Raw genomic sequence first — 55,216 nt, 5'->3', positions numbered from 1 at the left:
AGCAGGGCCGACCATTCAAGCTGGTGGCTTAGCAGCAGCCCCAGCAAGATGCCGTTGTAGCTGTAGAGGCCCGCCTGGCGCTCGGCCTTGGGGTAGTCGCGCCGTTGCGCGGTGAGGAGCCCGGCAATACCGCCAAGCAAGGCGCCACCGAGCAGGGTGGGGGCACTGATCAGGATGGCCAGCAGACACAGTACACCGCACAGAGGATGACGCTGGAGGAAGATCTGGCTGAACCCGGCGCACAGGGCCGTCGCCCAGTCGGGGCAGGGGTTTGAACTCATGACTGTTACCTGGTAGTCGCTGGCCGAGGCACGAAGGCTGCGAGCTCTTGATTGGCTCCCTGCATGATCAAGAACTCGCAGCCTTCGTGCCTCGGCAGCGACTACAGGTAGTACGGTCTCCCCACGAAGGGGAGACCGGTGGGCTTACTTGTCGCGAATCGAGAAGTTGGCCATGTGCTCCAGGCCCTTGATCAGCGCCGAGTGGTCCCAGTTGCTGCCACCGATGGCCGCACAGGTGCTGAACACTTGCTGGGCATTGGCGGTGTTGGGCAGATTGATCCCCAGTTCGCGAGCACCGGCCAGGGCCAGGTTGAGGTCTTTCTGGTGCAGGCTGATACGGAAGCCCGGGTCGAAAGTGCCCTTGATCATGCGCTCGCCGTGCACTTCGAGGATTTTTGAGGAAGCAAATCCGCCCATCAGCGCTTCGCGAACCTTGGCCGGGTCAGCGCCGTTTTTCGCAGCAAACACCAGAGCTTCAGCCACGGCCTGAATATTCAGGGCGACGATAATCTGGTTGGCCACCTTGGCGGTTTGGCCGTCGCCATTGCCGCCGACCAGGGTGATGTTCTTGCCCATGCTCTGCAGCAGGGGCAGGGCGCGGGCGAAAGTTTTTTCGTCACCGCCGACCATGATGCTGAGGGTGCCGGCCTTGGCGCCGACTTCACCGCCGGATACCGGCGCGTCGAGGTACTGCGCACCCTTGGCATTGATTTTTTCAGCGAAAGCTTTGGTCGCGGTAGGGGAGATCGAGCTCATGTCGATCACCACCTTGTTCGGGCTCAGGCCCGCGGCGATACCGTCTTCACGAAACAGCACGTCCTCGACCTGAGGGGTGTCCGGCACCATGACGATGATGAATTCGGCTTCCTGGGCCACTTCGCGCGGGCTGGCCAGGGCGATTGCGCCGGCGGCTACCAGGTCGGCCGGTGCGGCGCCGTGGTGGGTCGACAGAAACAGGCTGTGCCCGGCCTTCTGCAGGTTGCTGGCCATGGGTGAGCCCATGATGCCGGTGCCGATAAATCCGATTTTAGCCATGACAAATCCTCTTGTTTTTATTTAAGGCAATTACACCGCGTTGTGGGTCTTGAGCCATACAAGACCGGCTTCGGTGCTGGTCAGCGGCTTGTACTCACAGCCAACCCAACCCTGATAGCCGATGCGGTCGAGGTGGTCGAACAGGAAGCGGTAGTTGATTTCGCCGGTGCCCGGTTCGTGGCGGCCCGGGTTGTCAGCCAGCTGGATATGGTTGATCTGGGGCAGATGGGTTTGCATGGTGCGGGCCAGATCGCCCTCCATGATTTGCATATGGTAGATGTCGTATTGCAGGAACAGGTTGGGGCTGCCGACCTTTTCCTGGATCGCCAGGGCCTGCTGGGTGTTGTTGAGATAGAAGCCTGGAATGTCGAGGGTGTTGATAGACTCCATCACCAGCTTGATGCCCACCGCCTGTAGCTTGTCGGCGGCATATTTGAGGTTGGCGACGAAGGTGTTTTCGACCGTGGCGTCGTCCACGCCCTGGGGGCGGATGCCTGCCAGGCAGTTGATCTGGTCGTTGCCCAGTACTTTCGCGTAGGCAATGGCCAGGTCGACCCCGGCGCGGAACTCTTCAACCCGGTCCGGCAGGCAGGCAATCCCGCGCTCGCCCTTGGCCCAGTCACCGGCCGGCAGGTTGAACAGCACCTGGGTCAGTTTGTTGGCTTCGAGCTGAGCCTTGATGTCGGCCGAGTTGTAGTCGTAGGGGAACAGGTATTCAACGCCATGAAAACCAGCGTTGGCAGCCGCTTGAAAACGGACAAGGAAATCCTGTTCGGTGAACAGCATGGACAGGTTGGCGGCAAAACGCGGCATGGTGGACTCCTGTGGTTCCCTCTCCCGTGGGAGAGGGCGAAGTAAGGGCTATTGATTAATCCAGCATCGAAATGGCGGTCGGTGCATCGTTACCCACCAGCGCCAGGTCTTCAAACTCATTTACGGCGTTGATTTCGGTGCCCATCGAGATATTGGTCACGCGTTCCAGAATAATTTCCACGATGACCGGTACGCGGAATTCCTTGATCAGCTCCTGGGCCTTGCGCAGGGCAGGCTGAATTTCACTCGGTTCGAACACGCGCAATGCCTTGCAACCCAGGCCTTCGGCGACCGCAACGTGGTCGACACCGTAGCCATTGAGTTCGGGTGCATTGAGGTTGTCGAAAGACAGCTGCACGCAGTAGTCCATTTCAAACCCGCGTTGTGCCTGACGGATAAGTCCCAGGTAGGAGTTGTTCACCACGACGTGGATATACGGCAGGTTGAACTGTGCGCCCACGGCCAGTTCTTCAATCATGAACTGGAAGTCGTAGTCACCCGACAACGCCACCACATTGCGGCTAGGGTCGGCCTTGACCACCCCCAGTGCTGCCGGGATGGTCCAGCCCAACGGGCCAGCCTGGCCGCAGTTGATCCAGTGACGCGGCTTGTAAACGTGCAGGAATTGCGCGCCGGCAATCTGCGACAAACCAATGGTGCTGACATAGCAGGTGTCTTTGCCGAACACCTGGTTCATCTCTTCGTACACGCGCTGCGGCTTGACCGGCACGTTGTCGAAGTGGGTCTTGCGCTGCATCGTGGCTTTGCGTTGCTGGCAGTCTTGCAGCCAGGCGCTGCGGTCTTTCAGCTTGCCGGCGGCTTTCCATTCGCGGGCCACTTCAAGGAACACCTTGAGCGCAGCACCGGCGTCGGAAACGATGCCCAGATCCGGGTTGAACACCCGGCCGATCTGGGTCGGTTCGATATCCACGTGAATGAACTTGCGGCCTTCGGTATAGACATCCACCGAACCGGTATGGCGGTTGGCCCAGCGGTTGCCGATGCCCAGCACCACATCGGATTTGAGCAGGGTGGCGTTGCCGTAGCGGTGCGAGGTTTGCAGGCCGACCATGCCCACCATCAGCGGGTGGTCATCGGCGATGGTGCCCCAGCCCATCAGGGTCGGGATCACCGGGATGCCGGTCAGTTCGGCGAATTCCACCAGCAGGTCGCTGGCGTCGGCATTGATCACGCCGCCACCGCTGACCAGCAGCGGACGTTCGGCCTGATCGAGCATGGCCAGGGCTTTTTCGGCCTGCAGCCGGTTGGCCGTGGGTTTGGCCAGTGGCAACGGTTCGTAGGCTTCGATATCGAATTCGATTTCAGCCATCTGCACGTCGAACGGCAAATCGATCAGCACCGGGCCAGGGCGCCCGGAACGCATTTCGTAAAAGGCTTTCTGGAAGGCGTAAGGCACCTGGCCCGGCTCCATCACCGTGGTTGACCACTTGGTGACGGGCTTGACGATGGTGGTGATATCGACTGCCTGGAAATCTTCTTTATGCATGCGTGCCCGTGGGGCCTGGCCAGTGATGCACAGGATCGGGATCGAGTCGGCCGAAGCGCTGTACAGGCCCGTCACCATGTCGGTGCCTGCCGGGCCCGAAGTACCGATGCACACACCGATATTGCCAGCCTTGGTGCGGGTGTAGCCCTCGGCCATGTGCGAGGCGCCTTCGACGTGGCGAGCAAGGACGTGATCGATGCCACCGACCTTTTGCAAGGCCGAGTACAGCGGGTTGATGGCGGCACCCGGGATACCGAATGCGGTATCGACACCTTCGCGACGCATCACCAGAACGGCGGCTTCGATTGCTCTCATTTTGCTCATTGTTTTGTGCCTCTTACGTTTTGTAATTGTATACAAGTGGCTGTTGAGCGAGTGTATTCATCCTCTGCTGTGCAGGTCAATGGCTTTTATCGAATCAGTGACTGCAGAGTCGAAAGCCCTGTATTTGGGCGGTAGCGTCGATATTTAATTTTTGAGCAGCTAAAAATTGTATACAAAGTGCATTTGTATTGTGTTCTATTGTTGTTATCCGGTGCGCCTTTCGAGGTGTGCAGAAGGCTTTCCATAACAAGATAAGGATGGCAACCATGAGTGCTTTAACCTTGAAAGTCGCTTTAGAACTGACTGCTCAGGCCTTGAGCGTCGGGCGTCAGATCAGTGCCGCACCGCTGACGGTGGCGGTGCTCGACAGTGGCGGGCATTTGCTGGCGTTGCAGCGCGAAGACGGGGCCAGTTTGCTGCGTCCCAGCATCGCGATAGGTAAGGCCTGGGGCGCGATTGCGCTGGGCAAGGGTTCGCGTTTGCTGGCGCTGGATGCGCAACAGCGTCCGGCATTCTTCGCCGCACTTAACGGTATGGGGCAGAGCGATGTAGTACCGGCGCCTGGGGGGGTGTTGATTCGTGATGAGGCGGGGCAGGTGATCGGCGCAGTGGGTATCAGCGGTGATACCTCGGACATCGACGAGCAATGTGCGATCAGTGCGATCGAGGTATTGGGCTTGCGGGCGGATGCGGGGGTGGCGGTTTGATTTGGGCTGAGTGATTGACCGCCTTCGCGAGCAGGCTCGCTCCCACAGATTGCGAGCAGGGTGGGAGCGAGCCTGCTCGCGAATGTCCCGGCGCGGTTTACCGGTCCGGTTCGCAGCCCTTGAGCACCAACCGGATGATGGTCTGTGTAGCCGCTTCGTAGTCGCTGTCGTCGAGCTTTGCCTTGCCGGTAATGGCCGAGATCTGCCAGTCAAAGTCGGCGTAGGTCTGGGTCGCGGCCCAGATGCTGAACATCAGGTGATGGGGGTCAATGGCGGCAATCTGGCCACGGTCGATCCAGGTCTGGATGCAGGCGATATTGTGCTGGGCCTGGCCGTTGAGCTGTTCGACCTGTTTTTCGCTCAGGTGCGGGGCGCCGTGCATGATTTCACTGGCAAACACCTTTGAAGCAAACGGCAGGTCACGCGATATAAGGATTTTTGAGCGGATATAGTTGCTCAGCACTTCGTTGGGTTCGCCATCGGCATTGAACGGCGTCGATGCCCGCAGAATTGGCTCGATAATGCTTTCAAGCACCTCGCGATAGAGGTTTTCCTTGGATTTGAAGTAGTAGTAGACGTTGGGCTTGGGCACGCCGGCCTTGGCCGCGATGTCGCTGGTTTTGCTGGCGGCGAAACCCTTGTCAGCGAATTCTTCGCTGGCGGCACGCAAAATCAGTTCTTTATTACGCTCGCGGATACTGCTCATAAACCCGATATGTCCTTGCCTGCTGGGGCGGTGGGGCATGGTAGCACCGGGCTTGCAAGCGGCTCAAGATTGCAGCTTTCAGGCCGGCACGCGCTATGCTTGTGGCCATTCAATCTTAAAGGACGTTTTCTTATGGCTGGCAGTAGCCTGCTGATGTTGCTCGACGATATCGCCGCCGTGCTCGATGACGTCGCTCTGATGACTAAAGTGGCCGCCAAAAAAACCGCCGGCGTGCTGGGTGACGACCTTGCACTCAATGCCCAGCAGGTCTCGGGCGTGCGCGCCGACCGTGAGTTGCCGGTGGTGTGGGCCGTGGCCAAGGGTTCGTTTCGCAACAAGGCGATTTTGGTCCCTGCAGCGCTGGCCATCAGTGCCTTCGCGCCGTGGGCGGTAACGCCGCTGCTGATGGTGGGCGGCGCTTATCTGTGTTTCGAAGGGTTCGAGAAGGTCGCCCACAGTCTGACCCACAATAAGGCCGACGCTCAAAGCCAGCGCAAGGCCTTGCAGGAGTCCCTGGCGGGTGCTGAAGTCGATCTGGCAGCGTTTGAAAAGGACAAGGTCAAGGGTGCCATTCGTACGGACTTTATCCTGTCCGCCGAAATTATTGCCATCACTCTGGGGATCGTCTCCGACTCACCGCTGATGCAGCAAGTGGTGGTGCTGTCGGGCATTGCCATTGTGATGACGGTCGGGGTGTATGGCGTGGTAGGCGGCATCGTCAAACTCGACGATGGCGGGCTGTACCTGAGCAAAAAAACCGGCGACGGGGCCTGGCCACGGTTCCAGCGCAGTTTTGGCCGTGGCGTGTTGAATGCCGCCCCGTACATGATGAAAAGCCTGACCGTGATTGGCACGGCGGCCATGTTTATGGTCGGCGGCGGTATCCTCACCCACGGCGTACCGCCGTTGCATCACTGGGTTGAAGGCGTGGCACAAGGCAGCGCGCAATGGCTGGGCGTGGTCTCGGCCATCGTGCCGACCCTGCTCAACGCCGTCGCCGGCATCATTGCCGGTGCGGTGGTGCTGGCGGTGGTGTCCGCTGCAAGCAAGGTCTGGCACGCCATCAAGGCTTAGGCGCAGGCGGCGCGGGGCAGGGTGCTGTCTTGCAGCAGGCGGTAGCCGAGCACGGCGAACAGCAACATGATGCCGCCAGCTGCCAACGACACGGTAAAGCCGGCCTGGGCGCCGTACGCGTCCACCACCCAGCCGCCGAGTACCGCACCCAGGGCCACGCCCATGCCCAGACCGGTGATCATCCAGGTCAGGCCTTCGGTCAGCTTGGCGGGCGGGACGATGTTTTCCACCAGGCCCATGGCGGTGATCAGAGTTGGCGCGAAAAACAGCCCGGCGATCAGCATGCCCACGGCCAGGGTGGCGATGCTGTCGGCCCACAGCAGCGGTACCATCGTGATTGACGTGGCCAGGGCACCGAGCACAAACAGCCTGGGCAGTGGCATGTTCAACTTGAGCATGCCGAACACCAGCCCGGCAGCGCACGATCCCAAGGCGTACATCGACAGCACAATGCTTGCGGCAGCCGGTTGGCCCTGATGCTGGGCAAAGGCCACGCTGACCACATCCACCGTACCGACAATCGTGCCCAGCCCAAGCAGGGCCAGCAGCAACACCACCACGGCGCCCTGGCGCAAAACCGTGCCCTGGTGTTCGCTGCTACGCGGGTGTACCGGTGGTTCGGTGCTGCGTTGCAGCACAAACACACTGACGCCAATGGCCAGCAGGATGGCTGCCGCCAGTGGCCCTGCCTGGGGGAACAACGCGACGCTCAGGCCCACGGAAATCGGTGGGCCGATAATGAAGCTCACCTCATCGAGTACCGACTCGAATGAAAACGCCGTATGCAGTTTGGGCGAGCCGCGGTACAGCTCGGTCCAGCGTGCCCGCACCATCGCCGACATGCTGGGCATGCAGCCCGACAGTGCGGCGAATACAAACAGCGTCCAGTCCGGCGCGCCAAAATGGCTGCACAGCAGCAGGGCCAGCAGACCGCTGACGCCAATGGCAGTGACGCCGGGCAGGATGCGGCTCTGGCCGTAGCGGTCGACCCAGCGTGAAATTTGCGGTGCCAGCAGGGCCGTGGCCAGGGCAAAGGTGGCTGCTACGCCGCCGGCGAGCCAATAGGAGCCTTGCAATTGCGCCAGCATGGTGATGATGCCGATGCCGACCATTGAGATCGGCATCCGCGCGATCAGGCCCGCACCGCTGAAAGCCTTGGTGCCGGGGGCGCTGAAAATCTCGCGATAGGGGTTGGCCATACAAGCTCCGGAACATTGGGTGGACACAATTTGATTCTGTAGTCGCTGCCGCAGGCTGCGAAGGGTTGCTCTGCAACCCGTTTTCCAAAACGCCCCGCAGCTCCCTTCGCAGCCTGCGGCAGCGACTACAGGTTTTTCGTGAATGCTACATACGCGGCGTATGTAGAAATATACGCATACAGGGCGTATGTCAATTAACATACGTCGCGTATCCAAAAATAAAGGTGACAGGCATGGCGCCCAAAGCTCGGTCGCAGATGATTGAAGAAACCCGTGGCAAGCTGCTCGAAGCGGCCCGTCTGGCTTTCAGTTCAGTGGGTTATGCGCAGACGTCGATGGACGAATTGACCGCCTCGGTGGGGCTGACCCGTGGCGCGCTGTATCACCATTTTGGTGACAAGAAAGGCTTGTTCAAGGCCGTGGCCCAACAGATCGATGCCGAGCTGGATGCGCAGCTGGCGCAGGTGCTTGAGCAGGCAGAGAGCCTGTGGCAAGGCTTTCAGGATCAGTGCCGGCTGTATCTGGAAATGGCCCTGCAAGTCGAAGTGCAGCGCATTCTGTTGCGTGATGCGCCTTCGGTGCTGGGTTCGCAATACGTGCAGAACACCCAGTCGGTGTGCTGCCTGTCGATGGCATCGATGCTGCAAAGCCTGATGGACACCGATGTGATTCAACGCACCGATCCCGAGGCGCTGGCGCGTCTGATTCAGGGCGGGTTGATGGATGCGTCGTTCTGGATTGCCGAAGCGCAAAACCCGCCGCAGCGTCTGGCGGCTGCGCTGGATAGCCTGGACCTGATGCTGCGGGGGTTGCTGCGAGTGCCCCAGACGCGTTGAAGCGCCCGGGGCGGTGCATCAGAAGTGGTACTTGACCAGCAGGCTGGTGGTGTTCTGATTGGTTTTGAATGCGCCGCTGTCTTCGATGCCGTACTTGTTTTTCCAGTAGTCGTATTCCACACCGACGTACAGTTGCTTGGCGCTCCAGCTCAGTGCCTTGCCCAAGTCGTATTTGACCTGCGGGTTGAAGTGCAGGTTGGCGTGGTAGGTGCCGCGGGAGTTCTCGTCGTTGTCGACCACCCAGTCCATGTAGCCGTCGATCAGCACATCGGAGTTGCCCAGGGGCAGGGTGTAGGACCACACCGGGGTGATCTGCCACACGCCTCGGCCGGCACGGCTGCCTTCCGGGAAGCGCTGGTAGAAGTTCAACTGGAAGTAGTCAAAGCCTGGCACGTTCAGGTCGAAACCCGGGCCGATCAGGTAGGCGTCGGTGTCGCCTTCGCCAAACTCGTAAGTCATGGCCAGCAGCACGTCTTTGATCGGGCCGAATTCAAACTTCTGGTCGAAGATCTTGCCGAACGACAAACGTGGGGTGAATTCACCGTAATAGGTGTTCGGGCCAACGTTGCCGTCTTTCTTGCCGTTGTAAAAGATACGGTCAAGGAAGAAGAAGTTGTCGCCGTACTTCCAGCTGTCAGCATGCTCGAAGGTCATGGTTTGCTGAATTTTCGGATTGACCTGGAAGTCCTTGCCGTACAAGTAAGTCAGGCTGTTGGTTTGCCATTGCAGCAGGTCGCCGGCAACTGCCGGAGCCCCGCCCAGCATGCTCCCCGCAAGCATCAGGCCGGTAAGTGTGCGCTTCATTCGGTTAGCTCCAAAAAATAAAAGTTGTGCAGTAGTGCGAACGTGGCGCTCTGTTGTGGCGCCTTGGTTCATGATTTTAAAAGTTGCCTTTATGGTCAGCTTTAGTGCTTTTGCAAGTTCGGGGCCATACCTGTTTTATAGCCATTAATAAACCCTCGACTGCGCGTTGGCAGTTGAGTGCAGGTGGCGACAGGCAGGCCGTAAACCTTTGATATAAAGGCAAAAGTTGGCTTTAAAGTCAGCTTTGAAAAACGTCGCGTTTAAGCGGGCGCGCAGGATACGGGCTCTGGCGTTTGCACTCAAGTGCTCTGTTAAAGCCCAGGGCGAGCAATAACAGAGCATGCACAGTAACGAGCTTAGAAGTGGACTTTGATCAGGGCGCTGGCGGTGTTCTGGTTGGTGTCCAGGCGGCTGCTGCTTTCGATGCCGTACTTGTCCTTCCAGTAGCTGTATTCAATCCCGACATACAGCTGTTTCTCACCCAGGTTCAGGGCCTTGCCCAGGTCATATTTGATCTGCGGGTTGAAGTGCAGGTTGGAATGGTAGGTGCCGCGTGAGTTCTGGTCGTTGTCGACCACCCAGTCCATATAGCCGTCGATCAGCACATTGGAGCGGCCCACGGGAATGGTGTAGGAAAACGACGGAGTGATCTGCCAGACCCCGGTGCCAGGGCGCGGCCCCTCGGTATGGCGGCGATAGAAATTAAGGGTGAAATAGTTGAAGCCGGGCACCGCCAGATCAAACCCGGGGCCAATCAGGTAGGCCTCGCTGTCGCCTTCGCCGTACTCGTAGGTCATGGCCAGCAGCACGTCCTTGATCGGGCCGTATTCGAATTTGCGGTCGAAAATCTTGCCAAACGACAGGCGCGGGCTGAACTCACCGTAATAGGTGTGCGGGCCTTTGTTGGGGTCATCCTTGCCGTTGTAGAAAATGCGGTCGACAAACAGGAAGTTGTCGCCGTATTTCCACTTGTCGGCATGTTCGAAAGTGACGGTTTGCTGGATCGACGGGTTGATCGCGAAATTCTTGCCGTATAGGTAGGTCAGGCTGTTGGTTTGCCACAAAAACAGATCGCCGGCCATTGTCTGGCTGGCAGCCAAAAGTCCACCTGCGAGCGTGACGCCCCAGTGTTTGCAGTTCATGGGTAACTCCCTTTTTATTGTTTTTGTAAAGCGAGAGCCCCTCTCCCTAGCCATCTCCCGGAGGGAGAGGGGATTGGTCGTGCGAGCGCTCAGGAACACCACCGATCAGCCCCTCTCCCATTGGGAGAGGGTTGGTGTGAGGGTCAGGGCTCAGTGCTGATGCACATGCCCGCTCATGGCTGCGCGTTCGGAGCCGCCCAGCACATTGAACATCAGGTTCAGGCACACCGCGCTGACGGCGGCCATGGCGATACCGCTGTGGGTGATGGGGTCCATCCACAGTGGCAGGTGGGCGAAGAACTCGGGGCGCACCACCGGGATCAGGCCCATGCCGATGCTCACGGCCACCAGCAACTGATTGCGGCGGTCGGCGATGTCGGCTTCCTGGAGGATCTTGATCCCGGTTGCCGCCACCATGCCGAACATGGCAATGGCGGCGCCACCCAATACTGCAGGCGGAATCGAGGCCACCAGGTACGCCGCTTTCGGCAGCAAGCTGAGGGTGATCAGGAAGATACCGGCCATGATCGTCACCGAGCGGCAACGCACGCCGGTCATCTGTACCAGGCCAATGTTCTGGGCGAAGGAGGAGTGGGTGAAGGTGTTGAAAAAGCCGGCGATAAACGAAGCGCCAGCGTCACACAACAAGCCGCGTCGCAGCATGCGCGGGGTGACTTCCTGATCGGTGATTTTGCCCAGCGCCAGGAACATCCCGGTGGACTCGACAAAAATGATCACCACCACCAGGCACATCGAAAGAATCGGTGCCAAATGAAACTCCGGCATGCCGAAGTGCAACGGGGTGACAACCTGGAACCACGGCGTATTGTCCAGGCCAGAGAGGTCGACCATGCCGATGGCGCCGGAAAGCACATAGCCCAAGGCCATACCGATCAAGACCGACACATTGACCCAGAAACCACGCATAAAACGGTTGATCAACAGAATGGTGCCCAGCACCAGGGCGGCGATGGCCAGGTACACAGGTGAGCCGAATTGCGCAGCCGCACTGCCGCCACCGGCCCAGTTGACCGCAACGGGGAACAGCGACAGGCCGATCGACGTGATGACAGTGCCGGTGACCAAGGGTGGAAAGAAGCGCACCACCTTGGACATAAATGGCGCAATGATCATTCCGAAAAAGCCCGCGGCGATGGTCGCGCCGAAGATCCCGGTCAAGCCGATACCCGGCATCCCGGCCATTGCCACCATACTGCCAACGGCGGCGAAGCTGGCGCCCATCATGACCGGCATGCGAATACCCATGGGGCCGATACCCAGCGATTGCACGATGGTGGCCACGCCCGCGACCAGCAGGTCGGCGTTGATCAGAAAGGCGATCTCTTCACGACTCAGGCCTGCAGCCTGTCCGATGATCAGCGGCACGGCCACGGCGCCGCCATACATCAGCAGCACATGCTGCAAACCGACCAGGATCAGTTGCAGCATGGGTAGCCGCGCCAGCGGGGGCGGGGCGGTCACGGCGGCTATGCGCGGTTCGGTTAAATCGGACATGCAACACCTCGGTCATTTTTATTGTTGTGAGCTAGTGGTGTGTTCTTGCGGTCGCAGCGGGGGCGGCGACCGCAAAGGCTGTGCGTCAGTTGGTCCGGGCTCCTGCATTGATCCAGGCACCGACCAGGTCACGTTCCTGTTGGGTCATCTGAGTGATGTTGCCCAACGGCATGATCGGCGTGACAACAGCCTGAGCCTGAATGCGCGGGGCCATCAGCTGGATCTGTTGCGCGGTGTCGAACATCACGCCCGCCGGGGCCGCACTGAACAACGGGCTGCTTGGGGTGGCGGAATGACAGACCGTGCAGCGCTCCTGGATCACCTTGTGCACTTGTTCAAAATCAACGCTGGCCACTGGCGCTGCAGCAGGTGCCGGTGCCGGTGCAACTGGCGGAGCATCTGCAGCCTTGACCCCGCCCAGGGCGGTTTCCGGCAGCGGTTGGTGCTTGATCACCTTGGCGGTTTCTGGCGCTGTCGACACAGGCTTTGGACCGGTAACGTAAGCCAGGCAAATCATCCCCAGTGCCGCAACCGGCAAGGTCCAGGCATATTTGTGGCTGTCGTGGCGGGTGTTGAAGTAGTGACGTACCAGCACTGCCAGCACCGCAATCCCGGCCAGGATCAACCAGTTGTACTGGCTGCCGTAGGTGCTCGGGAAGTGGTTGCTGATCATGATGAACAGCACTGGCAAGGTGAAGTAGTTGTTGTGTCGCGAACGCAGCAGGCCTTTGGCCGGCAGTGCCGGGTCAGGGCTGCGGCCTTCCTTGATCGCGGCGACCAGGGCACGTTGTGCCGGCATGATGGTGCGGAATACGTTGCCGACCATGATGGTGCCGATAATGGCGCCCACGTGCAGGTATGCACCGCGCCCGCTGAACACTTTGCTCAGGCCGAACGCTGCTGCAACCAGCAGCACAAACAGGACAAAACCGAGCAACGCCGGGCGTTTGCCCAGGGCGGAGTCGCACAGAAAGTCGTAAACGAACCAGCCGGCAATCAGCGAACCGATACCGATGGCAACCGCTTCAGGGCCGCTCATGCTGCTGCCCGGAGCAATCAGGTACAGCGCGGGGTTGAAGTAGAACACCAGACAGAGCAGGGCGATGCCCGACATCCAGGTGAAATAGGCTTCCCATTTAAACCAGTGCAGGTTTTCCGGCATGGTGGGAGGGGCCAGTTTGTATTTTTCGAGGTGGTAAATACCGCCGCCGTGAATCGCCCATAGATCGCCAGCAAGGCCATCCTTGGGGTTGGCCCGGTTAAGGTTGTTCTCCAGCCAGACGAAATAAAACGACGCGCCAATCCAGGCCACACCGGTAATCATATGAATCCAGCGCACGCTCAGATTCAGCCATTCCATTAGATGTGCTTCCACAGTCTTTACCTCTTGCCCGTCACTCTTTTGTGAGTGTTGGACCTTCTCTTATTGGTGGGGGGCGAGGAACAACAACTGATCCTCTTTAAAGAAATGCTCATCGCAGTTATTGCCGCTGCCACTGCGATCAACCACCAGGAAGTCATCCCGCTTTTCGATCGTCAGCACCGGGTGGTGCCAGACGCCGCGATGGTAATTAATGCCCTGCCTGCCATTACTGACAAAGGCGCGGACCAGGCCCGATACAGGTTCGTCGCCAACGGGCGCGACCACGATCAGAAAGGGGTTGCCGAGCAGCGGTATAAAAGCCTGGCTGCCCAGCGGATGGCGCTCCAGCATGCGTACGGTAAACGGCATGTCCTGCGCCTCGGCGCGGAAAATGCTGATGATCGCCTTGTCCTCTGGCGTAGCCGTTTCGACCTCGGCCAGACGATGAAAGCGCATGGTCGAACCGTTGTTGATCATGAAGTGGTCGCTGCCATCGGTTTCAATCACGTCACCGAACGGGGCGAAGGCTTCTTTGGTCAGTGGTTCAATCATCAATGTGCGCATGGTGGTCTTCTTATTCGGGTTTCTGTCAGGTAATCGTGTTGCTTTTGTAGTCGCTGGCGCAGGCTTCGAGCCCCGGGATGAATCGCAGGGCCTTGAGACAACGGGTTGCTCCGCAACCCTTCACAGCCTGCGGCAGCGACTACAGGCTCAGCATTACTTCGCTACTTTGCCCAATACGCGGATGCGGCTTACACCACCATCCGGGAACAGGTTGAGGCGAATGTGGGTGATCGGGCCGAGGTTTTTCAGTTGCTCGCTGTAGGTGTGTTCAGCGTGCATTTCCATTTTTTGGCTCGGCAGCAGCTCACGCCAGAACAGCGACTGGGTTTCGATCTGGCTGTCGGTACCGCCCTTGACGAACGCGCCCTGGATCGAGCAGCTGTCGGGGTAGTTGCCCTTGAAGTGCAGGGTGTCGACGATGATTTTTTCGATCTCGCCCGGGTGACCCAGCGCTACGATGACCCAGTCATTGCCCGGGGTACGACGACGTGCAGTCTCCCAGCCGTCGCCCATGTTGATGCCACGGCCCGGGTTGAGGATGTTGCTCATGCGGCCGAAGTGTTCGTCGGAGCAGGCGAGGGCGCGGCCACCGTTAAGGGCTGCGGCCAGGTCGACCTGTTCGTTGTCGCCCACTGCCGACCAGTCGCGGAACGGCACGCCGTAAACACGCAGACGCGCTACGCCACCATCCGGGAAGATGTTGAAACGCAGGTGGCTGAATGCCTGGTCGTTGTTGATTTCGTGGTAGTGATGGCTGTTGCCCTGCAGCTCGACGGCCGACAGTACTTCCACCCACTGGGTGTTTTCATTTGGTTCGCCCGAGGCCAGGAAGCAGGCTTCCAGCGAGGCCGATGGCGGAAAGTTGCCGGTGAAGAATGAAGTGTCGATGTCCACACCCTTGATCGAGCCCGGAACGCCAAGACGGATGACGGCACTGTCATAGCCTTCAAAGCGCTTGCGGCGGGACTCCCAGCCGTCCATCCACTTGCCGTTATCATCGAAAACGCCCTCCTTCCATACGGCCGGGGTCGGCTGGAACATGCGGTTGGCGTCGGCAAACCAGTCATCGGTTACCGAAACGATTTTGGTGCCCAGGCGGGCATCGGCCAGGTTGACGAACTTCTCGAAAGGTACGGCGTAAGCTTTCATTCTTCTTGTCTGCCTTTAAATGAGTGGCTGGAGATGCGTCATCGGCACATGCCGGTTCGGCTTAGAGCTGGAGTAATCGGAACAGGGCGATTTTGTTGATTTCTGCCAACGCGCATTTGAACTCGACGTCTGCCGGGTTGTGGATGCGGGTTTCGAACGCGGCGAGGATCTGGTGCCGGTCGCTGCCTTTTACCGCCATGATGAAGGGAAACTTGAACTTGGCTTTGTAGGCGTCGTTCAGCTCGGTGAAGCGTTGAAACTCTTCGGCCGTGCATTGGTGAATACCGGCGCCAGCTTGTTCGTTGGTGCTGGCTTCGGTCAGTTGGCCCTGGACGGCTGCTTTGCCGGCCAGGTCCGGGTGAGCGTTGATCAGTGCCAGCTGGCTGGCGTGATCGGCGCTCAACAAAATGTCACTCATGCGCTGGTGCAGGGTTTCGATCTGATCGACGCTGCTGTCCAGGCCCAGGTCGTAGGCCTTTTCGGCAACCCAGGGCGAGTGTTCGTAGATATCGGCAAAAGCCGCCACGAAGGCTTCACGGCTCAGTTGTGAAGGCTTGAGGGTCTTGAAGGCGCTCATTTGGCGGTCTCTGCAACAAAAGGGTGGGTGGCGTGCCAGTGGCGGGCAATGTCCACACGACGGGTGAACCAGACCTGCTCGTGACTCTTGGCGTATTCGATAAAACGCTTGAGGGCGGCGAGACGCGCAGGGCGGCCAATGAGGCGGCAATGCAGGCCGATGGAAAGCATTTTCGGCGACTCTGCGCCTTCGGCGTACAGCACATCGAAAGCATCCTTGAGGTACTGGAAGAATTGCTCTCCGGTGTTGAAGCCCTGCACCTGGGTAAAGCGCATGTCATTGGTATCCAGGGTGTAGGGGATCACCAGGTGCGGCTTGCCGGTAGGGTTGTTGGGCTCCCAGTAGGGCAGGTCGTCATCATAGGTATCGCAGTCATACAAAAAGCCGCCTTCTTCCATTACCAGGCGCCGGGTATTGGGGCCGGTGCGGCCGGTGTACCAGCCCAGCGGGCGTTCGCCGCTGATTTCGGTGAGGATGCGGATGGCTTCGAGCATGTGTTCACGCTCTTGCGCTTCGTCCATGTACTGGTAGTCGATCCAGCGGTAGCCGTGGCTGCAAATCTCGTGGCCGGCGGCGACCATGGCGCGGATTACATCCGGGTGACGCTGGGCGGCCATTGCCACGGCAAACACCGTGAGCGGAATATCGAACTCGCGAAACAGCTTGAGGATGCGCCACACGCCGGCACGGCTGCCGTACTCGTACAGCGACTCCATGCTCATGTTGCGCTCGCCCTGCAGCGGCTGGGCCGACACCATTTCCGACAGGAAAGCTTCCGACTCCTTGTCACCGTGCAGGATGTTGCGTTCGCCGCCTTCTTCGTAGTTGAGTACAAAAGACAGGGCGATACGGGCGTTGCCCGGCCAATGCGGATGTGGAGGGTTTGGACCGTAACCAATCAGGTCGCGTGGGTAGTCAGCGCTCACTGCAGTCTTCCTTATTGTTCGTGGTAACAGTCGATTGGCCAGACCTGGCGTCACTGCGATGAGCTGATTGTATACAACTTTAGATTTTATTTGTAACCCTGATTTTTCCTATTTCTATCACGATTTGTACAGAAAGAGTACTTGCAAGAAACCTGCCTGATTGGTCAGTTTATGGGCGAAAGGTCTCTAAGGACTGCGGCTTTGACGATTAATGCCGTGCAGGCCCCGTAGCTTCGGGGGGGCGCAGATTGTCATTTTTAATTGTGTACAATTTTTTTGATAAATGTCTTAATCGTGTCTTCGTCGTGCCTTTTGGTGAGCCAAAAGAGGGCGGCAGCCGTTTTTTTCACGACTCGGGAGGTCGCACAATCAATGGGACGTTTGACTACGCACGTTTTGGATGCCGCACACGGCTGCCCGGGCAGCTCGATCAAGGTCGAGTTGTATCGGGTTGAAGGTTCGGGGCTGGAGTTGGTCGCTACAGCGCTGACCAATAGCGATGGCCGTTGCGACGCGCCATTGCTGGAGGGGGATGCCTACCGTTCGGGGGTTTACCAGGTACAGTTCAGTGCCGGTGATTACTACCGCGCACGGGGTGTGAAATTGCCGGAGCCGGCGTTTCTGGATGTGGTGGTACTGCGTTTCGGGATCAGTGCCGAGCAGGATCACTACCATGTACCGCTACTGATTTCGCCGTACAGCTACTCGACCTATCGCGGTAGCTAGCCGTTTTCGATCTGCGCATGTGGTTATTTGCCCGCTCACACTGCGGGCTTTTTTTTGCCTGCCGGATAAGCGCTGATGTTTTGTAGTCGCTGAGGAGCGAAGCGAGGCTGCGATCGGCGGCGAAGCCGTCGTAAAGCCAGACACCCCGGCGTATCAGATACATCGAGAACTCAGGTTTTACGACGGCTTCGCCGCCGATCGCAGCCTTCGTTCCAGCGACTACAGGTTAACGATTAACGGCTCAGCAACGACGCCGTACCCGCCACGCCAAACAACCCGGCACTGACCCGGTTGAACCAGCTCTGGCCCTTGCCGCTGCGCAGGTAGCCCGCCGCACCGTGGGCACCCAGGCCGTAGGCCAGCTTGCACAACAGGTCGAGTACGGTCCAGGTGGCGATCATCACCAGTAACTGGTTGAGGAACGGCAAGTCGGGGTTGAGGAACTGCGGCAGGAACGCGGCGAAAAACAGAATGTCTTTCGGGTTGCTCGCGCCCAGCACAAATGCGCGCCCAAACAGGGCGCCAAAGCGCGGTATTGGTGCAGCGTCCGGCACGTTGGTGACGGTGGCTGGCTGGCGCGATTGTTTCCAGCTTTGCCAGGCCAGGTAAAACAGATACAGCGCACCGACGATCTTCAGTGCGCTGAACAGTTTTTCCGAAGCCAGCAGCAGTGCGCCCAGGCCCAGGGCCGAAGCACTGAGCAGGCAGATAGAGGCAAACACACCGCCCAGAAAGGCCGGGTAAGAGCGGCGCAAGCCGTAGTTCAGACTGTTGCTGATCATCAATAACGACAGCGGCCCCGGAATCAGGATTACCACCAATGCCGCGCTGCTGAACAGCAGCCAGGTTTCCAGACTCATCACTTCCTCCCAAACAACAAAGGCCCCGCATCATTGCGGGGCCGATTGATACCGCCCGGTTTACAGGTAAATAAACTTGGCGATGAAAATAGCGCAGAGCACCCACAGGCTGACGGAAATTTCCCGATATTTGCCGGTGCCGGCCTTGAGTGCCACATAACTGATAAAGCCCAGGGCAATGCCGTCGGCGACCGAGAAGGTCAGCGGCATCATGATCACGGTCACAATGGCCGGGATGCAGTCAGTGGGTTCGTCCCAGTTGATATGCTGCATGCCGCCCATCATCAGCATGGCCACGTAAATCAGTGCGCCTGCAGTGGCGTAAGCGGGGATCATGCCAGCCAGCGGGGCAAAGAACATCGCGGCGACAAACAGCACGCCTACGGTGACGGCGGTGAGCCCGGTGCGCCCGCCCGCCGCAACGCCGGCGGCACTTTCGACATAGCTGGTCACGGGCGGCACGCCGACCACGGCGCCGAACACGCTGGAGGCGCTGTCCGCCTTGAGGGCCCGGGACAGGTTTTCGATCCTGCCGTCGGCCTTGACCAGCCCGGCACGCTGGGCCACGCCCATCAGAGTGCCAGCGGTGTCGAACATGTGTACAAACAGAAAGGCCAGCACCACGCTGATCATGCTGATATTGAATACACCCTTGAGGTCCATGGCCATCCAGGTCGGTGCCAGGCTAGGCGGTGCCGACATAATGCCGTTGTAATGCACCAGATCCAGACCCCAGCCAGCCAGGGTTACGGCGATGATACTGATCAGAATGGCGCCGAAGACGCGGTGATAACTCAAGATTGCAATCATCAAAAAGCACAGGGCTGCCAGCAACGGCGCCGGGTCGCGCAACGAGCCGAGCTTGATCAGGGTGGCCGGGCTGTCAACGATGATGCCCGAGGTTTTCAGGCCGATGATCCCCAGAAACAAACCCACCCCTGCGCCCATGGCGTAGCGCAGACTGACGGGAATGCTGTTGAGCAGCCATTCACGTACCCGCGACAGGGTCAGAATCAAAAACAGCACGCCGGAGACAAATACCGCACCCAGTGCCGTTTCCCAGCTGTAGCCCATGGTGCCGACCACGGTGTAAGTAAAAAACGCATTCAGCCCCATACCTGGCGCCAGGCCTACCGGCCAGTTGGCGTAAAGCCCCATCAACAGGCTGCCGAGGGCGGCGGCGATACAGGTCGCGACAAACGCGGCGCCATGATCGATGCCTGCATCGGCCATGATGTTGGGGTTGACGAAGATGATGTAGGCCATTGTGATAAAGGTGGTCAACCCGGCGATCAGTTCGGTTTTGACCGTGGTGCCATGCAGCGACAGTTTGAACAGGCGCTCCAGCCAGCCACGGGAGGAGGGCGGTGCAAGTTCAACGACGGGTATTTCTGACTTTTGGCTGTCCACGGTGATTCCTCAGGCTTTTATTGTTTTTAAGGGCACTGGTTGAGGCGAGAGATGGGTTTTCTGACTTTTAGGTCAAGAACGCAAGTGAGGTGAATTATGCTTTTGTATACAAAAAAAGCAAATAATGTTTTTTAAGTTGTCTTCGAAAAGTGATGGGTGGACGTCAGTTTTCTGTGGGAGCGGGCTTGCTCGTGATGGGATCGCTGCGGTGCAACTTGAGTACTGTGGTGCCTGTATCGCGGGCAAACACGCTCCCACAACAAGCCAGTGCCCTCAGGAGCCCTGCTTTAAAGCTGTCGGCTCTGGCCCAGGGCATGATTGATCGCCAGCCAGCCATTCACCGCATCTTCACCTGCCTGGGCGAACACCCTTTGCAGCAGTTTGACTTGCTCGCGGCGCAGGCTTTTTTCGAAAGCCACACCGTCTGCAGTCAGCTCCAGCAAGCGTTTGCGCTTGTCGGTCTCGGGCGCAACGCTGCGCACCAGGTCCATTTCAATCAACTGGCGCAAAGGCGTGTTGAGTGCCTGTTTGCTCACGCCCAGCAAGCTCAGCAGTTCCTTGACGCTGACACCCGGGTAGTGGGCGATAAAAAAAACAATACGCTGATGCACCCGACTCAGCCCACGACGTGCCAGCATTTCATCCGCCTTGGCGGTAAATGCTTGATAGCCAAAGAAGAAGGCTTCCATGGCGGCACGCTGAGTGGTCGGATTTTTAAGGTCAAGCATATTGACGTATCTAGGCTTCGCGGCGTAGTTTCGGTCAACCAGTTTGACTTATTTCCAATTACTTCCGCTACCGGTGATCTGTATGGCCTTCTCCGAACGTGTTTCCCGCCTGAAAAGCTCTTTGATTCGTGAAATTCTGGCTGCGGCCCAACGTCCGGAAGTCATGTCTTTCGCTGGCGGACTACCGGCCGAGGCCATGCTGCCCAAGGTTGACTGGACCGATATGCCTGCCTCGATGGGCCAGTACGGCATGAGCGAAGGCGAGCCGGCACTGCGTGAAGTGCTGGCTGCAGAAGCCCGTGCGCTGGGCGTGAATTGCGATGCCAGCCAGGTGATGGTACTCAGCGGTTCGCAGCAGGCGCTGGATCTGGCGGCCAAGCTGTATATCGACAAGGGCACGGAAATCATGCTCGAAGCACCGACCTACCTGGCGGCGCTGCAAATCTTTCAATTGTTCGGCGCCGAATGCCTGACGTTCCCGTTGCAAGCCGATGGCCCGGACCTGGCTGCGTTGCGTGTACAGCTGGAAAAACACAGCCCGGCGTTTATCTACCTGATCCCGACATTCCAGAACCCGTCTGCCGTGCGTTATAGCGAAACCAAACGTGACGCCGTAGCGGCCTTGCTCGACGAGTTCGACGTAACCCTGATCGAAGACGAACCGTACCGCGAGCTGAACTTCGACGGCGGCAGCGCCACGCCGATTGTCAGCCGCCTGAAAAAAGCCAGCTGGATCTACACCGGCACCGTGTCCAAAACCCTGTTGCCGGGCCTGCGCGTCGGTTTCCTGATTGCCAGCCCTGACCTGTTCCCGCACTTGCTGCGCCTCAAACAATCAGCTGACCTGCACACCAACCGTGTTGGCCAGTGGCAAGCCTTGCAGTGGATCGGCACCGAGAAAATGACTAATCACCTGGCCGAACTGCGTGATTTCTACCGAGTGCGCCGTGACGGTTTTCAGCTGGCGCTGGAAGAGCACTTTTCGGACCTGGCTGACTGGCATGTGCCACAGGGTGGCTTGTTCTTCTGGCTGACCCTCAAGCAGCCGTTCGATACCCGCACTCTGCTCAAGCCTGCGCTGGAGCAAAACGTGGCCTTTATGCCGGGTGAGCCGTTCTTCGCCAACCCGGATCAGAACGTGGGTAGCTTGCGCCTGAACTTCAGTCACATCGATCCGGCGCGCCTGCATGAAGGTCTCAAGCGTCTGGCCAACGTGATTCGTCAGGCACAGGCTGCCCAGGCAGCCTAAGGGAGGCGCTATGCTCAAGGTTTATGGCGATTACAATTCGGGCAACTGCTACAAGATCAAGCTGATGCTGCATTTGCTGGGGCTTGAGTATCAGTGGTTTGCGGTGGATATCCTCAAGGGTGAAACCGAGACCCCGGAGTTTCTGGCGAAAAACCCCAACGGCAAAGTACCGGTGCTGGAGCTGGAAGACGGTACGTGTCTGTGGGAGTCCAACGCGATTCTCAACTACCTGGCCGACGGCAGCGAGTTTTTGCCGGCCGAACCGCGCTTGCGCACCCAGGTGCTGCAATGGCAGTTTTTCGAGCAGTACAGTCATGAGCCTTACATTGCGGTGGCGCGCTTTATCCAGTTTTACCTGGGGCTGCCCGAAGAGCGTCTTGAGGAGTACCGCAAGCTGCAAAAACGCGGGTACAAGGCGCTGGACGTGATGGAGCAACAGCTCAACCGCACGCCGTATCTGGTGGGTGAGCAGTATTCGATTGCGGACGTGACGTTGTATGCCTATACCCATGTTGCCCATCAGGGCGGGTTTGACCTGAGCGGCTACCCGGGTATCCAGGCCTGGCTTGCGCGGGTTGCCAGTCATCCGCGGCATGTGGGGATGCTTGATTGAGCTTATCGATGAAATGGCCGCGGGTTTAGCGGTCAGTCACTGTCGACGAGCAAGTTGTTCAGTGCATGAGCTCGCAGTTCATTGACCTTACTGATGCTTTTCTCGGGAGAGGAGTATATGGCATCACGGGGGTCATTGATCAGCACACGGCCTTGGGTGGTGATAAGGAATTGCAGGTCATCGATATGCAAACTATGGCTTTTCAGTTTGCTGATGATGGACTTGCAGTCATTGATCACGTTTTCGTTGAAATACGCTTTTGTTGGCAGGCTTTGGCGGTTTTGAACAATGTCTTCGGAATCCAGTGCGTCATGAATGAAGTCTTTTGATAGGCCCACAGCACTTCCGTATTTCACCAGGGCGTGAGCGTCAACGACTGGAAAGCCCAGTTCTTTCAATTGCTTGGTCGTTGCTAATTCTTTCGCAGCATATTGCTCTGCTTGGATACTGCCGGTCGTACCTGGGCGAAACAGGCAAATGCACTGGCGGGGGGCTTGCTCGAAATGGAACACGTCCTTCTGGCTGCCGCTGCCGATCTTTTGCCCCAGAGCTGTTATTTCCTTGAACATGCCGGATGCGGCCCTGGCCGTAGCATTGTGATGACTGGGGGTTACAGCCAAGTTTGAGATGAACATGTAGCTCCTCACTCTATAAACCGATGTGGTTTCTGTTTTCCTGCAGTTGAATGGCTGCTTCAAACAGTGAGTGGGGAGCAGAGTGGGACCGGTTCCTGAGATTTCAGCCGCGCCCCGATTCATGGCAATCTGCCGTCAAGCGTTGGCAAAACGCTGGTTCAGGTAATCAATGATCACCTTGGACTCATACATCCAGGTGGTTTTGCCGCCTTCTTCGATGCGCAGGCAAGGCACTTTTATCTTGCCACCTTGCTCCAGCAGGGTCTGGCGATCCTGCTCGTTGTTCTTCGCGTCACGCAGGGCCACTGGCACATTCAGACGGCGCAGGGTGCGGCGGGTTTTCACACAGAACGGGCAGGCATGGAACTGATAAAGTGTCAGGCCCTTGGCTGCCTGGTCGACCTGTGCCTGAGCGGCGGCAGGGCGCTGCTTTTTGCTTGGACGTGTCACGAAATCGCCAGCGATGATGAGTTGACCCAGGCCTACGCGAAGCGCTTTGATAAACACAGTAAAAGCCTCATGGGCAAATAAGAAGGGGCGAAGCTTACCTGAAAATCGGCAGGCGAAAAAAAACCGGCGATAAACGCCGGTCTTTTGCTGCCGTCAATTACTTGATCAGGCTGAGAAACTCGCTGCGCGTGGCGGCGTTTTCGCGGAACTCACCCAGCATCACCGAGGTGATCATCGACGAATTCTGCTTCTCGACACCGCGCATCATCATGCACATGTGCTTGGCCTCGATCACCACGGCAACGCCCAGGGCGCCAGTGACTTGCATCACTGCGTCGGCAATCTGGCGGCTGAGGTTTTCCTGGATCTGCAGGCGGCGGGCGTACATATCGACAATACGCGCCACTTTCGACAAGCCCAGCACTTTGCCGCTCGGAATGTAGGCGACATGGGCCTTGCCGATAAACGGCAGCAGGTGGTGTTCGCACAGCGAGTACAACTCGATGTCCTTGACCAGCACCATTTCGCTGTTGTCTGAGCTGAACAAGGCACCGTTGGTGACTTCTTCCAGGGTTTGTTCATAGCCGCGGCAAAGGTACTGCATGGCCTTGGCGGCACGCTTTGGCGTATCCAGCAGGCCTTCACGGGAAACGTCTTCGCCGAGTTGACCGAGGATCGCGGTGTAGTTTTGTTCCAATGTCACAGGGCTATATTCCATGCGGGTTTCATAGTGGTACCTCGTCGGGTCGTACCAATTTTGTACCAATCATGCTGTTTTCGAGTTTCCCGAGCTCGCTCCAGTCCATGCTGGAATTGAGCCATCTAGCGTAGATCGAGAGCAACATCTGTACGCTGTGGCCAAGCTGATTGGCGATAAACGCAGGGTTCATGCCTGCCATAAGGCACATGGTAGCGTAGGAATGGCGTCCGTTGCATTGTCTGCGCGCCATGATCCTGATTTCCCGACTGTCAGCCCAGGCCCAAGCCACCCGCGCAAGGGCAAGCAGCAGCCTTCTTCAACCGTTTTTTCGGGCTTCGGAAATAATCTTTTTACGTTTGTAGCTCGAGGTATCCGGCAACGCTGCCACTCTTTCGATTTTCAACTGGACAGGCATCTTCAACAGGGTCTGCAGTTGCACCAGAAAAGCACGAAGGGATGGGGATATCTGCTCTGTATCGGCCCCCGTATACATGAATACGAAATCGATGAGGGTGGCGCGTTGTATCAACCGAAATGAAGAGACATTGGGGTCGGCATTGAAAAAGCTGTCCAGGGCATTGGTCACGGCAGCGGCAGGCACGTAATGGTTGCCGGTAGTCTGCAGGCAATCATCCTTTCGGCCCTCGACGCGCTCGATGGTTCGCCCGTGCTTGCCGCACTTGCAAAGGCTTGAGTCATTCCCTGCGACCGAAACAATGTCACCGTGGTCATAGCGGATAAATGGCATGGTTCTACACATGAAGTCGGTGCAGTAGACAGTTGCCAGTGCTGACGACCCAGTGCGCGATAAGTCTTTGAGTTCGACATGGGCAAAGTCGAATTCCGGGTGGTAATGCCGGTAGGGGCACTCCAGGGCAATGATCCCGATCTCTTCCGATGAATATTCATCAAGCACCGGCGTTTGGTAGATGGATGAATAATGCTCACGCTCGTGGCGAGAGCTGGCCTCCGAATTGGTGATGATGGCTTTTAGCTGCAGTTGGGCAATTCGCCTGGCGTAAGGTTCCATCACCGGCAGGTAGCTGGGCAGGATGTTCAAGATAACGGGGCGCAGAAGTTCCATGTGCAGGACGAATTGTTCGACGTCCGCGATATCATTCAGGGTGAATGTCGGGTAGTCGCCGGACATCGAAGATACCCAGCTCCTGATATGGTGGATATTGTAGATCCAGCGATCGGCACTGAAAGCAGGTCCGCTTAGGCGCTGGAACATCCGGTAGTAGGTCAGGGAGTTGTCGGATACCGAGTCCAGGTCGCTGAGAATGGACAAGGCAACGCCGCTGGAGCCGGAAGTACTCGACCAGAACATTTCCGGGGCCTCTGCGGCCAGGCTGCGGGGGATGAAATCCTTGGTCTGCACGCTCCTCAAAATGTTTTTATCGAGGGTGGGGATCGATTCGAAATCCGCCAGCGACCTGAGCGCTCCGGTTTCATAGCCGCTGGCCTTGTAATACTCGTGATAAAAGGGAATCTGGTTGAACGCATAATCGACTACCCCGGCCAGATGCTGCAGCACGTACTCTTTTTTCTGCGCATCGGTCCAGTAGCTTCTGGCGATCAGCGTGTCGCGCTCCTGATGCCAGCGGCGGCGGATATGCCGCTGGATGTCCAGCGTGTCATAGCAGTCTTCCTGCAAGGTCATACGCGAATTTTTATGGATGGATTCAAGGCCAAAGGTGAATGATTGAGTATCTAGCTTCTTCAAAAGAAACTTCCTCATGTCAACGAGTTCATGGGGTTATGTATTGAACGCCGGCTCGGGTCGAGAGGATGGGTAGGTAACGTGCCAGTTCAGGCCCAGCTCGCGAATCCTGTTGAGAAATGGGTCGGGGGGAAGCTCTTCCGGATGGACCATGGTTCCGACGTCCCATTCGCCGTCAAGCACCAGCAGCGTCGCGGCCATGACGGGAAGCGCGGTGGTATAGGCCGTCACCTGGGTCTCGAGGTCCTGGTAGCAGTCTTCGTGATTGCAGACGCTGTGAATGAAGACAGTTTCAGGCTTGCCCATCTTGGTGCCACTTATCAGCGCACCCACGCATACGGTTCCCCGGTACTCGTTGGCAAATGTTTGCGGTGAGGGTAAGACCCTGGCCAGGAAGTCCAACGGTGAAATACGTTCTGCGCCCACTTCGATTGGGGCGAGCGAGAGCATCCCGACATTCTTCAGCACCTCGAATGTTGACCGGAATTGATCCCCGACCCGCATCCAGAATTCAATCCTGGCCTCGGGTATGTTCACGGACAGTGAATGGACTTCGTCATGGCCTACCGAATACAGTTTTTGCATGCCGATGGCTGGGAAGTTGAATGCCATGCTTCGGGAAAAGGGGGGCGATGAGTGCCATGCTCCCTGTTGCCAATAGCCTGTGTTTTCACACAATTCCTTGAGGTTGACCGCTGCATTGAAGTTGGTTGCAAAGAACTGATTATGGACGCCGGCATTGGCACAAAGAATATCGATGGAGTCTATGCAATCGAGGTAGTCGTTGCGTACTTTGGCGCAGAACACATTCACTACCCCCGGATCGAAGCCAATGGAAAGAATCGCGGTCAGTCCCTTCTGCCGAAATTGCTCGCGCAGTGCCAATTCATGGTTGTACCAGGGCGCGGCTACATTGAAGTCGCCGGGCAGTTCGAATACAGCTGTATCCAGGTAATGTGCGCCAACTTCCAGGCAGGCGCGCATCACGCTGACATGGGTATCGGGTGTTGCGACATTGATGACGATAGCTGGATTGATCTCCAGGAGTCTTTCTATCAGCGAGTCTGTTTGCCGGGCGTCGCAAACATGGCGCAGCGCAGGCATTGCAAATAAATCCCTGATTCGTTCAGCGATGTCGCGGGTTGACTGCTCTGTCCGTCCGATCAGGTGAAGGTTGTAAGTCCGTGCGTTACGCTTTTTGGCAAAGGCGCTGGCAAGCACTTTGCCCACGGTGCCCATACCTATGATGACAATATTCGGATCTTGATGATTCATGGTGCCTCCCTATCGATGGCCTGGTGACTGGCGCTCGTTGCCAGGCGCGCAACTGTATTTGAAGAAAAAAACCGTCAGGCCCAAGGCTGTAGCGATAAATCCTGTCTGCATGCCTATCCACACCACTAATGGGGTCGAGGGCCAGGCCTTGACCAGCAACAACTGAGGTATCAATCCAAATAGCCAGAAGCCCACCAGGTTCAATGCCAGTGGCCATCGGGTTATTTCGCATCCTCTGAGAACACCCGTGAGCAGAAGGATCAAGGCGTCGACCAGCAAAAAGGGCAAGGAAACCAAGAGGAACTCGTTCATTGCGGTATACACAGGCAGGGTTACGTCGGTTCGGGGGCCAAGGAACAGGGCAAAGATTTCAAAACGGATGAGATATATCAGTGCGAGCAACGACATGATGAAACCGAGTGCGGTCACTGCGACCTTGAACAGAAAACTGCGCAGTGCCCGTCCCGTAGCGGTACTGATATGGGACGACACATGTATCGCGCAGTATTCGTTGAAGCCCAATATGAACACGACGATCAGTTCATTGATTTGCAGTATCGCCAGATGCGCTGCGAGTGCTTGTTCACCGAACCATCCCATGAGGAACACCGAGACGGATAAGAAGGCCACGGTGCTGATGATGCCCAGGCCGATGGGCAAGCCTGTTTTCAGCACTTCTGCGATGTGCGGCAGCAAGGATGTGCGCACGGTCAAAAGATCACGTACAAGCTGGCTTGTTGGGCTGGAGGTGTACGTGGACATGAGCACCATAAGCACCCCGGCACCGACAATAGAGGCCGCCAAGGTACCGATCCCCGAGCCCAGCAGCCCCAGCTCGGGCGCTCCCCATTTGCCATAGATCAACATGTAGTTGAGCAAGGTATTCGTAAGTAGCTGGATTATGGCGCCGGCAACTACCCATTTGCCCTGGTCGTGGAAGGCCAGTATTTCCCAGTAGTGTATGAACAGCAGATTTGGCAGCACCGCCAGGCCCAGCAACATCAGATAATCCTGCGATTCGTCTACCAGTCTTGGAGACTGTTGCAGGCTCAGGAGAATCTGCGGTCCATAAAGCAGGATGACAAAGGCAACGAGTGCAAAGGCTATCAGCACAAGGTAAACAGCCAACTTGCAGCTGGCCATTTTCTGGTTGTCACCGGCATCAAGGTAGCGGCCATAGACAGGTCCGAAACCGAACACGATACCTTCCCCCAGCATGAACAGGATAAGGTAGATCTGCATGGCCAGTCCTCCGGAGGCCATGCTGTAGATGTCGTGCTGTCCCAGCATCACTGAGTCGAGCAGGGGCATGAGCACTACGGACATATTGGCAAGTCCGAGGGGGATCGCTCTTCTCAGGATTTCGCCCGCTTTAACGTCCACCTTCAGATTCCCCTGGCGATGGCGCCTGAAAAGGCGTTGACCGCGTTCATCCGCCATTCCATGGCAGGAGCGGCCTGAGCAATATGTTTGATATCACTTGTTGAAAAGAAGCCGCTGGTTGAAGCCAGCTGCTGAAGAGCGGGTAATTTCAGGTAGGCAGTTTTCGGTGCGTCAGGGAATGCCTGCTTGCGACGCAGGCGGATCTGGTCGAGCAAGATGCCTTTCATGGCCGCTCGAAGGGGGGATTTCTCGATGCCGTGGCGGACTTTCTCTTCATTAGAAAGATCAAGTGCATGCCTGACCAGTTCCTGGTTCAAATAGGGCAGGCGAACTTCTACTCCTGAAGCCATTGAAAGTTTGTCTTCATGGCTGAGCATCGCTTGCAAATGACCTTCCATAAGAATGTTCTGCAGGGTGGTCGAGTCGGTCCAGCGAGATGCAAGATTATGTTCGATAAGCGTTCCGATCTCGGATCGGGTCAGCAGGTGCAGGAGGCCCCTTCGTTCAGCGATATGATGAAAATGATTAATGACTTGTTCGTGGTCAGCCAACCTGTAGAGGTTCTGCAGGTTGTAGTGATGATAGTAGCCGCCCCAGAATTCATCAGCGCCCTGGCCATTGAACGCGACCCTCAGGCCCAGGTTCGAAATATGCTTGTAGATGAGGTATTGAGCCACATAGACCTGGTCGTGCAGCGGCTCTTCAAGGGCGTGCTGCGTGGCTTCGAAGTGTTGTTCAATATCATCGCTGCCAATTTGCAGGACATGATGATCGATGCGGCCGAGATGATTGGCGAGTTGCTTGGCACAACGCAGGTCTTCATTGTCGCCGTCGACATAAGCGGCAGTAATGGCCACGAAGGGCTGGTCCAGCCTTTCGGTTTTCAGCAGGCTTGCAATGATGCTGCTGTCCAGCCCCCCTGATAACACTACGGCATGGGCGTGATGTTCGGGGACCATGGAGCTGACGGCATGGGCCAGTGTTCGCCTCAAGGGAGTGACCGGACGGTTGGGCCCCAGACGGGTTGTATGAATCACCTGCGGCGCCGTCTGGTGCGGATCGTACTGATAGACCTTGCCGGGCAGGCAGTTCTTCAGGCCGTTGAAATAAGTTGATTCACGATTCGAAAAAAAGTCGAAGACAAGGTCAGAGAATATACGCTCGCCCGAGAGTCCAAGTGGTCCTCCTACGGTGCCGATGGCCTTGGCTTCCGATGCCAGGGTCAAACCGTTTGGGTCGACTTTATAGATCAGTTGCTTTTCCCCAAGGGGATCGCGGGCGAAGAACAGCTTTCCTGAAACCAGGTCATGGAGCACCAGGGCCCAGCAACCTTCCACTGCGTCCAGGAATCCCCAGCCAAGATTATCGATGCCGCGCAATAACGTCTCGGTATCCGAGGTTCCGTCGAAAACGATGCCGAGGGCCGTGAGTTGCTGCCGGAGGTCTTGGTGGTTATAGAACTCACCATTGAACACCATGACGGATTTATCGGTTTTTGCAGGTTGCCGACCCTCGTGAGCATGGGGGGTCGATATCGACAGCAAGTTGTGGCCGAGAAAGACTTTGCCGTCCCTTGTCGAATAAGCGCCTTGCCAGTCCGGCCCACGATGCTTAAGACTATCCAGTGCGCGAAGGTTAAGTTGTTTATTGACTTTCTTATCAGCATTTTTCACATAAGAAGCGAACAGTCCACACATCTCTTTCTCCTTGCAATGTTACAGGAAGCGGATCTTGTAGCCTTTCCAGTCACGGGCAAGCCACTCGCGGATCAGAACTTCGAAAGTTGCATCGTCCAGCGGTGATTGACCGTCACTGCGTAGCCAGAATGAAAGCGTGGGGCCCTGCGTGGTCGGAATGATGTAGATACAGCCATAGCAAATTTTTCTGTCCGGGTTGATAACGGTATAAGCAAAAGAGGCGCCATCACGGAATTCCTTCTCATGCCAACCCAGGTCAACGAGGTTGTCATGCAAGTTGATATTCAGCGGCCAACGGGCCGGGTTTTTGTACTTTCTGTAAAGTTTTTGCCGGCTGGCATAAACGGCTTCGAAGTCGATGACGACATGATTTACAGAAAGAGGTTCGATCAGGAGGCCTGCCTGTTCAAAACCTGCGGGGGGGCTGAGCAGCGTGGGAAAAAGTTTAGGTGAATACATTCGATGGCGCTCTCCTGTGCTCTTCTTCGAACTGATATATCGCGCTGCTTAATTGGTCGACACTGGCGTGAAACATGGAGTTCCGACGAGACAGTGAGACGCGAAACGCCGTATAGGGCGGCCTTTTTCTGCTCCAGTAGAAGAAACTACCCGGCAGCACATGCACATCTTTATTGGCAAGGTAGTTGACGATATCAATATCCGAGAACCGCTCGTTGCATTTCATTTCAAACCACTCCATTGGCAGGGTGGTGCGGGTTCTTTGGGTTTTTGGATACACCATTGAAGCCGACATTTTTTTGATTAGGTAGGCATGGCGATCATTCACCGGCGCCTGGATAGTGGCAGCGATACCCGCATATCGCGTGCGGTCGAAGAGTGATTCGAACATCAGCATCGCGAATCGGGAGTGGCATAGATAGACTTCGTCGTAGATGATGTCGAACAACGGCGAACAGTCCCGGGAATAACTGATCAGGCTGACTTTCAGGTCATGAGTGGGCCAGGTCTTGCCGGTGTCTTCTATGATGAAGTAATGGCAGCCGCTGAGCTCCAGATACGCACGTTCATCATGCTGGTGAAGGGTATACATTCGGAAAGTGGTATCCAGAACCAGTATTTTTTTCCGCTGCGCGCAATAGTCCGCGACGAGCCTCAAGCATTCTGGTCCAATCGTGGTCCCAGTGGGGTTGTTCGGATTGACCAGGAACAAGGTGTCGAAGCTCAGGATATCAAACAGGCTGAACAGTTCCTGGGCATTGAGGGGGCGCTGCAGGTGCGCTTCGTCCAGGGGTTGTAGAACGCAACCACGGCGCTGCAACAGCAGGGCCAGGTTGTCGAATGTCGGTTCAACCAACAGCACCCGAGGCGCTTCGACGGCGAGATAGGCGGCTACCAGGTCGATGGAGCTGGAAGATGTCGGCGAGAGCTTGTAATCCGAACTGTGCTCCAGTGTTTCGGAATTTATCAATTTGGCAAATGCATGTTTGAAACGCTGCTCGGCAATATTGACCTTGGTTAATTCGCTGTCTCGCCAAATTTCTGATAGCTGAGTCGGAAAGTCGGGGAATATTTCGTTGATGTCATGATAAGCATGTCCGTCGGAGAGGTTGTAATGCCCTTTCATACCAAGAAGTTCGTAATCGGTCAGCTGTTGGAACATGGCGGCCTCAGACGGCTAGGTCAATGCAGCGGCGCCCGGGCTTATTCTGCCAGTGGGGGCGGGTGCCGAATTTAAAGTGACGGACTGTGCGTGATTGCAAGTTGCGGGGGAGAGTGTAGCGAGGTTGGTGGTTTTATCCTATTGGGCAGTTATAAAAAGATGCTACAAGTGTGTAGGGTAAATGCAACAGCTTGGTTGTAGTTGTTGAGAGTGAGTCTGCTGTAATTTGATACATTTTTTCCCGTGATTTTTATCGGATATGACCTGTGCGTGCTATACCTTGCACTTGACGGTAGTTGTTCTGCCGCGTAGAAGGTTTGCGTTGCAAGGTTCAGGCGACTATTGAGCGGGGAGTTTCAGATGTTTGGTTTTTGTGAAAGTTTGAAATGTTTTTTTATATTCTTGCTGTTGTCATATGTCAGTGGGTGCAGTAATGCGCCCGTAGCTTCGTTGGTTGTTAGTTCTGGCGCCGTATATATCAATGGGCGTATTAATACCCAGGATGACCTGCGCCGTGAAGTTGATTCTATGGTGATATCCGGTGAAAAAATCTTGTATGCAGGGGGGCGTGAAGGTGTGGATGAGTTTATCCGGCAGGGCTACCCGGTGATCGACTTGCAAGGGAAAATGGTGTTGCCCGGTTTTCACGATAACCACGTCCATACCTTGGGCACAGTGGCCATCGATGTGTGTGACCTGCAGGGCCAGGGTGTTGACCTGGACAGGTTGGCGCAAGTGGTCAGGGAGTGTCGGACGCGTTATCCGGCCGCTCCCGGCACATGGTTGATCGTCGACCAGTGGATGCCTTATGCGGGTAACGAGCCTACTTCAACCTTCAGAACCATACGCCAGGCACTGGATGCTGCGTCTGCGGACCGTCCCGTCATGTTGTTTGGATCGGATGGTCATGCCAGCGCATATAACTCCCTTGGGCTGGCTGCCGCCCGGGATGAGCATGGCGCGACGGCAGGTTTCTCCAGGGCGTCTCTCTCCAAAGGGGGCTTGTTCGCAGAACTGGCTGCATACGTCAGCCTGGATACTGGTGTGGTACGGGATCGTGCGAGGGACCGAATTCAGGCTGCCAGTTACGATTTCATGACCTTGCCCAAGGGGCATCGTCTCGGCAGCCAGATGTATGGCGATATCTTGCCCGACATTTCCAAGCTGATGGCCATGAACGGCATTACCAGCATTCAGGATGCATGTGCGACTGACTTTGTTCGGGACCAGTATGTCGCGATGCAGAAACGGAACCTGCTGAATATGTATGTAACCACGGCAACCTGTTTCGCTTCCGAAGATTACGCCGGGGCAGTAGATATTCCAGCGCGCCTGGCGAAGGTGCGCTCGGTTCGTGAGGAGTTTGCCGATAACCCATTGATAAAAGCCGATGTGGTCAAGATCTTCCTGGATGGGGTGCTCGAAGGTGACCCCTTTGCAACTCCTCCGTTCCTGCCAACAGCGGGCATGCTCAACAACTATCAGATGCCAGCGCTGGAACTGCAGGATGCCGATCCACAATCCCAGGTACGGGTAACAGTGCGCGATGACAGCAAGGAAACCAACTTCAATGGCATCGTCAATATTGAACCCTCTCTGCTCACACGCTATGTCTCGGCTCTGGACGCCGACGGTTTCGCCACGCACATTCACAGTATCGGCGATCGCACGGCAAGAGTCGCAGTGGACGCCTTGCAGGCAGCCCGTGAGCGCAATGGCGACCGGGCAATCCCCCACACCCTTGCCAATTTGCAGGTGATCCATCCGGATGACCAAAAGCGCATGGGGGCATTGGGTCTTTACCTGACCTATACCTACTCGTGGATGAACCTGGATCCTGAGTACGATGTCACTGTTGTGCCATTTCTGCAGCCGAGCAAAAAGGGCCAACCGCTGGAGGACGTGTTGTACGACAAGGGCAGTTATGCCTGGCGCGCTATCTATCCAGTAGCCAGCAGTCATCAGGCTGGCGCGATACTGGTGGCGGGCAGTGATGCACCTGTTGACACCCGTGATCCCAATCCGTTCGTGAACATTGCGTCCGGCATTACACGTTCGCGGGCTGATCAAAAACCCTACAACAGCGATCAATCGGCTACGCTGGAGCAGATGCTCGAGGCCTACACCATCAATGGCGCTCGCTCGGTTCGTCAGGGGCATCAGTACGGTTCGATCGAGCCGGGCAAACTGGCCAACTTCATTGTGATCGATCGAAATCTGTTCGATCTGGTGGCGCAGGGTACGCCCGAACGCATCGCGCAAGTGAAAGTCGAGCGCACAGTGTTCCGCGGCCGCACCATCTTTACCCGCTGACAATCAGTGGGCGAATGGGGCAGTCGGCCCTGGTTCACTCATCGCGTCCCTCCATCATGGTGCGTTTGAGCATCACATAGACCGCGCCGGCGCCGCCATGCCTGGCCTGGCAGGAGCAGAAGCCCAGCACCTGTGAGTGCTGGCGCAACCAGGTGTTGACGTGACTTTTGATCATCGGGCGCTTGCCGTCCAGACGCACGGCCTTGCCGTGGGTAACACGCACGCAGCGAACTTCGAGGCGGACAGCTTCGCCGAGGAATTCCCAAAGGGTCTCGCGGGCCTTTTCGACGGTCATGCCGTGCAGGTCCAGGCTGCCCTCGAAGCTGATCTGACCCAGCTTGAGCTTGCGCATCTGGCTTTCCTGCACGCCGTCACGGGCCCAGCTCAGTTGATCCTCGGGACCCACATCAATCACAAACTGGTCTGACAGGCCGTCGATGATGGTCGCGTTGGTGCGCACAATGGCGTTCTGGCGCAACTTGGCCAGCTGCGCTCGGTCAGCTTTGGGTTTGCCGGTGTCGGCGCGATCGTGCTTGATCGGTTTGACACCGCGAATCTCGTTTTTGAACAGGGAAAAGTCGTCGTCTTGCATGTCAGCCTCCGCGAAGGGCGGCTAGTTTACCCAAGTCGACGACAATCGGGCGGGGGGATATGGGTCAGTCGTGCTTTTTCATCAGGTGCGGTGCCATGTTCAGGCCAAACGGCTTGCGCATCAGGCGTCGGCGTCGACGCCACATCCAGATCCCCAACCAGCCCACCAGCAGGCCGAACACCAGCACCAGCGCAGCCCCTGCGGGACTGGCATTGAGCTCGCCCAGGGCTGTGGGGTGGCCAATCAGGCTGGCGGCACCCGCCACCAGCAACAATAGGCCAAACAGTGCCAGCAGCGCTGCAAACAGCAGTACCAGTCGCGAGCGCCAGTCGCGGTGGGCTTTGGGGCGCAAGCGCCGAGCGTCAAAACCATCGGAGATCTTCATTCCGATCTTTCCTTAAAGGGTATCGGCCCTTCGACAGGTGCTTGGGCAGGTTGTTCCTGCCTGAGGCGAAATTGGCAAATGCACAGGAGTAGAAGAGGCTGGAATGGGCGGTTGCACAGGCCGCCCGTCTTGGTCCGGCTCAGCTCAAATCAGGTTTTGGGTCAGCGTCAGGGTGGCAAAGTTGTCGTTCATGATGGCCATTTCGGTTTTTTGCACTTGCTCGGCGCTGATGATGCCGTCCGCAGTCGGCAGGTCGCGGGTGGCGCAGGCGTCTTCCACCAGGGTGCAACGCAAGCCGTAGTCCTTGGCCGCACGTACGGTGGTGCTGACGCTGGAGTGGCTCATGAAGCCGCAGACGATCACATCCAGCGAGCCGAGGTTTTCCAGGGCTTTTTGCAGGCCGGTGTCGTTGAATGCGTTGGGCATGCGCTTTTCGATAATCAGCTCATCGCCTTGTGGTTCAAGGCCCTTGATAAAAGCGCCGCGCTCGCCCTGGGGGTCGAACATGCCGCCAACGGTGCCCAGGTGACGGATGTGGATGACCGGGCGCCTGGCCTTGCGTGCCGCGTCAAGCAGGCGGGCAATGTTGGCGGTGGCCGCGTCCATGCCGGAAAGGGCCAATGGCCCGCTCAGGTATTCATTTTGCGCATCGATGATCAGCAGGCTGGCGTTGCTCAGATTGGCTGCGGCATAACCACGTCCTGTGAGTTGAAACATCGTCTTTAAAGCGGGCATTCGGGGGCTCCTTTGAATGGGGCTTTTGCGACATTCTCCACTGGCGGAGCGTTTATGTGAATGACTTGTCGTGCAGGCCTTGTGATTGCTGGTCTGTAGCGATGTCAATCTAATGCTTTGTAGCCATAAAATGCACAAACTGGAGCGATTTCGAATTTTTATTGTACACGCTCTTACTTTTTGAAACGCCGTCACGTGTAGCCGTGCTGGCGCACCTTTGGCGCGTAGGGGTTTGGCTGTTAGAATCGCCAATCGATTTTGAGGAGTAAGACCATTGATCACTTCCCGCCTGCGCACTCTGCGCGACCATATTCGCTGGGCCGTTAGCCACTTTCATGGGGAAGATCTGTTCTTTGGTCATGGCACCGACAACGCCTGGGACGAAGCCCGTCAACTGGTGTTGGGTGCGCTGAACCTGCCGTGGGAAATTGCCGACAGTTATCTCGACTGCCGCCTTGAAGACGATGAGCTGGTCAACCTGCAGCATCTGCTCAAGCGCCGTATCGAAGAACGCGTGCCGACGGCCTACCTGTTGGGTGAGGCCTGGTTCTGCGGTATGTCGTTTATCGTTGATGAACGCGTGCTGATCCCGCGTTCGCCGATTGGCGAGTTGATCGAAAAACGTTTTGAGCCGTGGCTGGCTGCCGAGCCCGCGCGCATTCTCGACCTGTGTACCGGTTCGGGCTGTATCGGCATTGCCTGTGCCTACGAGTTCCAGAACGCAGAAGTAGTACTGGCCGACCTGTCCTTTGAAGCCCTTGAAGTGGCCAACCAGAACATCGAGCGTCACGGCGTTGATGAGCGCGTGTACACCGTGCAGGGCGACGGCTTTGAGGGCTTGCCGGGGCAGCGCTTTGACCTGATCGTGTCCAACCCGCCGTATGTCGATGCTGAAGACTTTGCCGATATGCCTGCCGAGTATCAGCACGAGCCGGAACTGGGCCTGGCCTGCGGTGATGACGGTCTGAACCTGGTACGCCGGATGCTGGCCGAAGCGGCGGATCACCTGACAGAAAAAGGCTTGCTGATTGTTGAGGTAGGTAATAGCCAGATACACGTTGAGTCGCTGTACCCGGAAGTCGACTTCGCCTGGCTTGATTTTGAGCGCGGTGGCCACGGTGTATTCATGCTGACTGCCGAGCTGTGCCGCGAGCATCAGGCGCTGTTTGCGTCGCGGGTCTGATAGCGGGTGTAGATCATTCGCGAGCAGGCTCGCTCCCACGGTTGAAATATGTCAGTAGCCGCTGTACTAGCGGTGGGTCGCAATCCAGATCAACAACCCTGCCTGGAACACCGCAAAGGCTACCAGGCAGGTGATGGTGAAGCGCAGGCCCATTTCTTCGCGTTGGTACCTGCCAAGCTTTTCATCTTTTTCCCGCAGTTTTACCTCTTGTTCCTGCAAGTTCTGTTCGGCTTGCTGGAGCATTTGCGCAGTCTCAAGAACGTCGAGGAACTGAAGTTTCTCGCCATTCCAGCTGTCCAGCAACTCGCCCACCTGCACGTCTTCGATCCGTGCCTTGAGAAACTGGGCGTCGGCATACACCACATCAAACCCCTGCACCCGCAAAAAATGATCGCGGCGCAGGCGGCTGTCTTCATTCATGGCATCCCGGCTGGGCAGGTCAATGCCGTCAACGCGGTAGTGCGACCATTTTTTTTGCGCCCACAGCGCTGCCTGTGCCAGCAGAAAGCGGCCGATCCCTCGGTTCAGCGGTTCAACTTGCAAGCCGCGTTCAGGACTGAAGCGCACGCGGTGGGTGGTGTGGTCGACCCACAGGTCAAGCTGGTTCTGTTCGCTGCGCACGCGCTGGCCGGGCAGGGTGATGGTCATGCGCAGCAGGCTTAGCTCTTTGCTGTGGCGTGTGGCGTAGCCGTACTGCACAAAACGCAACGGCCGTGCCCCGGTGCTGCGGTCAGTGGGCAGGGGGGCGAGGCGCAGCATCCGCAAATGCTCGGGCTGCACGTCGGCCCAAGGCAGCGGCGGGGCCTCGGGCACTGCCGGTGCCTCGGGCCCGGCGGGTTGTGAAGGGGTGTCGCTCATAACGGCTCGATCCTGTGCTGGATGTCAGCAAAGCAAAGACGGCCGACACCGGTTTATCGGCCGTTATGTGCAGTACTGTAGGGCTGCCCTGCGTTCACTTTCGTGATAAAGCGCACAGTTCGATCACCCAGTTCGCCCGCCAGGCGCTGATTGGGATCGTTATAGGACTGAACCTGGCGCTTCATGTCCATAGGCACGATGCGCATCACGTGGTTCATGCCGTTGATCAGCGTCAGCACGGCATCGGGCTTGGCAGCCTTGAGCAGGCGGGCATCCTTGACATCGACCTGAATGTCGTGGGTGCCCTGGATGATCATGGCCGGCATTTTCAATGCGCCGAAAGCGGCTGCCGGGTCGTGGCGCAGCAGGCTGATCATATAAGGCTGAACGCTGGGGCGAAATACCACTTGCAGATCCTTGGGCACATTGTCGTCGGTTTTACCGGCTTCCAGGCTGCTGATCAGTTCAAAGCTGCGCTTGAGCTGTGCAGGTGGCAGATGGTTGCGTTGCAACTGCTCGCGCAGCAGCACACCCACCGGGCGGCCCGTACCAGCAATGGAAACCACCCCGGCGGCGCCGATTTGTGGCGCGGCCAGGCTGGCGATCATGGCGCCTTCACTGTGGCCGAGGACAAACACCTTGCCAAAGCGCGGGTCGCTCTTAAGCTTTTCGCCCCAGGCCACGGCGTCGGCCACATACTGATCGAAGTTGAGCTTTTCTTCGTCAGGCCCGGCAGGCTGGCTTTGCGCTATGCCACGCTTGTCGAAACGCACACTGGCGATATTGCTCTGGGCCAGGCGCCAGGCGAGTTTTTTCAGGCTGTCATTACGCCCGCCGATGGGGTTGTTGCCGTCGCGGTCAGTCGGGCCTGAGCCGGCAATAATCAGCACCACGGGTACGGGTTTGTCACTCTTGGGCAAAACCAGCGAGCCATACAGCGTGCCGGAGCCGGTTTCCAGCTCAATGGGCCGTAGCAAGACATTGGAGGGAGGGGCCGCGAGGGCCTGGGAGCCAAAGCCAAACAGGGTCAGTGCTAGTAAGAGTATTCGCAGCATCATAGCGCCATCATTGTGTAATGTGCCGGTTGGACAAACCCGGATGAGTAAGGTTCGAGGATGAACTACAGAGGTAGCCTGCGTATACTGGCGTATTTGGTTATCTGGGATCTGTTCAACATCTGTTGTGCTGCAACAAGACTTGAATTGATCCTGGGCTGAACTTTATCGGCTGATTTTCGCGGAGCGCCCTGCATGTCCGGCAATACCTACGGCAAGCTGTTCACTGTCACCACCGCTGGCGAGAGCCATGGTCCGGCGTTGGTCGCCATTGTTGATGGCTGCCCGCCAGGGCTGGAGCTGTCCCTTGAAGATCTGCAACGTGATCTGGATCGACGCAAGCCTGGCACCAGCCGCCACACCACCCAGCGCCAGGAAGCCGACGAAGTCGAAATCCTCTCCGGGGTGTTTGAAGGTCGCACCACTGGTTGCGCCATCGGCCTGCTGATCCGCAACACCGACCAGAAGTCCAAGGACTATTCGGCAATCAAGGATCTGTTCCGCCCGGCCCACGCCGACTACACCTATCACCACAAATACGGCGAGCGCGATTACCGCGGCGGCGGTCGCAGTTCGGCCCGTGAAACGGCCATGCGTGTGGCCGCCGGTGCCATCGCGAAGAAGTACCTGGCCACCCAGGGCATAGTGATTCGCGGTTATATGAGCCAGCTGGGCCCGATTGAAATCCCGTTCAAGACCTGGGACTCGGTCGAAGAAAACGCCTTTTTCAGCCCTGACCCGGACAAAGTGCCCGAGCTTGAGGCCTACATGGATCAACTGCGCCGCGACCAGGACTCGGTTGGCGCCAAAATCACCGTGGTCGCCGAAGGCGTGATCCCGGGGTTGGGCGAGCCAATATTCGACCGTCTGGACGCCGAGCTGGCCCATGCGCTGATGAGCATCAACGCGGTCAAGGGCATCGAGATCGGGGCCGGTTTTGCCAGTGTTGCCCAGCGCGGCACCGAGCACCGTGACGAGATGACCCCTGAAGGTTTCCTGAGCAACAACGCTGGCGGCATCCTGGGCGGTATTTCGTCGGGTCAGCCGATTGTTGCCCATCTGGCCCTCAAGCCAACATCGAGTATCACCACGCCGGGGCGCTCGATCGACGTGCATGGCAATCCGGTGGACGTGATCACCAAGGGCCGTCATGACCCATGCGTGGGCATTCGTGCCACGCCGATAGCCGAAGCGATGATGGCCATTGTGCTGATGGACCACCTGCTGCGCCACCGTGGTCAGAACGCCGACGTACGCGTCAGCACGCCTGTGCTGGGCCAGTTGTAATGCAGGGATTGTTGAGCGTCACGGTCTGACGGCCGTGGCGACACTTCCTTACTGGCGGTTGTCAGGCTTCTATCTTTTCTATTTCGCCTTGCTGGGTGCGACAGCGCCGTTTCTGGCGCTGTACTTCCATCACCTGGGGTTTTCCAGTGCGCGAATAGGCGAACTGGTGGCCATCCCGATGTTGATGCGCTGCGTGGCGCCCAACCTGTGGGGCTGGCTGGGCGACTACACCGGCCGGCGCCTGCAGATCGTGCGCCTGGGTGCGCTCTGTACCCTGCTCAGCTTTGCCCTGATTTTCGTCAGCCAGAGCTACGCCTGGCTGGCGCTGGTGATGGCGCTGCACGCGTTCTTTTGGCATGCGGTATTGCCGCAGTTTGAAGTCATCACTTTCGCCCATCTGCGTGAGCAACCCGAGCGTTACAGTCAGATTCGCCTGTGGGGTTCTATCGGCTTTATCCTCACCGTGGTGATTCTGGGCCGACTGTTCGAATGGCTGAGCCTGGATATCTACCCGGTAGCGCTGATCGTGATCATGGCCGGCATTGTGTTGTGCAGCCTGTGGGTGCCGAATGCGCAGCCCTCCAGCCTGGGTCGCAGGCTGGTCGAAGGCGGATTCCTCAAGCAGTTGTTCAGCCCCGGAGTGCTGGCGTTTTACGCCTGTGTGGCGCTGATGCAAATGAGCCACGGGCCGTATTACACCTTTCTGACCTTGCATCTGGAGGACCTCGGCTACAGCCGCGGTGTGATCGGTTTGCTCTGGGCGCTTGGGGTGGTCGCTGAAGTCCTGATGTTTCTGGCCATGCGCCGTATCCTGCTGAAATTTTCCGTGCGCCGAGTGTTGATGTTCAGTTTTATCCTCGCCGCCTTGCGCTGGCTGCTGCTGGGGTCGTTTGCCGAACACCTGTGGGTGCTGCTGTTGGCGCAGCTGCTGCACGCCGCCACTTTCGGCAGTTTCCATGCCTCGGCCATGACTTTTGTGCAGCGAAGCTTCGGCCCCGGCCAGCAAGGCCAGGGCCAGGCCCTGTACGCCACCCTGGCCGGTATCGGTGGCGCCGTGGGCGCGCTGTATTCCGGTTACAGCTGGAACACCCTGGGCCCCACTATCACCTTTAGTATGGCGAGCGTCGCAGCGCTGGCCGCAGCCGTTATCATTGCAACCCGACTGCAAGAGGACAGGCCATGAGCCTTACCCGTGAACACCTGAGCCAGGAAATCATTGAAGCCGGGCGCTTTTTATACGCGCGCGGCTGGTCGCCGGCCACCAGCAGCAACTATTCCACCCGGCTTTCGGCCAGCCAGGCGCTGCTGACAGTTTCCGGCAAGCACAAGGGCCAGTTGGGGCCTGATGATGTGCTGGCCACTGATCTTGTGGGCAACAGCCTGGAGCCGGGCAAGAAGCCTTCTGCCGAAACCTTGCTGCACACCCAGCTCTACAGCTGGCGCGCCGGGATCGGTGCGGTACTGCACACTCATTCGGTGAATGCCACGGTGCTGTCACGCCTGACGCCGGGCGACAGCATCGAATTTGAAGACTACGAGCTGCAGAAGGCCTTCAGCGGCGTTTCGACCCATGAGTCGAAGGTGCTGGTGCCGATTTTCGATAACGATCAGGACATCGCGCGTCTGGCGGCCAAGGTCCAGCCATGGCTGCAAGCACACCCGGACTGCGTGGGTTATCTGATTCGCGGGCATGGCCTGTACACCTGGGGGGCGCGCATGAGCGACGCCTTGCGCCAGATCGAAGCGTTCGAGTTTCTGTTTGAATGTGAACTGAAAACCCGCGCAATACTCAATCGTTAACGCTGACTTCACCGTGAAGAAGCTCACCACCTGATTTGCACGGTCTGCCTGAACGGCCTGTAAAAGCCGAAAGCGCGCCGAAGCCGAGGAACCAAGCCCCATGAGCAGCCTGTCCGTTTATCACGTATCGAGCCCGGAATTACCCAACAAGGTTCTGACCCACTTTGATGACATCGCTTCAACACTGGCCGAGCAAGGCGTGCGCTTTGACCGCTGGCAGGCCGCCACGCCGATCAAGCCCGGTGCCAGCCAGGATGAAGTGATTCACGCCTATCGCGACCAGATTGACCGGCTGATGAACGAACGTGGTTATGTCACGGTTGACGTGATCAGCCTCAACAGCGATCACCCGCAAAAAGCCGAATTGCGCGCCAAGTTCCTCGACGAACACCGTCATGGCGAAGATGAAGTGCGTTTTTTCGTCGCCGGTCGTGGCTTGTTTACGCTGCATATTGGCGACTATGTGTATGCCGTGCTCTGCGAAAAGAACGATCTGATCTCGGTGCCAGCCGGTACGCCGCACTGGTTCGATATGGGCGAACATCCACATTTTGTCGCCATCCGCCTGTTCAACAACCCTGAAGGCTGGGTTGCCAGCTTTACCGGCGAAGACATCGCCGACCGCTTCCCGCGCCTCGAAGATTAAGGACGTCCCATGCCGATCAAAGCCATCCTGACCGATATCGAAGGCACCACCAGCGCTGTCAGCTTCGTATTTGACGTGTTGTTTCCGTATGCGGCCAAGCACCTGCCCGGGTTTATCCGCGAGCATGCCGAAGACCCTGAAGTGGCCATGCAGCTGGGTGCAGTGCGCCTGGACAGCGGCGAGCCTGAGGCTGATGTCGAGCGGGTGATCGAAATCTTGCAGCAATGGCTTGCCGAAGATCGCAAGGCTACGCCACTCAAGGCGTTGCAAGGGATGATCTGGAAGCAGGGCTACGAGGCTGGTGAGCTGAAGGGGCATGTCTACCTGGACGCGGTGAAAGCGCTGCAGGCGTGGCACGAGCAGGGTTATGAACTGTATGTCTACTCGTCGGGTTCGATTCAGGCGCAGAAGCTGATTTTTGGTTGTTCCGAAGCCGGCGACCTGACCCCGCTGTTCAGCGGCTATTTCGATACGACCTCAGGCCCCAAGCGCGAGGCGCAATCCTACAGGCACATCATGGAGGCCATCGGTTGCCCGGCTGGCAAGATTCTGTTCCTGTCCGATATCGTCGAAGAGCTTGATGCTGCACAGACAGCGGGCATGCTGACGTGCGGCCTGGCTCGCGACGGTGGTGAGCTTGTGGGGCATAAAACGGTCAGCAGTTTTGCCGATATTGATCCTGCCGGACTGTAAAAGCTTTGGTATACCGCACAGCAAAAAGCCAGCAATCGCTGGCTTTTTTTGTCTCTGGTTTTCAGTTTTTAGCGAGTGTGATAAGTCGGCAGGGCGAAGCGGTGCTGGCTTTGCAACAGCGAAATCGTCGGCAGTTCACTGGCGGTGCCGGCCAGGTCGCGGCGAATGGCGCTGATGGCCCAGGTTAGCTGTTCTGCAGTGTGCAATTGCGCATAGGAAAGTGTGCGTTGGGTTTGCTTGCCATCGCTGTCACACAGCGTCAGCAACACGCCGCCATCCGGGCGGGGTTTTACGTTGACGGTGTAGTTGGAGAACAACGACGCGAATTTTTCCTGGATCATGCTCATGTGTTCAGCTCCATTAGCGCTTGAAGGGCTCGTATGGAGTAGAGGTTGCAGCGATTGTGCCACTATTCAGATTTTAAAAAATATATATAAATCAATCACTTGTGAATTTTTATAATCTGAGATGTCGTGCATTCTGCATGAATGGCCATCGTGCATCCTGCATTTTGCCCAGTGAATTTGAGCTTCCGCCTGGCGATTGATTGTTTCTATGGTCATGTTGAGCAAAAAAGGGATGACACCTTTGCTCTGTCTCAGGAAACTAGGTTTTTTTGTAGCGAAGGTGGAGCCTTACATGTCAGACAACAAGCCAGCAGACCAGAGCCGCCAGATGACCCCGGAAGAGGCCGCCGACTTTGCCGAGCAGGTGTTCAACAAGGCGCGCGATGGCGATGCTGCAATGCTGGCCGCCTTGCTGAGCAAGGGCTTGCCGGCCAATTTGCGCAACCACAAGGGCGATACCCTGTTAATGCTGGCCAGCTATCACGGCCACGTTGAAGCGGTGAAAGTGCTGCTAGAGCACAATGCCGACCCCGAGATCCGCAATGACAACGGCCAGAGCCCAATTGCAGGTGCTGCCTTCAAGGGCGACCTGGAAATGGTCAAGACCCTGGTTGAAGGTGGCGCACAGGTTGAAGGCGCGTCATTTGATGGCCGTACAGCGCTGATGATGGCCGCCATGTTCAATCGTGGCGAAATCATCGATTACCTGATCAGCAAGGGCGCCGATCCAAAAGCCAGGGACGCCAATGGCATCACTGCACTGGATGCCGCCAAGACCATGGGCGCATCCGAAACCGTGGCGCAACTTAAGAAGCTGTTGGGCTGATCACCCTTGAAGGGCGCAATTGATATATCCTGCGCGCCCTTAATTTTCCTTGTGACAGGCCTCGCCCATGAAAACCACTCTCGTTGAACTCATCAGCAAAATCAGCTCTGGGTGCATGGGCGACGACGAAATCGCCTCCATCGCGGACGAGGCGGCTCAAGCCTACGCCGACCAGGCAGCATTTCTGGCTGCCAACCCGGACATCAACTACGACGACAGCTTCCCCATCCCGCTAGGCGAGTGGGTTGTTGTGGGCAGCCTGCCGGAAACGGTGTTGTTCCAGGCGGATACCTGGATGGACCTGTTTGCCCAGATCGTCGCTTCGTTTGGTCCCGATGTCGCCTTCAACATCAAGCCCAAGCAGTTGGCCAAGACCGAGGCGTTGACGGCGCTCAACCGCATCCAGATCCAGATGGGCAGTATGAACCCGGAGAAGGGCGGGTATGTGCTGATGAATCTCAGCCAGCCGCTGGATGACGAGATTCAGGTCGTGCTGGTTTACGGCGAAGACGTCCCGCGCGTGCTTGAGCTGTGTGCCCAGGTCGGCATTGCTGCGGCGCCGTCGCTGGAAGCCCTGAAGGTTGCCGTACACGTCTGAAACCCTGGCTGCTGCAATAAAAAACGGAACCCTGGCCGTGGGTGACTATCCTATGAGCACAAGTACTCACTCGGGAGCGTCATCATGGGTTCAACGTTTAATGGTCTGATCGGTCTGATTATTCTGGCCCTGGATATCTGGGCCATCATCAACGTAATCAAAAGCGGCGCCGGGACGGGCGCTAAAGTGCTTTGGGTGCTGCTGATTCTGTTCCTGCCAGTACTGGGGCTGGTGATTTGGGCCATCGCCGGGCCGAGGGGCAATGTGCGTATTTAAAGCGCTTGCCGGCGGGCAGTCCTGAGAAATCATGGCTGCCCGTTGAGTTTGTCAGCGTCAAGGTTCGACCTGTCATGTTCCTCGACGTAGAATGCGCGCCTTTCTTGGGCAGTTGGACCCGTGTCGCGAGAGCGGTATGAGGTTTGGCTGCCGATCATGGGCGGGTGACCGTCCGTTGCCACCAGCATTCAAGGGGACTACCCATGACCGAATCGCTTAACACCCACTATCTCGAAACCCTTTACGAAGGTTACGGCCAACGCTTTCGCATGGACAAGCTGCTCCATGAAGTGCGCACCGATCACCAGCATCTGGTGATCTTCGAAAACCCGGTCATGGGCCGAGTAATGGCGCTGGACGGCGTGATCCAGACCACCGAGGCGGACGAGTTCATCTACCACGAAATGCTGACCCATGTGCCGATCCTGGCCCACGGTGCGGTCAAGCGCGTGCTGATCATTGGCGGTGGTGATGGCGGCATGTTGCGCGAAGTCACCAAGCACATTGGCATTGAACACATCACCATGGTCGAGATCGACGGCACCGTGGTGGACATGTGCAAAGAGTTCCTGCCCAACCATTCCAAGGGTGCCTACGACGATCCTCGCCTGAACCTGGTGATCGACGACGGCATGCGCTTTGTGGCCACCACTGAAGAAAAATTCGACGTGATCATCTCGGATTCCACCGATCCGATCGGGCCGGGTGAAGTGCTGTTCTCCGAGAATTTCTACCAGGCTTGCCACCGTTGCCTGAACGAAGGCGGCGTACTGGTCACCCAGAACGGCACGCCATTTATGCAGTTGCAGGAAGTGCAGACCACCGCCGGGCGCATGCGCAGCCTGTTCGCGGACTGGCATTTTTATCAGGCGGCAGTGCCAACCTATATCGGCGGCTCGATGACGTTTGCCTGGGGTTCGACGGATGCCAGCTATCGCAAGTTGCCACTTGAAACCCTGCGTCAGCGGTTTGCCGGTAGCGGTATCGTGACCCGCTACTACAATCCGGAAGTTCATATCGGTGCTTTCGCCTTGCCGCAATATGTGTTGCAGGCTATCAACAAGCCAAGCAACGACTGAGTTCTGCGGATACCGAGAAGGGGCCTGACGGCCCTTTCTTGTGTTTCAAGATGTGCTTTGCACGAAATTTTCACGAATGATTTAACACAATTCGCACGCAAAATTTCGGCTTCTAAACTTGCAAACGCCTCTATTCCGGTGTTTGGCGGTTAGTGATGAGCCAAATCCTGCGTAATAAAGAGCGCTGCACCAGTGGAAAACCACGGGTGATCATGCAACATTTGCCCCCCAGTGCGTGACCTCTGCGGATCTGTACCCAGCGTATGGATGCCAAGGGCAGGGCAATGCTCAATAAAGCCACTTCAACTTGAACCAATGGGTCCTAAAACGACATGGCAAACCCGGACGCCCCAAGCCAACAGCACGCTGCCACGCGTGTGTTGCAACCGACCGTCAAATCGCATCTGGCGTTTACGCTGCTGTGTGCCTTGATCATGATGGTGATGTTCACCCTGCTGCGGGTGGCATTGCTGGTTTACAACAAGGAAATGATCCTCGATACCCCGGCCTCGACTTTCCTTGAAGCCTTCGGCAACGGTCTGCGTTTTGACGCGCGGATTGTCGTGTACTTCAGTATTCCCCTGCTGCTGGCACTGCTCAGTGTCAAGGCAATGGCCATGCGCGGTGTATTGCGCTTCTGGCTCACCGCTGCATCCAGCCTGGCGCTGTTTTTGGGCCTGATGGAGATGGACTTCTACCGCGAGTTCCACCAACGCCTCAACGGTCTGGTCTTCCAGTATGTGAAGGAAGACCCGAAAACCGTGATGAGCATGCTCTGGTACGGTTTCCCGGTGGTGCGTTACCTGCTGGCCTGGGCCGGTGGCACCATCATCTTGTACTTCGCCTTCCGTGGTGCAGACCGTGTAACCCGCTCCAGCGTCACCCGGGCGGCTACGGGTGCTTCGCGTGCAGTAGCCCCCTGGTACGGCCGTGCAGCGGTGTTTGTCGTGTTGTTGCTGGTGTGTGTGGTTTTGGCGCGTGGCACCTTGCGTCAAGGTCCTCCACTGCGTTGGGGTGATGCCTACACAACAGACTCCAACTTCGCCAACCAGTTGGGCCTCAACGGCTCTCTGTCGTTGATTGCAGCTGCGAAAAGCCGCTTCGGTGACGATCGCACCAATATCTGGAAGGCCACGCTTGAGCAGCCTGAAGCGACGCAGGCCGTGCGCGACATGCTGCTGACCGAACACGACAAACTGGTCGATGCAGATACCGCTCCTGTACGTCGTGATACCACGCCACCAGAAGAAAAAACCCTGCCGATCAAGAACGTTGTCGTGATCTTGATGGAAAGCTTCGCCGGTCACTCGGTGGGCGCGCTGGGTCGTCCGGGCAATATCACCCCGTACTTCGACGAGTTGTCCAAGCAAGGCTTGCTGTTTGAGCGCTTCTTCTCCAACGGCACCCATACCCATCAGGGCATGTTTGCCACCATGGCGTGTTTCCCGAACCTGCCGGGTTTTGAATACCTGATGCAGACCCCGGAAGGCAGCCACAAGCTGTCCGGCTTGCCGGAACTGCTCAGCGCCCGCAAGTTTGATGACGTATATGTCTATAACGGCGATTTCGCCTGGGACAACCAGTCGGGTTTCTTCAGCAACCAGGGCATGACCACCTTTGTCGGTCGTAACGATTTCGTTGACCCGGTGTTCTCTGATCCTACCTGGGGCGTGTCTGACCAGGACATGTTCAACCGTGGCCTTGAAGAACTGAAAAAGCGTGAAGGCAAAGAGCCTTTCTATGCGCTGCTGCAAACCCTGTCCAACCACACGCCGTATGCCTTGCCTACGCCGTTGCCGGTCGAGCCGGTAACCGATCGCGGTTCGCTCAACGAGCATTTGACCGCGATGCGTTATTCCGACTGGGCGCTGGGCCAGTTCTTCGAAAAAGCGCGTAAAGAACCGTACTTCAAGGAAACCCTGTTTGTGATCGTGGGCGACCACGGTTTCGGTAACGAGCAGCAGATTTCCGAGATGGACCTTGGGCGTTTCAACGTGCCATTGCTGCTGATCGGCCCTGGCATCCAGGAGAAGTTCGGCGCACGCAATGACACCGTGGGCACCCAGGTCGATATCGTGCCAACCATCATGGGCCGTCTGGGCGGTGAGTTCCGCCAGCAATGCTGGGGTCGTGACCTGTTGACCCTGCCGGAAGGTGACAAGGGCAGCGGTGTGATCAAGCCGTCTGGCAGTGATCAGACCGTGGCAATCATCAGCGACGACCATTTGCTGGTGCAACCCAAGGACATGCCGGCCAAGGTATGGCAGTACAAGTTGGGCGCCAACCCTGAAGCCAAGGTAGTAACCGATTCGCCTGAAGCGATCGAGCTAAAGAAAAAGCTTGAATCCTTCCTGCAGACGGCTACCAAAAGCCTGCTGGACAACACCGCAGGTGTGGCTGATCCGAAGTAATCAGCCAGATGAATAAAAAAGAGGCCTCAGGGCCTCTTTTTTATTGCGCGGCTTGCGTCATATCTTGCCGAGCAAAAGCAATATCAACAGTACCACCAGCACTGTGCCAATGATGCCTGAAGGGCCATACCCCCAGCTTTTTGAGTGCGGGAACACAGGCAAGCCACCAACTAACAGCAAAATAAGAACGATCAACAGTATCGTGGTCATGAGCATTTCCTTTTTGTGGTGTTCCGCCAACGTTCAAGTTTTACGCAGTGCCGTTTGTGGAACAGGGTTTGGCAGTGCTTATAAAGTCCGACTGTGCCGGTGGGTAGAAAATTCAACTTTTTTGCCGCCGCAGCTAAAACACGTCGGCCTTGATTGGTCGCAGGCCCGCAGGTAGGGTGGCGCGCTGCCCATCTGGAGACATCACGCATGCTTAATTACGTTTGGTTTTTTTTGGCCGCCCTGTTTGAAATTGCAGGGTGCTACGGGTTCTGGATGTGGCTGCGTCAGGGCAAAAGTGCATGGTGGGCATTGCCTGCGATGGTAAGTCTGGTGCTGTTCGCCCTGCTGTTGACCAAAATTGAAGCTGCTTATGCCGGGCGCGCCTATGCAGCCTATGGCGGGATCTACATTGTGACGTCGATTGCCTGGCTGGCAGTTGTGGAGCGCATCAGGCCTTTGGGGTCGGACTGGATCGGGGTCGGGCTGTGCGTGGTGGGTGCGACCATCATCTTGCTGGGGCCGCGTTTCTCAAACCCGTAAAAAAGACGTTTCCACAGGCCGGATGTAGGAAGTAGCTTGTGCAGCGGTAGGTTGTAGCTGAATTGATCTGTAGGGATTGAAGAGGAAATTCACGCCGTGCAGTCTTTGTGGCGACCAACCTTTCAGGATGAGAGCCATGCAGATTCTGAGTCATGCCATCGGCGAGCGTTTTTCAATCGGGGAAGATATAACCCTGTTTATCATTTCCGTTAGCGGTAACAACGTGCGCCTGGGGATCGAAGCCCCCAGGCATATCAGCGTGCATCGCTCGGAAATTTATGCGCGGATAAAAAACCAGCTGGCCGGGCACTTGACCATCGGGCCTCTGTCCAAGCGTTAGTCAAAGAACTCTTTGGGCACCGCGTGCTTGGGCATCAACTGGCATTGCTGGCTTTCCAGGTCGAAGAAAATAACTGCCTGGCCTTTGCTCAATGCATGGCGAACTCGTAATACACGGGTTTCCTGGGGCGTGTCATCGCCGTTGTCGGTGCCGTCACGGCTCACGAAATCTTCGATAAGGCGGGTGAGGGTGTCGGGTTCAAGCTGGTCGTAAGGGATAAGCATCATGAGATCTCTTGATTAGACGTATCGGGATGGCTGGCGAGGGCGTTAAAGCGCTTTGTCGCGGTTATCCCAATAACGCTGTGCCATCTCCAGGGCTTGCTCCCTGGGCGTGCCCAGTCCGCGCAGGGCCAGGGCCATGGTCGAAAGCAGGGCCAGTTGCGGGTAACTGTCTTGCACCTCGCCCCGCCACAGCGCCTTGAGGTGTTCAGGTTCCAGCGATGCCGGTTTGACATGGCGTTGGGCCGACAGTGCTGGCCACTCTTCATCCCAACTGATGCCTGCCGTGGTGCCATATAAATGGCTTGCACTGTCGGGGTTGATTTCAATTTCGCCGCCATCCCCCTTGACCACGATGCTGGTGTCCCCCAGCAAGCCGCTGGCTTCGCGGTGTACGCTTTGATAGCCCGGATGAAAGATGCTTTGCAAGCCACAGCGTGCACCCAGCGGGTTGAGGATGCGGGCCAGTGAGTGAATCGGCGAGCGCAGGCCCAGGGTGTTGCGCAGATCGATCATGCGCTGCAACTGCGGTGCCCAGTCCTGCAGCGGCATAAATGTCAGATTGCCGGCATCCAGCGCCTGAGTGACGCTTTGCCAGTTGCGGCACAGTGGAATGCGCAGCTCCTCAAGAAGCTGCTCGCTGTACATTCGACCCGCTGTGTGGGCGCCACCGCCATGCATGAAAATACGCACACCGTTCTGTGCCAGGCACTTGGCAGCCAGCAAGTACCAGGGCAAGTGGCGTTTTTTACCTGCGTAAGTTGGCCAGTCGATGTCGACCTTGATCGCGGGAGGAGTCAGACGCGCCCTCATGGCCTCGGTAAAGCCAGCCATTTCCTCGGCACTTTCTTCTTTATGCCGCAGCAACATCAAAAAGGCACCCAATTGGGTGTCTTCAACCTTGTCGTCGAGCAACATGCCCATCGCCTCGCGGGCTTCTTCGCGGGTCAGGTTGCGGGCCCCTCGTTTGCCTTTGCCCAGGATGCGCACAAAGGGCGCAAAAGGGTGTTCGGCCGGAGTTTCAAGCGTCAGCGCAGCGGGAGTGGTCATAGGCAATTGGTCGGCTTGGGCAGGCCCGCCAGCTTGGCGGCAAGTTTGGCTGGGGTGCCATTAAACAGTCGGTTGAGGTGCAGGCTGTTGCCTTTTTCAGGTCCCAGCTTGAGCGCCGTGTACTTGATCAGCGGGCGAGTCGCAGGGGATAGCTCAAATTCTTGATAAAAGCTGCGTAACAACTCGAGGATTTCCCAGTGTTCGGCACTCAGCTCAATGCCTGCCTGCGCCGCCAGAGCCTGGGCAACTTCAGCAGACCAGTCATTGAGGTCGAGCAGGTAACCGTCCTTGTCCAGGCCGATATTCTTGTCGTTGACGGTGAGCACATTCATAGCCAGCTGTTGACCTTGTCATAACGGATCGTCAGTTCGACGAACGCCGGGTAATCCACACAGGTTGCCCATGACGGGCATTCAAGGTGGCGCGCCAGCAAGTCTTCCTCAAGGATAAATACGGTCTGTTCTTCCAGGGATTTGAGAACGCTACCCTGCTGCAGGGCGTACACCGCATCGCCACTTAGCAACAGGGCGTCATCTTTGCCCAGCAGGCGCAGGCAACTGCCCAGGCGAGTGTCGGAAAAAGGTGAATGGCTCAAAACATGTAGAGTCGACATCAGAGAGTGATCACTTGGTCATAACGGTCAATAAGTGCGCGAACGTCTTCGACTGGCAGAGACTGCACATCAGCCACCGCAAGGCCTGCGGGCGAAATGCCGCGCTCGCTCAGGCTGTAGCTGCAGGCGTACACATCATCAACGCCAAACATCGACAACGCCTGGAGGTTGGCTGTGAGGTTCTTCTGCTGGATGGCTGCGCCATTTTGATTGGCCAGCAGTTGAAAAATACCGTCATCCAGAAACAACAGCGCCACCGGCAAATCGAATGCGCCACAGGCCAGCACGATATCCAGCGCTTCTTTCGCCCCGGGGCCGGCCCACGGTGCCTGTCGGCTTATAATCAAAAGAGACTTGGGCATTTCAGGGCCCTCCGAAACAGATCAGTCGATCGGCGGATTGAATGGCATCGTGCAATTGGCCAAGCCCTGACAACTCCCAGGGTGCTTGCAAATTGATGCCCGGGCGCTGATAGCGTGCGGCTTCGTCTTCATTCAGGACCCCACGGCGCAAGGCGGCGGCAATACAGACCACGCCATCGAGTTGATGCTGGCTGACGAACGCGGCCCATTGTTGCGCGATGTCCTGCTCGTCTTGCGGCGTCACAATATTGCTTGAAGCACTGTGCACACCGTCTTGATAGAAGAACAGCCGAACAATCTCATGGCCACCGGCCAGCGCTGCCTGGGCAAAACGCAGGGCACGGCGTGAAGAGGGCGCATGGGCTGCTGAATAAAGGGCAATGGCAAATTTCATGGTGGGCTCTGTCAGCAAAACTGAGGCAATGATAAAGCCAGATGCCCAAAGATGCTTGCTGCAGACAACAAAAAGCCCGCCGAAGCGGGCTTTTGTGTAGTGCTTGTTGATCAGTCGTCGCGGCTCATGATGCCGAAAATTTGCAGCAGGCTGATAAACAGGTTGTAGATCGACACATACAGGCTGATGGTGGCCATGATGTAGTTGCGCTCGCCGCCATGAATGATGGCGCTGGTCTGGAACAGAATGCAGACCGAAGAGAACAGTACAAAACCGGCGCTGATAGCCAGTTGCAGGCCGCTGATCTGGAAGAAGAAGCTTGCCAGCGTAGCGCCCAGCAGAACAAAGAAGCCGGCAGTGATGAAGCCGCCCAGGAAGCTCATGTCCTTGCGGGTGATCAGCACATAGGCAGACAGGCCGCCAAATACCAGTGCGGTCATGGCGAAGGCCGAGCTGACAACCTCAGCGCCGCCTTGCATGCCCAAGTAGCGGTTGAGGATCGGGCCCAGCAGAAAACCCATGAAACCGGTCAGGGCAAAGGCAGAAACCAGGCCCCAAGCTGAGTCGCGCAGCTTGTTGGTCAAGAAGAACAGACCGTAGAACCCGATCAGTACAACGAAAATATTGGGATAGCCGACCCGCAACTGCTGCGAGACATAAGCCATCACACCGCTGAAAGCCAGGGTGAGGGCCAGCAAACCGTACGTGTTGCGCAGGACGCGGCTAACCTCTAGCTGCTCGGCCTGCACGCTGCTATTAACTGCGTAATCCTGTTCGCGCATGGCGATACTCCTGTGGTTTGAAATGTTAAGTAGCAAAGATCATAGCAGAGGCTCTGAAACAAGCGATCAAGAGAGTTTGACAACGTGTTTCATTCAGGTATTATGGCGCCCGAAACAACGTATAGGAGGTGTGGCCGAGTGGTTTAAGGCAACGGTCTTGAAAACCGTCGACTGTAACAGGTCCTAGAGTTCGAATCTCTACGCCTCCGCCATATTGCTACACCGCAGAGCCCGCCTTTTGGCGGGCTTTGTCGTTTCTGGGGGTTGGGGAAGGCCTCTGCTGTCCCTGGGGCTGGGCGTGTTCAGTCTCGGAGAGTCATGGTGCATCCTTAGCAATCGAACAAGAGGATGCATTATGGAAGGACGTCTTCATGGTTCAGCCCGAACAACGCCGCGAATTCGAGCCGAGCTCCAAGCGTAGAAAGAGTCGAATCGCCAGCTTGCGGCCCGTTACAGGCTGAACGTAAAAACCGTCGCCAAATGGCGCTCACGGTCACAACCATGGACTCTCGTATGGGGCCTGCGCTGCCGCGAAGCGCAAAGCTGACATTGGCTGAAGAGGAGATGGTGGTTGAGTTTCGCAGGCGGACCTTGCTGCCTTTGGACGACATGTTGGGACACCTTCACCAGTGTCTTCCCCAGTTAAGTCGCAGCGCCCTGTATCGTTGCCTGGTGCGCCACGGTATCAGCCAGCTACCCAAGTCCACCAACGCGCCCAAACGCGGAAAATTCGCGCCGACTGAAATGGGTTACCTGCATATCGACAGCTCTGAGCTGCGGCTTGAGAGCGGTAAACAACACATGTTCGTTGCCATCGATCGGGTGACCAAGTTCACCTATGTCGCGTTATTCAATGCGGCAACAAAACGCAACGGGGCAATGTTTTTACGTCAGGCTATCGAAGCATTTCCATACCAGATACATACCGTCCTGACTGACAACGGTGCAGCATTTACCGAACAGCCGAGATATCGAAGCGGTGCCACCAACCGCTTTGGGGGACATATCTTTGATCGTGTTTGCTACGAGCACAACATCAAACACCGGCTAACCAAGCCTTACCATCCTTGGACTAACGGCCAAGTTGAGCGAATGAATCGAACGATAAAAGAAGCTACGGTTAAGGCGTTTCATTATCCCGATTTTGATGCGCTGAAAGCCCACGTTTTGGCTTTCGTGATGGCTTACAACTTCGCCAGACACCTTAAGGCATTGCGCTGGAGAACTCCGTTCAAGGTGATCTGTGAGGCCTGGACTGAAAACCCAGACCGTTTCACAATTAATCCTCACCATCTCATTCCTGAACCGTACACCTAGACATGCTTTTCGTCCATATGGTTGGTGCTTTCAAAATTATTTGAAAACATTATGTGTCATATTTTGCAACGCTGCCACAAAGCATAGAACTAAAGTGATTTCATCAAATACCTCCTCGCAAATAGGCTGAGGAGGCGACAGCGTATATAGGCAGCGTTCGATTCCACATCCTTGGAGTTTGTCCGATCGATGACCATTTAACTGAGGCGGTGTAACCCATAAAATTATGCGCGCGTCTACGACTTAGACCTCTACCTCGTCTTCCACCTCATGCTCGAGCTGATGACGTGTCCATTGTTGTTCTATTACAGGGTTTTCCTGGATCTGCTGCTCAATACGAATGGTCTCTCGATACTCGTGTGCTTCCGCTGCCATTGTCCAGAGTGTCTCAACACCAAGGCTTTCAAGCTCCGCTCGAATCTCACTGATCCCAAGACGGAAAAACTCCTTACGCGGATTTACCTTGTTCATCTGGCGACGAAGGAAGTGACGGTGCAGGGTTTTCTCCAAGCTTGGTGCGTCATCACTGAAAATCATCGCATGCACGTCGAACTCGAATGGAACACTTGCATCCCCGAGTTCACGAATACGGTCTTTAGGTTCTAGGCGGCGAGTCATACCAATTTTGAAGACTTGGCGGTCTCAAGGAACAAGTGCAACAGTCAGTTAATTTTTCTGAGCATGCTAATCACGAAACTGGGCATTCCCGCC

General features: G+C 57.1%; 61 protein-coding genes, 1 tRNA gene and 2 pseudogenes (1 of these 64 cut by a window edge). 22 read left to right on the top strand and 42 right to left on the bottom strand.

The features are described 5' to 3' along the window. The 4 genes from CJU81_RS20475 to gcl all read right to left on the bottom strand — a co-directional run. On the bottom strand, positions 1–281 hold the start of the coding sequence (locus tag CJU81_RS20475) for an urea transporter (protein WP_095038014.1). 607 nt of this gene lie to the left of the window's left edge; only the first 281 of its 888 coding nucleotides appear in the window; it begins with the start codon at positions 279–281; its stop codon lies off the left edge, out of view. A gap of 144 nt (positions 282–425) precedes the next feature. Further along, positions 426–1,316 (bottom strand): 2-hydroxy-3-oxopropionate reductase, encoded by an 891-nt coding sequence (locus tag CJU81_RS20470; protein ID WP_083369559.1) that lies wholly within the window; start codon positions 1,314–1,316, stop codon positions 426–428. A 30-nt stretch (positions 1,317–1,346) separates the two neighbouring features. Further along, positions 1,347–2,129, bottom strand: coding sequence for a hydroxypyruvate isomerase (gene hyi, locus CJU81_RS20465; protein WP_095038013.1), 783 nt, complete (start codon positions 2,127–2,129; stop codon positions 1,347–1,349). Positions 2,130–2,184: 55 nt separating this feature from the next. Beyond that, entirely contained in the window at positions 2,185–3,960 is a 1,776-nt protein-coding gene (gcl, locus tag CJU81_RS20460) for a glyoxylate carboligase (RefSeq protein WP_095038012.1), read from the bottom strand. Positions 3,961–4,226: 266 nt separating this feature from the next. On the opposite strand from gcl, the gene CJU81_RS20455 reads away from it, so the two are divergent. Then, complete coding sequence (locus CJU81_RS20455; protein WP_095038011.1) at positions 4,227–4,667, top strand: GlcG/HbpS family heme-binding protein; 441 nt, start codon at positions 4,227–4,229, stop codon at positions 4,665–4,667. A gap of 97 nt (positions 4,668–4,764) precedes the next feature. Here the strand turns inward: CJU81_RS20455 and CJU81_RS20450 are convergent, their stop codons facing one another. After that, positions 4,765–5,373 (bottom strand): TetR/AcrR family transcriptional regulator, encoded by a 609-nt coding sequence (locus CJU81_RS20450; RefSeq protein ID WP_095038010.1) that lies wholly within the window; start codon positions 5,371–5,373, stop codon positions 4,765–4,767. A 132-nt stretch (positions 5,374–5,505) separates the two neighbouring features. Here CJU81_RS20450 and CJU81_RS20445 point away from each other — a divergent pair, with 132 nt between their 5' ends. Continuing rightward, entirely contained in the window at positions 5,506–6,447 is a 942-nt protein-coding gene (locus CJU81_RS20445; protein WP_095038009.1) for a DUF808 domain-containing protein, read from the top strand. On the opposite strand, the gene CJU81_RS20440 is transcribed toward CJU81_RS20445, so the two are convergent. Then, positions 6,444–7,646, bottom strand: coding sequence for an MFS transporter (locus CJU81_RS20440; protein ID WP_095038008.1), 1,203 nt, complete (start codon positions 7,644–7,646; stop codon positions 6,444–6,446). The two genes, CJU81_RS20445 and CJU81_RS20440, sit on opposite strands and share 4 nt — an antisense overlap. Positions 7,647–7,879: 233 nt before the next feature. Between CJU81_RS20440 and CJU81_RS20435 the strand changes: the two genes are divergently transcribed. Then, a complete protein-coding gene (locus tag CJU81_RS20435; RefSeq protein WP_095038007.1) occupies positions 7,880–8,482 on the top strand; it encodes a TetR/AcrR family transcriptional regulator in 603 nt (200 codons plus the stop codon). 18 nt (positions 8,483–8,500) lie between these two features. Here the strand turns inward: CJU81_RS20435 and CJU81_RS20430 are convergent, their stop codons facing one another. From CJU81_RS20430 to puuE, 8 genes are all read right to left on the bottom strand, one after another. Continuing rightward, positions 8,501–9,286, bottom strand: coding sequence for an outer membrane protein OmpK (locus tag CJU81_RS20430; RefSeq protein WP_095028689.1), 786 nt, complete (start codon positions 9,284–9,286; stop codon positions 8,501–8,503). Positions 9,287–9,642: 356 nt separating this feature from the next. Then, the gene (locus tag CJU81_RS20425) at positions 9,643–10,428 is read right to left on the bottom strand and encodes an outer membrane protein OmpK (RefSeq protein WP_095028688.1); all 786 of its coding nucleotides are present in this window, start codon (positions 10,426–10,428) and stop codon (positions 9,643–9,645) included. A 150-nt stretch (positions 10,429–10,578) separates the two neighbouring features. Then, positions 10,579–11,943: a nucleobase:cation symporter-2 family protein gene (locus CJU81_RS20420; RefSeq protein ID WP_095038006.1), complete on the bottom strand. Its 1,365-nt coding sequence runs from the start codon at positions 11,941–11,943 to the stop codon at positions 10,579–10,581. A gap of 85 nt (positions 11,944–12,028) precedes the next feature. Then, the gene (locus CJU81_RS20415; protein ID WP_095038005.1) at positions 12,029–13,318 is read right to left on the bottom strand and encodes a urate hydroxylase PuuD; all 1,290 of its coding nucleotides are present in this window, start codon (positions 13,316–13,318) and stop codon (positions 12,029–12,031) included. 48 nt (positions 13,319–13,366) lie between these two features. After that, positions 13,367–13,870, bottom strand: a complete 504-nt coding sequence (locus CJU81_RS20410; protein WP_095028685.1) for an ureidoglycolate lyase — start codon at positions 13,868–13,870, stop codon at positions 13,367–13,369. A gap of 153 nt (positions 13,871–14,023) precedes the next feature. Continuing rightward, on the bottom strand, positions 14,024–15,019 hold the full coding sequence (gene alc, locus CJU81_RS20405) for an allantoicase (protein WP_095038004.1): 996 nt from the start codon (positions 15,017–15,019) through the stop codon (positions 14,024–14,026). Between the two features lie 61 nt (positions 15,020–15,080). Further along, positions 15,081–15,596 carry a 2-oxo-4-hydroxy-4-carboxy-5-ureidoimidazoline decarboxylase gene (uraD, locus tag CJU81_RS20400; RefSeq protein ID WP_095003468.1) on the bottom strand — a complete coding sequence of 172 codons (516 nt, stop codon included), beginning with the start codon at positions 15,594–15,596 and terminating at the stop codon, positions 15,081–15,083. Next, entirely contained in the window at positions 15,593–16,522 is a 930-nt protein-coding gene (gene puuE, locus CJU81_RS20395) for an allantoinase PuuE (protein ID WP_016781498.1), read from the bottom strand. The genes uraD and puuE overlap by 4 nt, the downstream gene beginning before the upstream one ends. Positions 16,523–16,894: 372 nt before the next feature. On the opposite strand from puuE, the gene uraH reads away from it, so the two are divergent. Continuing rightward, positions 16,895–17,248 carry a hydroxyisourate hydrolase gene (uraH, locus tag CJU81_RS20390; RefSeq protein WP_016781497.1) on the top strand — a complete coding sequence of 118 codons (354 nt, stop codon included), beginning with the start codon at positions 16,895–16,897 and terminating at the stop codon, positions 17,246–17,248. A 233-nt stretch (positions 17,249–17,481) separates the two neighbouring features. On the opposite strand, the gene CJU81_RS20385 is transcribed toward uraH, so the two are convergent. From CJU81_RS20385 to CJU81_RS20375, 3 genes are all read right to left on the bottom strand, one after another. Further along, the gene (locus CJU81_RS20385) at positions 17,482–18,108 is read right to left on the bottom strand and encodes a LysE family translocator (RefSeq protein WP_095028681.1); all 627 of its coding nucleotides are present in this window, start codon (positions 18,106–18,108) and stop codon (positions 17,482–17,484) included. 60 nt (positions 18,109–18,168) lie between these two features. Then, on the bottom strand, positions 18,169–19,518 hold the full coding sequence (locus tag CJU81_RS20380; protein WP_095038003.1) for an NCS2 family permease: 1,350 nt from the start codon (positions 19,516–19,518) through the stop codon (positions 18,169–18,171). Positions 19,519–19,805: 287 nt separating this feature from the next. Beyond that, the gene (locus tag CJU81_RS20375) at positions 19,806–20,246 is read right to left on the bottom strand and encodes a MarR family winged helix-turn-helix transcriptional regulator (RefSeq protein ID WP_095028679.1); all 441 of its coding nucleotides are present in this window, start codon (positions 20,244–20,246) and stop codon (positions 19,806–19,808) included. Positions 20,247–20,328: 82 nt separating this feature from the next. Here CJU81_RS20375 and CJU81_RS20370 point away from each other — a divergent pair, with 82 nt between their 5' ends. Beyond that, positions 20,329–21,495 carry an aminotransferase-like domain-containing protein gene (locus CJU81_RS20370; RefSeq protein ID WP_095038002.1) on the top strand — a complete coding sequence of 389 codons (1,167 nt, stop codon included), beginning with the start codon at positions 20,329–20,331 and terminating at the stop codon, positions 21,493–21,495. Between the two features lie 10 nt (positions 21,496–21,505). Then, positions 21,506–22,108 (top strand): glutathione S-transferase family protein, encoded by a 603-nt coding sequence (locus CJU81_RS20365; RefSeq protein ID WP_095038001.1) that lies wholly within the window; start codon positions 21,506–21,508, stop codon positions 22,106–22,108. A 32-nt stretch (positions 22,109–22,140) separates the two neighbouring features. On the opposite strand, the gene hopBF1 is transcribed toward CJU81_RS20365, so the two are convergent. The 10 genes and pseudogenes from hopBF1 to CJU81_RS20315 all read right to left on the bottom strand — a co-directional run bounded on the left by hopBF1 (position 22,141) and on the right by CJU81_RS20315 (position 31,592). Beyond that, positions 22,141–22,743: a T3SS effector protein kinase HopBF1 gene (gene hopBF1, locus CJU81_RS20360; RefSeq protein WP_176464886.1), complete on the bottom strand. Its 603-nt coding sequence runs from the start codon at positions 22,741–22,743 to the stop codon at positions 22,141–22,143. A gap of 135 nt (positions 22,744–22,878) precedes the next feature. Further along, positions 22,879–23,250: a glutathione S-transferase N-terminal domain-containing protein gene (locus tag CJU81_RS20355; RefSeq protein WP_095038000.1), complete on the bottom strand. Its 372-nt coding sequence runs from the start codon at positions 23,248–23,250 to the stop codon at positions 22,879–22,881. Between the two features lie 100 nt (positions 23,251–23,350). Continuing rightward, positions 23,351–23,896 carry a GTP cyclohydrolase I FolE gene (gene folE / locus CJU81_RS20350; protein ID WP_019826593.1) on the bottom strand — a complete coding sequence of 182 codons (546 nt, stop codon included), beginning with the start codon at positions 23,894–23,896 and terminating at the stop codon, positions 23,351–23,353. Between the two features lie 22 nt (positions 23,897–23,918). Then, a pseudogene (locus tag CJU81_RS24290) lies at positions 23,919–24,155 on the bottom strand (site-specific integrase); the annotation flags it as partial. Positions 24,156–24,209: 54 nt separating this feature from the next. After that, positions 24,210–25,619 (bottom strand): phenylacetate--CoA ligase family protein, encoded by a 1,410-nt coding sequence (locus CJU81_RS20340; protein WP_141232617.1) that lies wholly within the window; start codon positions 25,617–25,619, stop codon positions 24,210–24,212. Positions 25,620–25,652: 33 nt separating this feature from the next. After that, on the bottom strand, positions 25,653–26,891 hold the full coding sequence (locus tag CJU81_RS20335; RefSeq protein ID WP_095037998.1) for a saccharopine dehydrogenase family protein: 1,239 nt from the start codon (positions 26,889–26,891) through the stop codon (positions 25,653–25,655). A gap of 9 nt (positions 26,892–26,900) precedes the next feature. Continuing rightward, positions 26,901–28,274, bottom strand: coding sequence for an MATE family efflux transporter (locus CJU81_RS20330; RefSeq protein WP_176464885.1), 1,374 nt, complete (start codon positions 28,272–28,274; stop codon positions 26,901–26,903). A 2-nt stretch (positions 28,275–28,276) separates the two neighbouring features. Then, entirely contained in the window at positions 28,277–29,971 is a 1,695-nt protein-coding gene (asnB, locus tag CJU81_RS20325; protein ID WP_095037996.1) for an asparagine synthase (glutamine-hydrolyzing), read from the bottom strand. An 18-nt stretch (positions 29,972–29,989) separates the two neighbouring features. Further along, on the bottom strand, positions 29,990–30,430 hold the full coding sequence (locus CJU81_RS20320) for a hypothetical protein (protein ID WP_095037995.1): 441 nt from the start codon (positions 30,428–30,430) through the stop codon (positions 29,990–29,992). Next, positions 30,417–31,592: an aminotransferase class I/II-fold pyridoxal phosphate-dependent enzyme gene (locus CJU81_RS20315; protein WP_095037994.1), complete on the bottom strand. Its 1,176-nt coding sequence runs from the start codon at positions 31,590–31,592 to the stop codon at positions 30,417–30,419. Before CJU81_RS20315 ends, CJU81_RS20320 begins: the two co-directional genes overlap by 14 nt. Before the next feature lie 528 nt (positions 31,593–32,120). Between CJU81_RS20315 and CJU81_RS20310 the strand changes: the two genes are divergently transcribed. Further along, positions 32,121–33,905 (top strand): amidohydrolase, encoded by a 1,785-nt coding sequence (locus CJU81_RS20310; RefSeq protein WP_095037993.1) that lies wholly within the window; start codon positions 32,121–32,123, stop codon positions 33,903–33,905. A 34-nt stretch (positions 33,906–33,939) separates the two neighbouring features. Here CJU81_RS20310 and CJU81_RS20305 read toward each other — a convergent pair whose 3' ends face one another. The 3 genes from CJU81_RS20305 to CJU81_RS20295 all read right to left on the bottom strand — a co-directional run bounded on the left by CJU81_RS20305 (position 33,940) and on the right by CJU81_RS20295 (position 35,617). Further along, positions 33,940–34,497 carry a Smr/MutS family protein gene (locus tag CJU81_RS20305; protein WP_095037992.1) on the bottom strand — a complete coding sequence of 186 codons (558 nt, stop codon included), beginning with the start codon at positions 34,495–34,497 and terminating at the stop codon, positions 33,940–33,942. A gap of 64 nt (positions 34,498–34,561) precedes the next feature. Then, positions 34,562–34,882 (bottom strand): hypothetical protein, encoded by a 321-nt coding sequence (locus CJU81_RS20300; protein ID WP_095037991.1) that lies wholly within the window; start codon positions 34,880–34,882, stop codon positions 34,562–34,564. Between the two features lie 144 nt (positions 34,883–35,026). Next, positions 35,027–35,617, bottom strand: coding sequence for a cysteine hydrolase family protein (locus CJU81_RS20295; protein WP_095037990.1), 591 nt, complete (start codon positions 35,615–35,617; stop codon positions 35,027–35,029). Between the two features lie 274 nt (positions 35,618–35,891). Here CJU81_RS20295 and prmB point away from each other — a divergent pair, with 274 nt between their 5' ends. Beyond that, the gene (gene prmB / locus CJU81_RS20290) at positions 35,892–36,800 is read left to right on the top strand and encodes a 50S ribosomal protein L3 N(5)-glutamine methyltransferase (RefSeq protein ID WP_095037989.1); all 909 of its coding nucleotides are present in this window, start codon (positions 35,892–35,894) and stop codon (positions 36,798–36,800) included. A 66-nt stretch (positions 36,801–36,866) separates the two neighbouring features. Here prmB and CJU81_RS20285 read toward each other — a convergent pair whose 3' ends face one another. Then, positions 36,867–37,658 (bottom strand): hypothetical protein, encoded by a 792-nt coding sequence (locus CJU81_RS20285; protein WP_095037988.1) that lies wholly within the window; start codon positions 37,656–37,658, stop codon positions 36,867–36,869. Positions 37,659–37,711: 53 nt separating this feature from the next. Next, a complete protein-coding gene (locus tag CJU81_RS20280; RefSeq protein WP_095037987.1) occupies positions 37,712–38,716 on the bottom strand; it encodes an alpha/beta hydrolase in 1,005 nt (334 codons plus the stop codon). A gap of 192 nt (positions 38,717–38,908) precedes the next feature. Between CJU81_RS20280 and aroC the strand changes: the two genes are divergently transcribed. The 5 genes from aroC (at position 38,909) to mtnC (ending at position 43,139) form a co-directional block, all read left to right on the top strand. After that, positions 38,909–40,000: a chorismate synthase gene (gene aroC, locus CJU81_RS20275; protein WP_019826578.1), complete on the top strand. Its 1,092-nt coding sequence runs from the start codon at positions 38,909–38,911 to the stop codon at positions 39,998–40,000. 34 nt (positions 40,001–40,034) lie between these two features. Further along, positions 40,035–41,183: an MFS transporter gene (locus CJU81_RS20270; RefSeq protein WP_095037986.1), complete on the top strand. Its 1,149-nt coding sequence runs from the start codon at positions 40,035–40,037 to the stop codon at positions 41,181–41,183. Further along, positions 41,180–41,800, top strand: a complete 621-nt coding sequence (locus CJU81_RS20265; protein WP_095037985.1) for a methylthioribulose 1-phosphate dehydratase — start codon at positions 41,180–41,182, stop codon at positions 41,798–41,800. Before CJU81_RS20270 ends, CJU81_RS20265 begins: the two co-directional genes overlap by 4 nt. A 100-nt stretch (positions 41,801–41,900) precedes the next feature. After that, a complete protein-coding gene (locus CJU81_RS20260) occupies positions 41,901–42,446 on the top strand; it encodes a 1,2-dihydroxy-3-keto-5-methylthiopentene dioxygenase (RefSeq protein ID WP_095037984.1) in 546 nt (181 codons plus the stop codon). A gap of 9 nt (positions 42,447–42,455) precedes the next feature. Continuing rightward, entirely contained in the window at positions 42,456–43,139 is a 684-nt protein-coding gene (mtnC, locus tag CJU81_RS20255; protein ID WP_095037983.1) for an acireductone synthase, read from the top strand. Between the two features lie 68 nt (positions 43,140–43,207). Here the strand turns inward: mtnC and CJU81_RS20250 are convergent, their stop codons facing one another. Further along, positions 43,208–43,486 (bottom strand): DUF3509 domain-containing protein, encoded by a 279-nt coding sequence (locus CJU81_RS20250; RefSeq protein WP_095028665.1) that lies wholly within the window; start codon positions 43,484–43,486, stop codon positions 43,208–43,210. Between the two features lie 292 nt (positions 43,487–43,778). Here CJU81_RS20250 and CJU81_RS20245 point away from each other — a divergent pair, with 292 nt between their 5' ends. From CJU81_RS20245 to CJU81_RS20225, 5 genes are all read left to right on the top strand, one after another. Then, positions 43,779–44,312, top strand: coding sequence for an ankyrin repeat domain-containing protein (locus CJU81_RS20245; protein ID WP_095037982.1), 534 nt, complete (start codon positions 43,779–43,781; stop codon positions 44,310–44,312). Between the two features lie 67 nt (positions 44,313–44,379). Further along, positions 44,380–44,910, top strand: a complete 531-nt coding sequence (locus CJU81_RS20240) for a hypothetical protein (RefSeq protein WP_095037981.1) — start codon at positions 44,380–44,382, stop codon at positions 44,908–44,910. 84 nt (positions 44,911–44,994) lie between these two features. Then, on the top strand, positions 44,995–45,186 hold the full coding sequence (locus CJU81_RS20235) for a PLDc N-terminal domain-containing protein (protein WP_016781476.1): 192 nt from the start codon (positions 44,995–44,997) through the stop codon (positions 45,184–45,186). A gap of 203 nt (positions 45,187–45,389) precedes the next feature. Further along, positions 45,390–46,265, top strand: coding sequence for a polyamine aminopropyltransferase (gene speE, locus CJU81_RS20230; protein WP_095037980.1), 876 nt, complete (start codon positions 45,390–45,392; stop codon positions 46,263–46,265). Between the two features lie 332 nt (positions 46,266–46,597). Next, positions 46,598–48,676, top strand: a complete 2,079-nt coding sequence (locus tag CJU81_RS20225; protein WP_095037979.1) for an LTA synthase family protein — start codon at positions 46,598–46,600, stop codon at positions 48,674–48,676. A 57-nt stretch (positions 48,677–48,733) separates the two neighbouring features. Here CJU81_RS20225 and CJU81_RS20220 read toward each other — a convergent pair whose 3' ends face one another. Next, positions 48,734–48,892 carry a DUF3309 family protein gene (locus tag CJU81_RS20220; protein WP_088500097.1) on the bottom strand — a complete coding sequence of 53 codons (159 nt, stop codon included), beginning with the start codon at positions 48,890–48,892 and terminating at the stop codon, positions 48,734–48,736. A gap of 201 nt (positions 48,893–49,093) precedes the next feature. Here CJU81_RS20220 and CJU81_RS20215 point away from each other — a divergent pair, with 201 nt between their 5' ends. Together CJU81_RS20215 and csrA are read left to right on the top strand one after the other, a co-directional pair. Beyond that, entirely contained in the window at positions 49,094–49,426 is a 333-nt protein-coding gene (locus tag CJU81_RS20215) for a YnfA family protein (RefSeq protein WP_095037978.1), read from the top strand. A gap of 136 nt (positions 49,427–49,562) precedes the next feature. Next, the gene (gene csrA, locus CJU81_RS20210) at positions 49,563–49,766 is read left to right on the top strand and encodes a carbon storage regulator CsrA (RefSeq protein ID WP_095028659.1); all 204 of its coding nucleotides are present in this window, start codon (positions 49,563–49,565) and stop codon (positions 49,764–49,766) included. Here the strand turns inward: csrA and CJU81_RS20205 are convergent. The 7 genes from CJU81_RS20205 to CJU81_RS20175 all read right to left on the bottom strand — a co-directional run bounded on the left by CJU81_RS20205 (position 49,763) and on the right by CJU81_RS20175 (position 53,188). Further along, positions 49,763–49,990, bottom strand: a complete 228-nt coding sequence (locus CJU81_RS20205; RefSeq protein ID WP_016781468.1) for a YheU family protein — start codon at positions 49,988–49,990, stop codon at positions 49,763–49,765. The two genes, csrA and CJU81_RS20205, sit on opposite strands and share 4 nt — an antisense overlap. A 45-nt stretch (positions 49,991–50,035) precedes the next feature. Continuing rightward, complete coding sequence (locus tag CJU81_RS20200; RefSeq protein WP_095037977.1) at positions 50,036–51,037, bottom strand: glycosyl transferase family protein; 1,002 nt, start codon at positions 51,035–51,037, stop codon at positions 50,036–50,038. Continuing rightward, the gene (locus CJU81_RS20195; RefSeq protein ID WP_095037976.1) at positions 51,034–51,369 is read right to left on the bottom strand and encodes a TusE/DsrC/DsvC family sulfur relay protein; all 336 of its coding nucleotides are present in this window, start codon (positions 51,367–51,369) and stop codon (positions 51,034–51,036) included. The genes CJU81_RS20200 and CJU81_RS20195 overlap by 4 nt, the downstream gene beginning before the upstream one ends. Further along, entirely contained in the window at positions 51,366–51,650 is a 285-nt protein-coding gene (gene tusB / locus CJU81_RS20190; RefSeq protein WP_095037975.1) for a sulfurtransferase complex subunit TusB, read from the bottom strand. The genes CJU81_RS20195 and tusB overlap by 4 nt, the downstream gene beginning before the upstream one ends. Next, a complete protein-coding gene (gene tusC / locus CJU81_RS20185) occupies positions 51,650–52,012 on the bottom strand; it encodes a sulfurtransferase complex subunit TusC (RefSeq protein WP_095037974.1) in 363 nt (120 codons plus the stop codon). The genes tusB and tusC overlap by 1 nt, the downstream gene beginning before the upstream one ends. 1 nt (position 52,013) lies before the next feature. Beyond that, positions 52,014–52,406, bottom strand: a complete 393-nt coding sequence (gene tusD / locus CJU81_RS20180) for a sulfurtransferase complex subunit TusD (RefSeq protein ID WP_016781463.1) — start codon at positions 52,404–52,406, stop codon at positions 52,014–52,016. Positions 52,407–52,516: 110 nt separating this feature from the next. Next, entirely contained in the window at positions 52,517–53,188 is a 672-nt protein-coding gene (locus CJU81_RS20175) for a Bax inhibitor-1/YccA family protein (protein ID WP_095002022.1), read from the bottom strand. Positions 53,189–53,312: 124 nt separating this feature from the next. Between CJU81_RS20175 and CJU81_RS20170 the strand changes: the two genes are divergently transcribed. Beyond that, a tRNA-Ser gene (locus CJU81_RS20170) sits at positions 53,313–53,400 on the top strand. A gap of 143 nt (positions 53,401–53,543) precedes the next feature. Further along, positions 53,544–54,505 (top strand): annotated as a pseudogene (locus CJU81_RS20165) (IS481 family transposase). Positions 54,506–54,748: 243 nt separating this feature from the next. Here CJU81_RS20165 and CJU81_RS20160 read toward each other — a convergent pair. Beyond that, on the bottom strand, positions 54,749–55,129 hold the full coding sequence (locus CJU81_RS20160) for a GIY-YIG nuclease family protein (RefSeq protein WP_254924900.1): 381 nt from the start codon (positions 55,127–55,129) through the stop codon (positions 54,749–54,751). Positions 55,130–55,216 lie beyond the last annotated feature (87 nt).

Origin of the sequence: Pseudomonas fragi (assembly GCF_002269505.1) — a bacterium.
Taxonomy (GTDB): Bacteria; Pseudomonadota; Gammaproteobacteria; order Pseudomonadales; family Pseudomonadaceae; genus Aquipseudomonas; species Aquipseudomonas fragi_D.
This window is presented reverse-complemented; position numbering and strand designations above follow the sequence as displayed.

Coding starts and splice junctions, on each gene's coding strand:
- CJU81_RS20455 (WP_095038011.1), top strand. CDS start 4,227: ATGAGTGCTTTAACCTTGAAAGTCGCTTTAGAACTGACTGCTCAGGCC.
- tusC (WP_095037974.1), bottom strand. CDS start 52,012: ATGCCCAAGTCTCTTTTGATTATAAGCCGACAGGCACCGTGGGCCGGC.
- CJU81_RS20305 (WP_095037992.1), bottom strand. CDS start 34,497: ATGCAAGACGACGACTTTTCCCTGTTCAAAAACGAGATTCGCGGTGTC.
- CJU81_RS20370 (WP_095038002.1), top strand. CDS start 20,329: ATGGCCTTCTCCGAACGTGTTTCCCGCCTGAAAAGCTCTTTGATTCGT.
- asnB (WP_095037996.1), bottom strand. CDS start 29,971: ATGTGTGGACTGTTCGCTTCTTATGTGAAAAATGCTGATAAGAAAGTC.
- hyi (WP_095038013.1), bottom strand. CDS start 2,129: ATGCCGCGTTTTGCCGCCAACCTGTCCATGCTGTTCACCGAACAGGAT.
- speE (WP_095037980.1), top strand. CDS start 45,390: ATGACCGAATCGCTTAACACCCACTATCTCGAAACCCTTTACGAAGGT.
- CJU81_RS20425 (WP_095028688.1), bottom strand. CDS start 10,428: ATGAACTGCAAACACTGGGGCGTCACGCTCGCAGGTGGACTTTTGGCT.
- CJU81_RS20365 (WP_095038001.1), top strand. CDS start 21,506: ATGCTCAAGGTTTATGGCGATTACAATTCGGGCAACTGCTACAAGATC.
- CJU81_RS20450 (WP_095038010.1), bottom strand. CDS start 5,373: ATGAGCAGTATCCGCGAGCGTAATAAAGAACTGATTTTGCGTGCCGCC.
- CJU81_RS20315 (WP_095037994.1), bottom strand. CDS start 31,592: ATGTTCCAACAGCTGACCGATTACGAACTTCTTGGTATGAAAGGGCAT.
- tusB (WP_095037975.1), bottom strand. CDS start 51,650: ATGTCGACTCTACATGTTTTGAGCCATTCACCTTTTTCCGACACTCGC.
- CJU81_RS20385 (WP_095028681.1), bottom strand. CDS start 18,108: ATGAGTCTGGAAACCTGGCTGCTGTTCAGCAGCGCGGCATTGGTGGTA.
- CJU81_RS20215 (WP_095037978.1), top strand. CDS start 49,094: ATGCTTAATTACGTTTGGTTTTTTTTGGCCGCCCTGTTTGAAATTGCA.
- CJU81_RS20285 (WP_095037988.1), bottom strand. CDS start 37,658: ATGAGCGACACCCCTTCACAACCCGCCGGGCCCGAGGCACCGGCAGTG.
- uraD (WP_095003468.1), bottom strand. CDS start 15,596: ATGAGCGCCTTCAAGACCCTCAAGCCTTCACAACTGAGCCGTGAAGCC.
- CJU81_RS20310 (WP_095037993.1), top strand. CDS start 32,121: ATGGTGATATCCGGTGAAAAAATCTTGTATGCAGGGGGGCGTGAAGGT.
- tusD (WP_016781463.1), bottom strand. CDS start 52,406: ATGAAATTTGCCATTGCCCTTTATTCAGCAGCCCATGCGCCCTCTTCA.
- CJU81_RS20295 (WP_095037990.1), bottom strand. CDS start 35,617: ATGCCCGCTTTAAAGACGATGTTTCAACTCACAGGACGTGGTTATGCC.
- CJU81_RS20220 (WP_088500097.1), bottom strand. CDS start 48,892: ATGCTCATGACCACGATACTGTTGATCGTTCTTATTTTGCTGTTAGTT.
- CJU81_RS20335 (WP_095037998.1), bottom strand. CDS start 26,891: ATGAATCATCAAGATCCGAATATTGTCATCATAGGTATGGGCACCGTG.
- CJU81_RS20200 (WP_095037977.1), bottom strand. CDS start 51,037: ATGACCACTCCCGCTGCGCTGACGCTTGAAACTCCGGCCGAACACCCT.
- CJU81_RS20265 (WP_095037985.1), top strand. CDS start 41,180: ATGAGCCTTACCCGTGAACACCTGAGCCAGGAAATCATTGAAGCCGGG.
- CJU81_RS20225 (WP_095037979.1), top strand. CDS start 46,598: ATGGCAAACCCGGACGCCCCAAGCCAACAGCACGCTGCCACGCGTGTG.
- gcl (WP_095038012.1), bottom strand. CDS start 3,960: ATGAGCAAAATGAGAGCAATCGAAGCCGCCGTTCTGGTGATGCGTCGC.
- CJU81_RS20175 (WP_095002022.1), bottom strand. CDS start 53,188: ATGCGCGAACAGGATTACGCAGTTAATAGCAGCGTGCAGGCCGAGCAG.
- CJU81_RS20240 (WP_095037981.1), top strand. CDS start 44,380: ATGAAAACCACTCTCGTTGAACTCATCAGCAAAATCAGCTCTGGGTGC.
- hopBF1 (WP_176464886.1), bottom strand. CDS start 22,743: ATGTTCATCTCAAACTTGGCTGTAACCCCCAGTCATCACAATGCTACG.
- CJU81_RS20375 (WP_095028679.1), bottom strand. CDS start 20,246: ATGCTTGACCTTAAAAATCCGACCACTCAGCGTGCCGCCATGGAAGCC.
- CJU81_RS20435 (WP_095038007.1), top strand. CDS start 7,880: ATGGCGCCCAAAGCTCGGTCGCAGATGATTGAAGAAACCCGTGGCAAG.
- CJU81_RS20250 (WP_095028665.1), bottom strand. CDS start 43,486: ATGAGCATGATCCAGGAAAAATTCGCGTCGTTGTTCTCCAACTACACC.
- alc (WP_095038004.1), bottom strand. CDS start 15,019: ATGAAAGCTTACGCCGTACCTTTCGAGAAGTTCGTCAACCTGGCCGAT.
- CJU81_RS20320 (WP_095037995.1), bottom strand. CDS start 30,430: ATGTATTCACCTAAACTTTTTCCCACGCTGCTCAGCCCCCCCGCAGGT.
- CJU81_RS20280 (WP_095037987.1), bottom strand. CDS start 38,716: ATGATGCTGCGAATACTCTTACTAGCACTGACCCTGTTTGGCTTTGGC.
- CJU81_RS20410 (WP_095028685.1), bottom strand. CDS start 13,870: ATGCGCACATTGATGATTGAACCACTGACCAAAGAAGCCTTCGCCCCG.
- uraH (WP_016781497.1), top strand. CDS start 16,895: ATGGGACGTTTGACTACGCACGTTTTGGATGCCGCACACGGCTGCCCG.
- CJU81_RS20470 (WP_083369559.1), bottom strand. CDS start 1,316: ATGGCTAAAATCGGATTTATCGGCACCGGCATCATGGGCTCACCCATG.
- CJU81_RS20440 (WP_095038008.1), bottom strand. CDS start 7,646: ATGGCCAACCCCTATCGCGAGATTTTCAGCGCCCCCGGCACCAAGGCT.
- CJU81_RS20420 (WP_095038006.1), bottom strand. CDS start 11,943: ATGTCCGATTTAACCGAACCGCGCATAGCCGCCGTGACCGCCCCGCCC.
- CJU81_RS20300 (WP_095037991.1), bottom strand. CDS start 34,882: ATGAAGATCTCCGATGGTTTTGACGCTCGGCGCTTGCGCCCCAAAGCC.
- CJU81_RS20195 (WP_095037976.1), bottom strand. CDS start 51,369: ATGAATGTGCTCACCGTCAACGACAAGAATATCGGCCTGGACAAGGAC.
- CJU81_RS20235 (WP_016781476.1), top strand. CDS start 44,995: ATGGGTTCAACGTTTAATGGTCTGATCGGTCTGATTATTCTGGCCCTG.
- CJU81_RS20260 (WP_095037984.1), top strand. CDS start 41,901: ATGAGCAGCCTGTCCGTTTATCACGTATCGAGCCCGGAATTACCCAAC.
- mtnC (WP_095037983.1), top strand. CDS start 42,456: ATGCCGATCAAAGCCATCCTGACCGATATCGAAGGCACCACCAGCGCT.
- CJU81_RS20445 (WP_095038009.1), top strand. CDS start 5,506: ATGGCTGGCAGTAGCCTGCTGATGTTGCTCGACGATATCGCCGCCGTG.
- csrA (WP_095028659.1), top strand. CDS start 49,563: ATGCAGATTCTGAGTCATGCCATCGGCGAGCGTTTTTCAATCGGGGAA.
- CJU81_RS20205 (WP_016781468.1), bottom strand. CDS start 49,990: ATGCTTATCCCTTACGACCAGCTTGAACCCGACACCCTCACCCGCCTT.
- aroC (WP_019826578.1), top strand. CDS start 38,909: ATGTCCGGCAATACCTACGGCAAGCTGTTCACTGTCACCACCGCTGGC.
- CJU81_RS20245 (WP_095037982.1), top strand. CDS start 43,779: ATGTCAGACAACAAGCCAGCAGACCAGAGCCGCCAGATGACCCCGGAA.
- CJU81_RS20430 (WP_095028689.1), bottom strand. CDS start 9,286: ATGAAGCGCACACTTACCGGCCTGATGCTTGCGGGGAGCATGCTGGGC.